61 protein-coding genes (2 of these 61 only partly in view) are annotated in these 53,656 nt (G+C 66.3%); 38 read left to right on the forward strand and 23 right to left on the reverse strand.

The window, feature by feature from the left end; translation table 11 throughout:
* Nucleotides 1-216: the beginning of a glucose-6-phosphate dehydrogenase gene (gene zwf, locus AC1DPF_RS01305; RefSeq protein WP_477867919.1), read on the reverse strand. The gene continues 1,242 nt to the left of window position 1, outside the view; only the first 216 of its 1,458 coding nucleotides appear in the window; the start codon lies at nt 214-216; the stop codon falls past the left edge of the window.
* Between the two features lie 161 nt (nt 217-377).
* Between zwf and AC1DPF_RS01310 the strand changes: the two genes are divergently transcribed.
* The 3 genes from AC1DPF_RS01310 (at nt 378) to AC1DPF_RS01320 (ending at nt 4,596) form a co-directional block, all read left to right on the forward strand.
* Nucleotides 378-1,160, forward strand: a complete 783-nt coding sequence (locus AC1DPF_RS01310) for a GNAT family N-acetyltransferase (RefSeq protein WP_477867917.1) — start codon at nt 378-380, stop codon at nt 1,158-1,160.
* 70 nt (nt 1,161-1,230) lie between these two features.
* A complete protein-coding gene (locus tag AC1DPF_RS01315; RefSeq protein ID WP_477959296.1) occupies nt 1,231-3,255 on the forward strand; it encodes a TonB-dependent receptor plug domain-containing protein in 2,025 nt (674 codons plus the stop codon).
* A 63-nt stretch (nt 3,256-3,318) separates the two neighbouring features.
* Nucleotides 3,319-4,596 (forward strand): dicarboxylate/amino acid:cation symporter, encoded by a 1,278-nt coding sequence (locus AC1DPF_RS01320; RefSeq protein ID WP_477959298.1) that lies wholly within the window; start codon nt 3,319-3,321, stop codon nt 4,594-4,596.
* A gap of 6 nt (nt 4,597-4,602) precedes the next feature.
* On the opposite strand, the gene AC1DPF_RS01325 is transcribed toward AC1DPF_RS01320, so the two are convergent.
* Complete coding sequence (locus AC1DPF_RS01325) at nt 4,603-4,899, reverse strand: hypothetical protein (protein WP_477867911.1); 297 nt, start codon at nt 4,897-4,899, stop codon at nt 4,603-4,605.
* A 250-nt stretch (nt 4,900-5,149) separates the two neighbouring features.
* Nucleotides 5,150-5,992: a pantoate--beta-alanine ligase gene (gene panC / locus AC1DPF_RS01330; protein ID WP_477959300.1), complete on the reverse strand. Its 843-nt coding sequence runs from the start codon at nt 5,990-5,992 to the stop codon at nt 5,150-5,152.
* Between the two features lie 113 nt (nt 5,993-6,105).
* On the opposite strand from panC, the gene AC1DPF_RS01335 reads away from it, so the two are divergent.
* The 5 genes from AC1DPF_RS01335 (at nt 6,106) to AC1DPF_RS01355 (ending at nt 12,252) form a co-directional block, all read left to right on the forward strand.
* Nucleotides 6,106-6,897: a division plane positioning ATPase MipZ gene (locus AC1DPF_RS01335; protein WP_477867907.1), complete on the forward strand. Its 792-nt coding sequence runs from the start codon at nt 6,106-6,108 to the stop codon at nt 6,895-6,897.
* The gene (locus tag AC1DPF_RS01340) at nt 6,867-7,292 is read left to right on the forward strand and encodes a J domain-containing protein (RefSeq protein ID WP_477867905.1); all 426 of its coding nucleotides are present in this window, start codon (nt 6,867-6,869) and stop codon (nt 7,290-7,292) included. Before AC1DPF_RS01335 ends, AC1DPF_RS01340 begins: the two co-directional genes overlap by 31 nt.
* 45 nt (nt 7,293-7,337) lie before the next feature.
* On the forward strand, nt 7,338-8,720 hold the full coding sequence (pgmG, locus tag AC1DPF_RS01345) for a phosphoglucomutase/phosphomannomutase PgmG (RefSeq protein WP_477959485.1): 1,383 nt from the start codon (nt 7,338-7,340) through the stop codon (nt 8,718-8,720).
* Nucleotides 8,721-8,994: 274 nt separating this feature from the next.
* Nucleotides 8,995-9,798 (forward strand): hypothetical protein, encoded by an 804-nt coding sequence (locus tag AC1DPF_RS01350; RefSeq protein ID WP_477959302.1) that lies wholly within the window; start codon nt 8,995-8,997, stop codon nt 9,796-9,798.
* A gap of 45 nt (nt 9,799-9,843) precedes the next feature.
* On the forward strand, nt 9,844-12,252 hold the full coding sequence (locus AC1DPF_RS01355; protein ID WP_477959304.1) for a ligase-associated DNA damage response DEXH box helicase: 2,409 nt from the start codon (nt 9,844-9,846) through the stop codon (nt 12,250-12,252).
* Nucleotides 12,253-12,283: 31 nt separating this feature from the next.
* Here AC1DPF_RS01355 and AC1DPF_RS01360 read toward each other — a convergent pair whose 3' ends face one another.
* The gene (locus AC1DPF_RS01360) at nt 12,284-12,781 is read right to left on the reverse strand and encodes a hypothetical protein (RefSeq protein ID WP_477959306.1); all 498 of its coding nucleotides are present in this window, start codon (nt 12,779-12,781) and stop codon (nt 12,284-12,286) included.
* A gap of 141 nt (nt 12,782-12,922) precedes the next feature.
* Between AC1DPF_RS01360 and AC1DPF_RS01365 the strand changes: the two genes are divergently transcribed.
* The 4 genes from AC1DPF_RS01365 to AC1DPF_RS01380 all read left to right on the forward strand — a co-directional run bounded on the left by AC1DPF_RS01365 (nt 12,923) and on the right by AC1DPF_RS01380 (nt 16,532).
* Nucleotides 12,923-13,492 carry an outer membrane protein gene (locus AC1DPF_RS01365; protein WP_477867897.1) on the forward strand — a complete coding sequence of 190 codons (570 nt, stop codon included), beginning with the start codon at nt 12,923-12,925 and terminating at the stop codon, nt 13,490-13,492.
* 185 nt (nt 13,493-13,677) lie between these two features.
* Entirely contained in the window at nt 13,678-14,793 is a 1,116-nt protein-coding gene (gene dnaN, locus AC1DPF_RS01370; RefSeq protein WP_477867895.1) for a DNA polymerase III subunit beta, read from the forward strand.
* A 47-nt stretch (nt 14,794-14,840) separates the two neighbouring features.
* Nucleotides 14,841-15,797 (forward strand): glutaminase, encoded by a 957-nt coding sequence (locus tag AC1DPF_RS01375; RefSeq protein ID WP_477959308.1) that lies wholly within the window; start codon nt 14,841-14,843, stop codon nt 15,795-15,797.
* Between the two features lie 120 nt (nt 15,798-15,917).
* Nucleotides 15,918-16,532, forward strand: a complete 615-nt coding sequence (locus tag AC1DPF_RS01380; RefSeq protein ID WP_477867891.1) for a DedA family protein — start codon at nt 15,918-15,920, stop codon at nt 16,530-16,532.
* Here the strand turns inward: AC1DPF_RS01380 and AC1DPF_RS01385 are convergent.
* The gene (locus AC1DPF_RS01385) at nt 16,512-17,303 is read right to left on the reverse strand and encodes a DODA-type extradiol aromatic ring-opening family dioxygenase (RefSeq protein WP_477867889.1); all 792 of its coding nucleotides are present in this window, start codon (nt 17,301-17,303) and stop codon (nt 16,512-16,514) included. The genes AC1DPF_RS01380 and AC1DPF_RS01385 overlap by 21 nt on opposite strands.
* Nucleotides 17,304-17,463: 160 nt before the next feature.
* On the opposite strand from AC1DPF_RS01385, the gene AC1DPF_RS01390 reads away from it, so the two are divergent.
* Nucleotides 17,464-17,850 carry a hypothetical protein gene (locus AC1DPF_RS01390; protein WP_477867887.1) on the forward strand — a complete coding sequence of 129 codons (387 nt, stop codon included), beginning with the start codon at nt 17,464-17,466 and terminating at the stop codon, nt 17,848-17,850.
* Between the two features lie 10 nt (nt 17,851-17,860).
* Here the strand turns inward: AC1DPF_RS01390 and AC1DPF_RS01395 are convergent, their stop codons facing one another.
* Entirely contained in the window at nt 17,861-18,331 is a 471-nt protein-coding gene (locus AC1DPF_RS01395; protein WP_477867885.1) for a TlpA family protein disulfide reductase, read from the reverse strand.
* A gap of 97 nt (nt 18,332-18,428) precedes the next feature.
* Here AC1DPF_RS01395 and argH point away from each other — a divergent pair, with 97 nt between their 5' ends.
* The 4 genes from argH to galU all read left to right on the forward strand — a co-directional run bounded on the left by argH (nt 18,429) and on the right by galU (nt 22,343).
* Nucleotides 18,429-19,808 (forward strand): argininosuccinate lyase, encoded by a 1,380-nt coding sequence (gene argH, locus AC1DPF_RS01400; protein ID WP_477867883.1) that lies wholly within the window; start codon nt 18,429-18,431, stop codon nt 19,806-19,808.
* On the forward strand, nt 19,805-20,050 hold the full coding sequence (locus AC1DPF_RS01405) for a hypothetical protein (RefSeq protein ID WP_477867881.1): 246 nt from the start codon (nt 19,805-19,807) through the stop codon (nt 20,048-20,050). The genes argH and AC1DPF_RS01405 overlap by 4 nt, the downstream gene beginning before the upstream one ends.
* An 87-nt stretch (nt 20,051-20,137) precedes the next feature.
* On the forward strand, nt 20,138-21,409 hold the full coding sequence (gene lysA, locus AC1DPF_RS01410) for a diaminopimelate decarboxylase (RefSeq protein ID WP_477959310.1): 1,272 nt from the start codon (nt 20,138-20,140) through the stop codon (nt 21,407-21,409).
* 64 nt (nt 21,410-21,473) lie between these two features.
* Entirely contained in the window at nt 21,474-22,343 is an 870-nt protein-coding gene (gene galU, locus AC1DPF_RS01415; RefSeq protein WP_477959311.1) for a UTP--glucose-1-phosphate uridylyltransferase GalU, read from the forward strand.
* A gap of 29 nt (nt 22,344-22,372) precedes the next feature.
* On the opposite strand, the gene AC1DPF_RS01420 is transcribed toward galU, so the two are convergent.
* Entirely contained in the window at nt 22,373-23,392 is a 1,020-nt protein-coding gene (locus AC1DPF_RS01420) for an aldo/keto reductase (protein ID WP_477959487.1), read from the reverse strand.
* A 55-nt stretch (nt 23,393-23,447) separates the two neighbouring features.
* Between AC1DPF_RS01420 and AC1DPF_RS01425 the strand changes: the two genes are divergently transcribed.
* Together AC1DPF_RS01425 and AC1DPF_RS01430 are read left to right on the forward strand one after the other, a co-directional pair.
* The gene (locus AC1DPF_RS01425; RefSeq protein ID WP_477959313.1) at nt 23,448-24,218 is read left to right on the forward strand and encodes a precorrin-2 dehydrogenase/sirohydrochlorin ferrochelatase family protein; all 771 of its coding nucleotides are present in this window, start codon (nt 23,448-23,450) and stop codon (nt 24,216-24,218) included.
* Nucleotides 24,215-25,132: a zinc transporter ZntB gene (locus tag AC1DPF_RS01430; RefSeq protein ID WP_477867873.1), complete on the forward strand. Its 918-nt coding sequence runs from the start codon at nt 24,215-24,217 to the stop codon at nt 25,130-25,132. Before AC1DPF_RS01425 ends, AC1DPF_RS01430 begins: the two co-directional genes overlap by 4 nt.
* Before the next feature lie 15 nt (nt 25,133-25,147).
* Here the strand turns inward: AC1DPF_RS01430 and AC1DPF_RS01435 are convergent, their stop codons facing one another.
* Complete coding sequence (locus tag AC1DPF_RS01435; RefSeq protein WP_477959315.1) at nt 25,148-25,819, reverse strand: YggS family pyridoxal phosphate-dependent enzyme; 672 nt, start codon at nt 25,817-25,819, stop codon at nt 25,148-25,150.
* A gap of 22 nt (nt 25,820-25,841) precedes the next feature.
* Between AC1DPF_RS01435 and AC1DPF_RS01440 the strand changes: the two genes are divergently transcribed.
* The gene (locus AC1DPF_RS01440; RefSeq protein ID WP_477959317.1) at nt 25,842-26,378 is read left to right on the forward strand and encodes a thiamine phosphate synthase; all 537 of its coding nucleotides are present in this window, start codon (nt 25,842-25,844) and stop codon (nt 26,376-26,378) included.
* A 54-nt stretch (nt 26,379-26,432) separates the two neighbouring features.
* Here AC1DPF_RS01440 and AC1DPF_RS01445 read toward each other — a convergent pair whose 3' ends face one another.
* Complete coding sequence (locus AC1DPF_RS01445; protein ID WP_477867867.1) at nt 26,433-27,146, reverse strand: porin; 714 nt, start codon at nt 27,144-27,146, stop codon at nt 26,433-26,435.
* 271 nt (nt 27,147-27,417) lie between these two features.
* On the opposite strand from AC1DPF_RS01445, the gene AC1DPF_RS01450 reads away from it, so the two are divergent.
* The 4 genes from AC1DPF_RS01450 to holA are packed head-to-tail and all read left to right on the forward strand — an operon-like array spanning nt 27,418 to nt 31,917.
* Entirely contained in the window at nt 27,418-27,861 is a 444-nt protein-coding gene (locus tag AC1DPF_RS01450; RefSeq protein ID WP_477867865.1) for a DUF3576 domain-containing protein, read from the forward strand.
* Between the two features lie 26 nt (nt 27,862-27,887).
* A complete protein-coding gene (leuS, locus tag AC1DPF_RS01455) occupies nt 27,888-30,395 on the forward strand; it encodes a leucine--tRNA ligase (protein WP_477959320.1) in 2,508 nt (835 codons plus the stop codon).
* Nucleotides 30,392-30,898 (forward strand): LPS assembly lipoprotein LptE, encoded by a 507-nt coding sequence (gene lptE / locus AC1DPF_RS01460; protein ID WP_477959322.1) that lies wholly within the window; start codon nt 30,392-30,394, stop codon nt 30,896-30,898. The genes leuS and lptE overlap by 4 nt, the downstream gene beginning before the upstream one ends.
* Entirely contained in the window at nt 30,895-31,917 is a 1,023-nt protein-coding gene (holA, locus tag AC1DPF_RS01465; protein ID WP_477867859.1) for a DNA polymerase III subunit delta, read from the forward strand. The genes lptE and holA overlap by 4 nt, the downstream gene beginning before the upstream one ends.
* A 45-nt stretch (nt 31,918-31,962) precedes the next feature.
* Here the strand turns inward: holA and AC1DPF_RS01470 are convergent, their stop codons facing one another.
* The 6 genes from AC1DPF_RS01470 to AC1DPF_RS01495 are packed head-to-tail and all read right to left on the reverse strand — an operon-like array spanning nt 31,963 to nt 37,716.
* Nucleotides 31,963-32,859 (reverse strand): ParB/RepB/Spo0J family partition protein, encoded by an 897-nt coding sequence (locus tag AC1DPF_RS01470; RefSeq protein ID WP_477959324.1) that lies wholly within the window; start codon nt 32,857-32,859, stop codon nt 31,963-31,965.
* Entirely contained in the window at nt 32,856-33,635 is a 780-nt protein-coding gene (locus tag AC1DPF_RS01475; protein WP_477867855.1) for a ParA family protein, read from the reverse strand. The genes AC1DPF_RS01470 and AC1DPF_RS01475 overlap by 4 nt, the downstream gene beginning before the upstream one ends.
* Nucleotides 33,632-34,276, reverse strand: coding sequence for a 16S rRNA (guanine(527)-N(7))-methyltransferase RsmG (gene rsmG / locus AC1DPF_RS01480; RefSeq protein WP_477959326.1), 645 nt, complete (start codon nt 34,274-34,276; stop codon nt 33,632-33,634). The genes AC1DPF_RS01475 and rsmG overlap by 4 nt, the downstream gene beginning before the upstream one ends.
* The gene (gene mnmG, locus AC1DPF_RS01485) at nt 34,273-36,129 is read right to left on the reverse strand and encodes a tRNA uridine-5-carboxymethylaminomethyl(34) synthesis enzyme MnmG (RefSeq protein ID WP_477959327.1); all 1,857 of its coding nucleotides are present in this window, start codon (nt 36,127-36,129) and stop codon (nt 34,273-34,275) included. Before mnmG ends, rsmG begins: the two co-directional genes overlap by 4 nt.
* 56 nt (nt 36,130-36,185) lie before the next feature.
* Entirely contained in the window at nt 36,186-37,496 is a 1,311-nt protein-coding gene (gene mnmE / locus AC1DPF_RS01490) for a tRNA uridine-5-carboxymethylaminomethyl(34) synthesis GTPase MnmE (protein ID WP_477867849.1), read from the reverse strand.
* Entirely contained in the window at nt 37,474-37,716 is a 243-nt protein-coding gene (locus AC1DPF_RS01495; RefSeq protein ID WP_477867847.1) for a DUF6489 family protein, read from the reverse strand. The genes mnmE and AC1DPF_RS01495 overlap by 23 nt, the downstream gene beginning before the upstream one ends.
* 63 nt (nt 37,717-37,779) lie before the next feature.
* Between AC1DPF_RS01495 and AC1DPF_RS01500 the strand changes: the two genes are divergently transcribed.
* Genes AC1DPF_RS01500 through AC1DPF_RS01510 form a run of 3 tightly spaced genes read left to right on the forward strand, consistent with a single transcriptional unit; the run spans nt 37,780 to nt 39,934 of the window.
* Nucleotides 37,780-38,265: a methylated-DNA--[protein]-cysteine S-methyltransferase gene (locus AC1DPF_RS01500; RefSeq protein ID WP_477959329.1), complete on the forward strand. Its 486-nt coding sequence runs from the start codon at nt 37,780-37,782 to the stop codon at nt 38,263-38,265.
* Nucleotides 38,262-38,960 (forward strand): dienelactone hydrolase family protein, encoded by a 699-nt coding sequence (locus tag AC1DPF_RS01505; protein ID WP_477959332.1) that lies wholly within the window; start codon nt 38,262-38,264, stop codon nt 38,958-38,960. The genes AC1DPF_RS01500 and AC1DPF_RS01505 overlap by 4 nt, the downstream gene beginning before the upstream one ends.
* On the forward strand, nt 38,957-39,934 hold the full coding sequence (locus AC1DPF_RS01510; RefSeq protein WP_477959334.1) for a quinone oxidoreductase family protein: 978 nt from the start codon (nt 38,957-38,959) through the stop codon (nt 39,932-39,934). The genes AC1DPF_RS01505 and AC1DPF_RS01510 overlap by 4 nt, the downstream gene beginning before the upstream one ends.
* A gap of 38 nt (nt 39,935-39,972) precedes the next feature.
* Here the strand turns inward: AC1DPF_RS01510 and AC1DPF_RS01515 are convergent, their stop codons facing one another.
* From AC1DPF_RS01515 to hemE, 7 genes are all read right to left on the reverse strand, one after another.
* Nucleotides 39,973-41,034 carry a choice-of-anchor A family protein gene (locus AC1DPF_RS01515; protein WP_477959336.1) on the reverse strand — a complete coding sequence of 354 codons (1,062 nt, stop codon included), beginning with the start codon at nt 41,032-41,034 and terminating at the stop codon, nt 39,973-39,975.
* Between the two features lie 283 nt (nt 41,035-41,317).
* On the reverse strand, nt 41,318-41,968 hold the full coding sequence (locus AC1DPF_RS01520; RefSeq protein ID WP_477867837.1) for a YjbE family putative metal transport protein: 651 nt from the start codon (nt 41,966-41,968) through the stop codon (nt 41,318-41,320).
* A gap of 50 nt (nt 41,969-42,018) precedes the next feature.
* A complete protein-coding gene (locus AC1DPF_RS01525) occupies nt 42,019-42,723 on the reverse strand; it encodes a class I SAM-dependent methyltransferase (protein WP_477867835.1) in 705 nt (234 codons plus the stop codon).
* A 19-nt stretch (nt 42,724-42,742) separates the two neighbouring features.
* Nucleotides 42,743-43,999 carry a transcription termination factor Rho gene (rho, locus tag AC1DPF_RS01530; protein WP_477867833.1) on the reverse strand — a complete coding sequence of 419 codons (1,257 nt, stop codon included), beginning with the start codon at nt 43,997-43,999 and terminating at the stop codon, nt 42,743-42,745.
* Nucleotides 44,000-44,218: 219 nt separating this feature from the next.
* Complete coding sequence (locus AC1DPF_RS01535; protein ID WP_477867831.1) at nt 44,219-44,590, reverse strand: hypothetical protein; 372 nt, start codon at nt 44,588-44,590, stop codon at nt 44,219-44,221.
* Nucleotides 44,590-45,045 carry a CopD family protein gene (locus AC1DPF_RS01540; protein WP_477867829.1) on the reverse strand — a complete coding sequence of 152 codons (456 nt, stop codon included), beginning with the start codon at nt 45,043-45,045 and terminating at the stop codon, nt 44,590-44,592. Before AC1DPF_RS01540 ends, AC1DPF_RS01535 begins: the two co-directional genes overlap by 1 nt.
* Nucleotides 45,046-45,048: 3 nt before the next feature.
* Nucleotides 45,049-46,083 (reverse strand): uroporphyrinogen decarboxylase, encoded by a 1,035-nt coding sequence (hemE, locus tag AC1DPF_RS01545; RefSeq protein WP_477867827.1) that lies wholly within the window; start codon nt 46,081-46,083, stop codon nt 45,049-45,051.
* A 351-nt stretch (nt 46,084-46,434) separates the two neighbouring features.
* Here hemE and AC1DPF_RS01550 point away from each other — a divergent pair, with 351 nt between their 5' ends.
* From AC1DPF_RS01550 to AC1DPF_RS01595, 10 genes are all read left to right on the forward strand, one after another.
* On the forward strand, nt 46,435-47,256 hold the full coding sequence (locus AC1DPF_RS01550; protein ID WP_477867825.1) for a pyruvate, water dikinase regulatory protein: 822 nt from the start codon (nt 46,435-46,437) through the stop codon (nt 47,254-47,256).
* Nucleotides 47,256-47,849: a Maf family protein gene (locus AC1DPF_RS01555; protein WP_477959489.1), complete on the forward strand. Its 594-nt coding sequence runs from the start codon at nt 47,256-47,258 to the stop codon at nt 47,847-47,849. Before AC1DPF_RS01550 ends, AC1DPF_RS01555 begins: the two co-directional genes overlap by 1 nt.
* A complete protein-coding gene (aroE, locus tag AC1DPF_RS01560) occupies nt 47,846-48,730 on the forward strand; it encodes a shikimate dehydrogenase (protein ID WP_477959338.1) in 885 nt (294 codons plus the stop codon). The genes AC1DPF_RS01555 and aroE overlap by 4 nt, the downstream gene beginning before the upstream one ends.
* Nucleotides 48,727-49,368, forward strand: coding sequence for a dephospho-CoA kinase (gene coaE / locus AC1DPF_RS01565; protein ID WP_477867821.1), 642 nt, complete (start codon nt 48,727-48,729; stop codon nt 49,366-49,368). Before aroE ends, coaE begins: the two co-directional genes overlap by 4 nt.
* Nucleotides 49,329-50,030: a DNA polymerase III subunit epsilon gene (dnaQ, locus tag AC1DPF_RS01570; RefSeq protein ID WP_477867819.1), complete on the forward strand. Its 702-nt coding sequence runs from the start codon at nt 49,329-49,331 to the stop codon at nt 50,028-50,030. Before coaE ends, dnaQ begins: the two co-directional genes overlap by 40 nt.
* Nucleotides 50,031-50,108: 78 nt before the next feature.
* Nucleotides 50,109-50,693, forward strand: coding sequence for a ribosome hibernation-promoting factor, HPF/YfiA family (gene hpf / locus AC1DPF_RS01575; protein WP_477867817.1), 585 nt, complete (start codon nt 50,109-50,111; stop codon nt 50,691-50,693).
* A 20-nt stretch (nt 50,694-50,713) separates the two neighbouring features.
* Nucleotides 50,714-51,199, forward strand: coding sequence for a PTS sugar transporter subunit IIA (locus tag AC1DPF_RS01580; protein ID WP_477867815.1), 486 nt, complete (start codon nt 50,714-50,716; stop codon nt 51,197-51,199).
* Between the two features lie 6 nt (nt 51,200-51,205).
* Nucleotides 51,206-51,685, forward strand: a complete 480-nt coding sequence (locus AC1DPF_RS01585) for a PaaI family thioesterase (protein ID WP_477959340.1) — start codon at nt 51,206-51,208, stop codon at nt 51,683-51,685.
* Nucleotides 51,682-52,017, forward strand: a complete 336-nt coding sequence (locus tag AC1DPF_RS01590; RefSeq protein WP_477867811.1) for a DUF1491 family protein — start codon at nt 51,682-51,684, stop codon at nt 52,015-52,017. Before AC1DPF_RS01585 ends, AC1DPF_RS01590 begins: the two co-directional genes overlap by 4 nt.
* Nucleotides 52,018-52,078: 61 nt before the next feature.
* Nucleotides 52,079-52,555 (forward strand): MmcB family DNA repair protein, encoded by a 477-nt coding sequence (locus AC1DPF_RS01595; RefSeq protein ID WP_477959342.1) that lies wholly within the window; start codon nt 52,079-52,081, stop codon nt 52,553-52,555.
* A 133-nt stretch (nt 52,556-52,688) separates the two neighbouring features.
* On the opposite strand, the gene AC1DPF_RS01600 is transcribed toward AC1DPF_RS01595, so the two are convergent.
* Complete coding sequence (locus tag AC1DPF_RS01600; RefSeq protein WP_477867808.1) at nt 52,689-53,309, reverse strand: ankyrin repeat domain-containing protein; 621 nt, start codon at nt 53,307-53,309, stop codon at nt 52,689-52,691.
* 44 nt (nt 53,310-53,353) lie between these two features.
* Between AC1DPF_RS01600 and AC1DPF_RS01605 the strand changes: the two genes are divergently transcribed.
* Nucleotides 53,354-53,656, forward strand: partial view of an SCO family protein gene (locus AC1DPF_RS01605; protein ID WP_477867806.1) — the 5' portion only. 312 nt of this gene lie beyond the right edge of the window; the window shows 303 of its 615 coding nt (coding positions 1-303); it begins with the start codon at nt 53,354-53,356; the stop codon falls past the right edge of the window.

Here is a 53,656-nt window from a genome sequence, read left to right on the forward strand (position 1 = left end):
CTGCAGCCGTTCCGCGGGCACGAAGCGTCGCAGCGCAGTCTCCGTGAAGGTGCGGAAGGCGGCATCGTCATGGCTGCTGCGCGCCGTGGCGACGATCGCGAGATCGGCCGGCAACAGCCCCTCCGCTGCGAGGCCGTAGAGCGAAGGAAGGAGCATGCGCTGCGAAAGATCGCCGGTCGCGCCGAACAGGAGCAGCTTCTCGCTGGGTAAAGTCACCAATCTTTCCCTTTTCCGTCGCTGCCCCGCGCGCGTGACATTCGGTTCGTGCCCGTCACGGCTCTTGAACGCCCTTGTAGCAAAAGCATCGCGAGGCGGTAGCCGCCATGTCGCATCGCCGCATTATTTGCGGGTGCCATTGTTGCACCAAGGGGACGGGCATGTCGGAATCGATCGAAATTCGCGAGCGCAGGCTCACGGTAAGATTGGCGGCGGGCGAGGCCGACGTGGTTGCGGCGCAGCGGCTGCGCCACGATATCTTCTTCCGTGACCTGGGGGCCGGCGGCCACGACGGCGGCGAAGGGCGCGACGTCGATCCCTATGACATGCTGTGCGATCACCTGCTGGTCGAGGATCATGCCCGCCGCTTCAGCCCGGTGGTCGGCACATATCGGCTGCTCCGTCAGACGGTGGCGGAGGCGCATGACGGTTTCTATTCGGCGCGGGAATTCGACCTGTCCCGGGTGCTGGGCCATGCGCGCCGCGAAGGGGTCGAACTGCTCGAACTGGGCCGCTCCTGCGTCGATGCCCGCTATCGCGATGCCGGCACGATCCAGCTGCTGTGGCGCGGCATCGCCGATTATCTCCAGGCCCATCGAATCGGCTATATGTTCGGCTGCGGCAGCTTCCCGGGCACAGATCCGGCCGAACATGCCGCCGGCCTGTCGTTGCTCGCGCATGACCATCTCGCGCCGTTCGACGTGCGAGCCGAGGCGATCGGGGCCGATGCCATCCCGCTCGCGAGCCTGCCGATCGGCGGCTATGACCCACGGCACGCGCTCCGCCGCCTGCCGCCGCTGATCAAGGCCTATCTGCGCGTCGGTGCCGAACTTGGCGACGGCGCCTATATCGACCATGCGTTCAACACCATCGACGTGTTCGTGATGATGCCGGTGGCGCGGATCGCGTCGCGTTATGCGCAGCGTTTCGAAGTGGCGGCCTGACCGTCGACTGCAATTTTCGATTGACGCCACCGCCATTGGGTGATGAGCGCCCGCGATCACAGCGGGGTGGATGATCGTGCGCCAGTTTATCCGAGCAAGTTTGACGACGGCGTGTGCCGCCTTGTCCCTTACGCCCGCATTGGCCGCAGACAGCGACGAGATCGTCGTCACCGGCCAGGGTCTCCCCGCATCGCCCGGCGACGCGGCCTATGACGTGATCAGCATCGATCGCAGCCGGCTCGAAATGTCCGCGAGCGGCCGCATGGAGGATATCCTGCGCGATGCCGCGGGCTTCCAGCAGTTCCGCCGCTCCGACGCGCGCTCAGCACATCCGACGAGCCAGGGCGCCACCCTGCGCGGGCTCGGCGGCAATGCCTCGACCCGCGCCTTGATCCTGCTCGACGGGGTGCCGGTGATCGATCCGTTCGGCGGCTGGGTAAGCTGGGCTGCGCTGGATCCGGCGCGGATCGGCCATGTCCGGGTGATGCGTGGCGGCGGCAGCGGCGTCCATGGCCCCGGCGCGCTGGCCGGGACGATCGAGCTGGCGAGCATCTCCGCCGAGGAGGCGCCGCCGCTGAGCGCCGGGGTCGCCTATGGCAGCCGCGAGTCGATCGACGCCGACGGCACCGTGACGGCGAAGCTCGGCGGCGGCTTCGCGATGCTGTCGGGCGGCTATGCGCGCGGGGACGGCTTCATCCCCGTGGTCGCCGAGGATCGCGGGCCGATCGACCGCGCCGCCCGCTACAGGCAGAGCCGGCTGGCCGCGCGCGCGGTGATCCCGGTCAACAGCGAGACCGAGCTGCAGGCGAACGGCTCCTTCCTGCTCGACCGGCGCGACCGGGGCGTGCCCTTCACCGGCAATTCCAACCTGGCCGTCGACAGTTCGCTGCGGCTGGTCGGCCATGGCGCATGGGGCTGGGAAGCGACCGCCTGGCTGCAGCACCGCGAGTTTTCCAGCGGTTTCGCCAGCATCGGCGCGGGCCGGGCGACGGTCAGCGAATCGCTCGACCAATATAATGTCCCGGCGAACGGCGTCGGCGCGCGGCTCGAGGTTCGGCCCGCGATCGGCGCGGGCAGGACGCTGCGGCTGGGCGGCGACGTCCGCCATGTCAGCGGCCGCACCGAGGAGCGGGTGTTCTCGACCAATGTCAACCGGCTCGCCGGCGGCAGCCAGACGATCTACGGCGCCTTTGCCGAAGCCGCGGTCCTCCCGCTCGACACGCTGACCCTGACCGCGAGCGGCCGGATCGACCATTGGCAGCTGCGCGATGGCCGGCGGACCGAGGTCAGCCGCGCGACCGGTGCGCTGGTCGCGGCCAACAGCGCCGCCTATCCCGACCGCTCGGGCAGCGAGGCGACCGGCCGCGCCGGCATTGCCTGGAAACCGCGCGGCGCAATCACGGTGCGGGCCGCCGCCTATACCGGCTGGCGGCTGCCGACGCTCAACGAACTCTACCGGCCATTCCGGGCCGGCAGCGACTCGACGATCGCCAATCCGCTGCTCGATCCCGAACGGATCAAGGGCATCGAGGGCGGCCTCGAATATCAGCCGCTGCCCGGCTGGCGGCTGGCGGCCACGCTCTTCTCGAACCGGCTCGACGATGCGATCTCCAACGTCACGATCGCGCCCAACACCCGCCGACGCCAGAATGTCGACGCGATCCGCAGCCGCGGCGTGGAGATCGATGGCCAGGCCATGCTCGGCGAGTGGCGGCTGCAGGCGAGCTACTCGCACATCGCCCCCCGCGTCCGGGCGAGCGGCGCGGCGCTGGGGCTCGACGGGCTGCGCCCGGCGCAGATCCCGCGCGACCAGGGCAGCGCCTCGATCGAATGGAACCGCCCGGGCTTCGCCCGGATCGGCGGCACGCTGCGTTATATCGGCCGCCAGTATGAAGACGACCAGAATAGCCGCATCCTCGATGATGCGCTGACCTTCGACGCCGTGGCTTCGGCGCCGCTCGGCATGGGGCTGACCGCCGAGGTGCGGGGCGAAAATCTCGCCGACAAGCGGGTCGAGGCAACGGTTGGCGCCGACGGCACCGTCGAGCGCGCCACGCCCCGGACGCTCTGGGTGGCGCTGCGCTACGAGATGTAGCGTCTCGTCCTTGGCAGGGACGAGGAATTCGCGCATTCTCGACCGACAGGGGGGAGGATTTCCATGATCGTCGACAGCGAAACCGCGCTCCCGGTCCATCCGCCGTTCTGGCGCTCGCTCTATGCCCAGGTGCTCACCGCGATCGCGCTGGGCGTGCTGCTCGGCTGGCTTGCCCCCGATATCGGCGCGCAGCTGAAGCCGCTGGGCGACGCCTTCATCAAACTGGTCAAGATGATCATCGCGCCGGTGATCTTCCTGACGGTGGTCACCGGCATCGCCGGCCTGCGGCAGCTCGGCGATCTCGGCCGGGTCGCGGCCAAGACCTTCGGCTATTTCCTGGTCATGTCGACCTTCGCGCTGATCGTCGGGCTGGTGGTCGCCAACGTCGTGCAGCCGGGCACCGGCATGCACATCGCGCCCGCCGCGCTCGATGCGAGCCATGTCACCGAATATGCCGAGAAGGCGCACGACCAGACGCTGATCGGATTCCTCACCAACATCATCCCGACCACACTGGTCTCGGCCTTGACCGAGGGCGAGATCCTGCAAGTGCTGTTCGTCGCGATCCTGTTCGGCATCGCCCTGTCGCTGAGCGGCGAACGCGGCGCACCGCTGCTCGACCTGCTCGAGCGGCTGACCGCGGTGGTGTTCCGGCTGGTCGCGATCCTGATGAAGGCGGCGCCGATCGGCGCGTTCGGGGCGATGGCCTTCACCATCGGCAAATTCGGGGTCGGCGCGCTCGCCAATCTCGGCGGGCTGATCCTCTGCTTCTACCTGACCTCGCTGTTCTTCGTGCTGGTCGTGCTGGGGCTGGTGTCCTGGGCGGCCGGATTCTCGATCTTCAGGCTGATCGCCTATCTGAAGGACGAGCTGCTGCTGGTGCTCGGCACCTCCTCGTCGGAAAGCGCTCTGCCCAACCTGATCGCCAAGATGGAGCGGGCGGGCTGCGACAAGCCGGTGGTCGGACTGGTGGTGCCGACCGGCTATTCGTTCAACCTGGACGGCACCAATATCTACATGACGCTGGCGGCGCTGTTCATCGCCCAGGCCTGCGACGTCCACCTGTCGCTGGGCGAGCAGATCAGCCTGCTGCTGCTGGCGATGATCTCGTCCAAGGGCGCGGCCGGGGTGACCGGCGCGGGCTTCATCACCCTGGCGGCAACGCTGTCGATCGTCCCCTCGGTGCCGGTGGCGGGCATGGCCCTGATCCTCGGGATCGACCGCTTCATGTCGGAATGCCGCAGCCTGACCAATTTCGTCGGCAATGCGGTGGCGACGGTGGTGGTCGCGCGCTGGGAGGGCGCGGTGGACCGGGAGCAGCTCAAGGCCGCGCTGGGCTGAGGTTCCTCAGGCGGCCAGCCGGTTCGCGAAGCCCAGCATCGCCCGCGCCTGGCGCTGCGCCTCGATGATCTCGCGCGCGGTCATGTCCTCGGCGATCTCGGCGCGGCATTCCATCGCACGGCTGTTGCCGCCAACGGCCGCGATGTTGAACCATTTATGGGCTGCGATCAGATCGAGCGGGCAACCGTCGGCACCCGCCGAGAAGGAGACGCCCAGCTCGAAGCAGGCATCGATGTCGCCCGACATCGCGTCCCGCAAGCGGGATTCGGTGAGGAACTGCTGCGACTTGAGACTGTGAGTCATACCTCGCTCCCATCAACCTGGGAGCGTGGCGATCCTTGCTGCGGTCCACGTCCCACAAGGGTTAACGGCGCGATGAGGACGAGCTTTAGGGATGTTCCTCATTCCTCCCTCGCCGTGCCCGGAGAGCTAGAGCCTGATCGTTTGAGATGGAAGCGCATCGCGCTTCCGTCGAGAGCGTGAATCAGGCTCTCATCTATGGTTTAGACCTTGATTCACGGTTCAGGCTGATTCAGCCTGGACCGATCAAGGTCTAGGCTGGACGTACCGCGAGGTTATCGATCAGCCGCGTCCGGCCGAGCTTCGCGGCGGCGAGCAGCCGCGCCGGCGCTTTGAGCTGTTCGACCGGTTCGAGCGTGGTTGCGTCGACCAGCGCGACATAGTCGATCGGGTCGAAACCAGCATCCGCCAGGCGGGCGACGGCCGTCGCAAGCACCGTCGCGACATCGCCGCCGCGTTCGATCGCCGCCGCGGCTTCTCCCAGCGCACGCGGCAGGGCGCGTGCGGCGATGCGCTCGTCGGGGGTGAGATAGGCGTTGCGCGAGGAGAGGGCGAGGCCGTCATCGTCGCGCTGGGTGGGCACGCCGACGATCTCGATCGGCATGTCGAGATCGGCGGTGAAGCGCCGGATCACCGCAAGCTGCTGGAAATCCTTCTCGCCAAAGAAGGCCGCATCCGGCTGCACCTGCTGGAACAGCTTGGTCACCACCGTCGCCACCCCGGCGAAATGCCCCGGCCGGGCGGCGCCATCCCAACGATCGCTGACGCCGCCGACGCCGATGCTGGTCGCAAAGCCGGCCGGATACATGGTGACGACATCGGGCGCCCACAGCACAGCGGCGCTGGCCGCTTCGAGCAGCGCGGCGTCGGCGGTCTCGCGCCGGGGATAGGCATCGAGATCCTCGGTCGGGGCGAACTGGGTGGGATTGACGAAGATCGACGCCACCACCTGGAATCCGCGCGCGCGCGCCGCGTCGACCAGCGCGATATGGCCGGCGTGCAGCGCCCCCATGGTGGGAACCAGCGCGACTTTGCCACTTATCCGCAATTTTGCGGTGGCGGAGCGGAGATCGGCTATGTTCCGAACGATTTCCACCGACTATAGACCCCGTTTGAATATGTGCCGCTAACGTCGAACGCGGTGTGAGACCGCTCCTTGGACAAGGCCGGCCGCGGGATCAAGCGCGGTGCGGTAAAGGGATAGTAGCTTTGCCAAATGCCCATCTGATCGTCTTCGCCAACGAAAAGGGCGGATCGGGGAAATCGACCACCTCGGTGCATGTCGCGGTGGCGCTCGCCGCCGCCGGCAAGCGGGTTGCCGCGATCGACCTCGACACCCGCCAGCGCACGCTGAGCCGCTATTTCGAAAACCGGATCGCGACCGAGCGCCGCACCGGCACCGCGCTCGCGACACCGAGCTTCGAAACCTTCGATTCGGCGCGCGGCCACGTCCTGCTCGACATGATCGCCGGCTTCTCGGCCGACCACGACATCGTGGTGATCGACACGCCGGGTCGCGACGACGAACATGCCCGCGCCGCGATCGAGCGCGCCGACACGCTGGTCACGCCGATCAACGACAGCTTCGTCGACCTCGACCTGATCGGCCAGGTCGATCCCGAAACCTTCAAGGTGCGCCGCCCCAGCTTCTATGCCGAACTGGTGTGGGAGGCCCGCAAGGCGCGCGGCCGGGTCGATGGCGGCACCGTCGACTGGGTGCTGCTGCGCAACCGTCTCCAGCATCTCGAGGCGCGCAACATGCGCCGCGTTGCGGACGCGATGCAGGATCTTGCCAAACGGGTCGGCTTCCGGGTGATCCCGGGCCTGTCCGAACGCGTCATCTACCGCGAGCTTTTCCCGAAGGGGTTGACGCTGCTCGATCTCAAGGCGATCGGCGGCGATGCCGGCATCGCCCATGTCGCGGCGCGGCAGGAGCTGCGCGAGATGGTATCCGGCCTTGCGCTGTCGCAATGGCCGCAGCATCAGGCAGCCGCCGGGTGATCCTCGCGCTGCTGGTGGCCGGCGCGGTCGCCTGGTGGACCTGGGGGCGCGGGCTCGATCGCAATCAACTGTTCGCCGGCGCCTCGGCGCTTGCCGGGCTCGGATTGCTGGCCAAGGGCGATCCGTGGCTGGCGATCCTGCTGTTCCTGCCGGCGATATGGTTGGTCGCGCGCAGCCAGGCTCGCCCGCTCTCGTCGCGCGCGATGGACCCGGACGAGGCCCGCCGGGTGCTCGGCCTGTCGGACGGGGCGGATGCCGACAGCATTCGCGCCGCGCATCGGCGGCTGGTAACGCGGGTCCATCCCGACCAGGGCGGCTCGGCCGACCTCGCCGGACGGGTCAACGCGGCACGCGACATCTTGCTGGCGGAACTGGCGAAGCGCTATCCACGTTGAGCCGCCGCCACTCGGCTCGCCCTTTTTCCCTATATGGAGGCCAATTTGACCCATCGCTTCGACCCGACCTCGCTGCGCGAATATGACATTCGCGGGATCGTGGGGACGACGCTGGGAACCGCCGATGCCTATGCGATCGGCCGCGGCTTCGCCAGCCATGTCCGCCGCGCCGGCGGCACCCGCGTCGCGGTCGGCTGGGACGGGCGGGTCTCGTCCGAGGCGCTGCGCGACGAACTGGTGCGCGGACTGACCGAGAGCGGCGTGGACGTCGTCCGCATCGGCCTCGGCCCCACCCCCATGCTCTATTTCGCCGAAGCGACGCTCGAGGTCGACGGCGGCATCCAGATCACCGGCAGCCACAACCCGGCCGACTATAACGGTTTCAAGATGGTGCTCCACCACAAGCCCTTCTTCGCCGGGCAGATCCAGTCGATCGGGCAGATGGCGGCCGACCGCGACTGGGAAGAGGGCGAAGGCACGGTCAGCGACGCCTTTGTCGAGGATCTCTATGTCGACCGGCTGGTGCAGGATTTCAGCGGCAGCGCGTTCAGGATCGGCTGGGACAATGGCAATGGCGCGGGCGGGCGCATCCTGGAGAAGCTGGTCCGCCGCATTCCCGGCGATCACCATGTCCTATATGCCGAGATCGACGGCCGCTTCCCGAACCATCATCCCGATCCGACCGAGGAAAAGAATCTCGCGGACCTGAAGAAGCTCGTCGCCGACAAGGGCCTCGACTTCGGCATCGCCTTCGACGGCGACGCCGACCGGATCGGCGCGGTCGACGGGCAGGGCCGGGTGGTGTGGGGCGACCAGATCCTCTCGATCCTCGCCGAACCGGTGCTGAGGGACGTGCCCGGCGGCACGATCATCGCCGACGTGAAGGCCAGCCAGGCGCTGTTCGACCGCGTTGCCGAGCTGGGCGGCACGCCCTGCATGTGGAAGACCGGACACAGCCTGATCAAGGTCAAGATGGCCGAGACCGGCAGTCCCCTGGCCGGCGAGATGTCCGGCCATATCTTCTTCAAGCATCGCTGGTACGGCTTCGACGACGCGCTCTATTCGGCGGTGCGCCTGATCGAGGCGGTGAGCCAGCTCGGCGGATCGCTGACAGCGCTCAAGGACAAGATGCCGAAGCTCGTCAACACGCCCGAGCTGCGCTTCCAGGTCGACGAGAGCCGCAAGTTCAAGGTGATCGACGAGGTACTCGAACGGCTCGAAGCCAGCGGCGCGACCGTCAATCGCACCGACGGCGCGCGGGTCAACACGCCCGATGGCTGGTGGCTGCTGCGCGCCTCGAACACCCAGGACGTGCTCGTCGCCCGCGCCGAGGCGAAGGACCAGCCGGCGCTCGACCGGCTGCTCGCGATGATCGACGAGCAGCTCGCGGCATCTGGCTTGGAACGCGGCCCGCAGGCGGGGCATTGAGCTCGTCCCGCCTCCTTATGCCGTCATGCTGAACTCGTTTCAGCATCCACTCATCGGCGAGAGCGATTCGCCAAGCGGAAGAGTGGACCCTGAAACAAGTTCAGGGTGACGGACTTGATGGGTACGGGTCTGCTTCTTGCCTGCCATCGGGGAGCTGATTGCGAGCCCCGGACAAGGCCTGTCTCCAGGCTCGATGCTCATCGCGATTCTCACCGCATCTGATGACGATCGGCGCCGGCAGGGCTAAGCTGTAGCAAGGCGGCGAGGGGTGGTCATGCGTTACAAATGGGCGATGCTGTTCAGCGCGTGGTGGGGCGCCGTCATCCCATCGATTGGTCTCGCACAGGAAGCTGAGGTTGAACAGGCGATGCGCCGCGGCACCGCGCTGTTCTGGTATGATCGCGCGGCCTGGGTCACCAGCGATGATCTGGTCGCCAGACTGCCGCGTGATCGCCGGGCTGAAATCGGTGGCTGGATCGTGGTTGCAGCCGCTCGCGGCTATCATGTCTTTTATCACGGCAAGGGCGATGCGGCCGATACCGTGATCTACGAGGCGGATGTTGTCGGCAACAGCGTCAGCAATGCGAAGGTCTATCCGAAGACGGACGCTCCTGAGCTCCCCGCCCCGGCACTGGCGATGGCAACGGCGCTCCGCACCGCTTGGCGGGAAATGGCAAGCCACCCTGATTGGCAGCCTTGCACCCCTTCACACTTCAACACCGTCGTGCTTCCTCCCGAAGCCGATGGGTCCGTTCCGGTCTATTTCCTGTCGCCGCAGACCGTTACGGACAGTTTTCCGTTTGGGGGCCATTTCGAGATCGTCATTTCGGCTGCCGGGAAGGCGATATCGTCGCGCCGGTTCACCAATAGCTGTCTGACGATAGACAAGGCTCCGGCGTCGTCGGGCAATGAGCCGATGGGGATGTATTTGACCCATCTGCTCGATACTCATCCGACCGAAATTCACGTGTTTCAGCAATATGCGATTGGCGTGCCGCTCTATGTCGGAGTCCAGCCGACCCATGCGATCTGGAAGGTCGAGAACGGTGAAATGGCGCTGACGGACCCGTCAAAATAACAGCCAGCTAGTGCGCATGCCGGGGCTGAACCCTATTTGAGCATAATGCCCTCTTCGCTCCCCGCCCCCCTCGCCGACTGGTTCGCCGCCAAGGGCTGGGGCCCGCGCCGGCATCAGCTCGACATGCTCGCCGCCGCCAGGGAAGGCCGTGATGCGCTGCTGGTCGCGCCGACCGGATCGGGCAAGACGCTCGCCGGCTTCCTGCCCACGCTCGCGGAGCTGATCGAAACTCCACAGGAAGGGCTGCACAGCCTCTATGTCTCGCCGCTCAAGGCGCTCGCGGTCGACGTCCAGCGCAACCTGCTGACGCCGATCGAGGAGATGGGGCTCGATATCCGGGTCGAGACCCGCACCGGCGACACGCCCGCCGACCGCAAGGCGCGGCAGCGGGTAAAGCCGCCGCAGATCCTGCTGACGACCCCCGAATCGCTGAGCCTGCTGCTCTCCTATCCGGAGAGCGCGGCGCTGTTCGCGACCTTGAAGACGATCGTGATCGACGAGGTCCACGCCTTCGCCACGACCAAGCGCGGCGACCTGCTCGCGCTGGCGATCGCCCGGATCTCGGCGCTCGCGCCCGACATGCGCCGGGTCGCGCTCTCCGCCACCGTCGCCGATGTCGATGCCTATCGCGGCTGGCTGTCGGGCGATGGCGATTATGAGCAGGCAGCGCTGGTCGAGGGCGAGCCCGGCGCCCCGCCCCGGATTGACATCCTCATCCCGGAAGGGCGCATCCCTTGGGCCGGCCATTCCGGGCGCTATGCCGCCGAGCAGGTGATGGCCGAGATCGAGACCCACAAGACGACGATCATCTTCTGCAACACCCGCAGCCTCGCCGAGCTGATCTTCCAGGACCTGTGGAAGGCCAATGCGATGGGGCTGCCGATCGGCATCCACCATGGCTCGCTGTCGAAGGAGGCGCGCCGCAAGGTCGAGGCGGCGATGGCGGAGGGACGGCTGCGCGCACTGGTCGCCACCGCCAGCCTCGATCTCGGCGTCGACTGGGGCGATGTCGATCTCGTCATCCAGATGGGCGCGCCCAAGGGCGCGTCGCGGCTGCTGCAGCGGATCGGCCGCGCCAACCACCGGCTCGACGAACCGAGCGAGGCGGTGATCGTGCCCGGCAACCGCTTCGAATATCTCGAGGGTCGGGCCGCCCTCGACGCGATCGAGGCGGGCGATCTCGACAATGAGCCGTTCCGCGCCGGCAGCCTCGACGTGCTCGCCCAGCATGTGATGGCGGTAGCCTGCGCCGGACCGTTCCGAGCGGAGGACATGCTCGCCGAGGTCAACCGCGCCGCGCCCTATGCAATCCTGGGCCAGGATCAGTTCGACCGGGTCCTCACCTATATCGCCAATGGCGGCTATGCGCTTAAGGCCTACGACAAATATCGCCGGCTGACCCGCACGCCCGACGGGCTGTGGCGGATCAGCCACCCCAATTTCGCACACCAGCACCGGCTCAACGCCGGCATCATCGTGGAGGCGCCGATGCTCGACGTGCGCTTCAAGAACGGCCGCTCGCTCGGCAAGGTCGAGGAGGGGTTCGGCGTCACCCTGTCGCCCGGCGACTGTTTCTTCTTCATGGGCCTGGCGCTCGAGGTGCTGAAGATCGACCTCACCGACCTGATCGTCCGCGCCACGTCGAAGCCCGCGCGCATCCCTACCTATGGCGGCGCCCGGATGCCGATCTCGACCCATCTCGCCGATAGGGTGCGTGCCTACCTCCACGATCCATCGCAATGGCCGCGATTCCCCGACGATGTCCGCGAATGGCTCGAAGTGCAGGGCCGTCGCTCGCGCCTGCCCGCTCCCGACGAGCTGCTGGTCGAGACCTTCCCGCACGAAAAGCGGCATTATATGGTGATCTACAGCTTCGAGGGCTGGAACGCGCACCAGTCGCTCGGCATGCTGCTGACCCGCCGGATGGAGAGCATGGGCCTGTCGCCGCTCGGCTTCGTGTCGAGCGACTATGCGATCGCCACCTATTCGCTCGAACCGGTCGCCGATCCTGCCGGCCTGTTCTCCGCGGACATATTGGAGGAGGAGTTCGTCGACTGGGTCGAGCGCTCGGCGCTGCTCAAGCGCGCCTTCCGCGAGGTGGCGGTGATCGGGGGTCTGGTCGAGCGCCAGCATCCCGGCAAGAAGAAGTCGGGCCGGCAGGTCACCTTCTCGACCGACCTTATCTACGACGTGCTGCGCCGCTACGAGCCCGACCATCTGCTGCTCGATGCCGCCTGGGCCGATGCCCGCGCCAAGATGACCGATGTCGGGCGGCTCGGCGCGCTGATCGAGCGCGCGGCGGAAAAGATCGTCCATGTGAAGCTCGATCGCGTCTCCCCGCTGGCGGTGCCGGTGCTGGTGCTGATCGGCCGCGAGACGGTGGCGCAGGGGCTGGCCGACGACGTGCTGCTGATCGAGGCCGATGCGCTGGCGGCGGTGGCGATGCGGGAGTGACCTTCAACCCTCCGCCCGCGGGAGAGGAAGTTCAGCGCCGCGCGCAGCCAATCGCCGCCGCGTCGATCGCGGTCGCGACGCCCTTGAGCAGGTAGCCGTCGGATCGGTCGCGGCCTTCCTTCGACACCCACGCCACCCGCATCGACGTCCCGCTGCGCATCGCCGCGATGATCGCGGCGTCGGTGCGCGGGTCGGGCGCCCAGGCATCGAGGCTTGCCGCCACCAGCGGGAAGCTCCTGTCGCCGAAGATCAGGCGGATCGGGCTGTTGCGCGCCCGCGGCTCGCGCAGGCGGAAATGGACCTGCCCGTTGACGTGCTGGCGCGGCCAGATCGCGACCGAGGCGAAGCTCTGCCAGTGGCCGTCACCGCGCCGTTCGGGGGCCGCGATCGCATAGCAGCGCGGCGGCTCGGCGTCGCGAAAGGCGCCCCAGCCGGAAAAAATTCCCAGCGCGACCCGGCCCGGCGGCGCGGCCGAAACGAGCAGCGGCAGGCAAAGCAGCCCCCAAATCCGGACCCCGATTCTTGTCAACCCCAACCTTTCGAAAGTGGCAGAAATGCAACATTTTTCGTTGTTTATGTGAGGTTCATGCAACCGCCTTCGGGTTCGTGCACTAGGCCCCCCACGTCCCCAACATCTTTCCGGGGACGAGGTTATAGATGGAGTTATACAATGCGTAGCATCGTTGTCGCCGCCCTCTTCGCGGCCAGCGCAGCAGCCCCCGCCCTTGCCCAGGACAAGGCGCCCTTCACCGGAGCCCGCGTCGAAGGCCTTGCCGGCTGGGACCGCGTGTCCAACAACGGGCATGATGACGGCGTCCACTATGGATTGGGTGCCGGCTATGATTTCCAGACAGGGATGGGCCTGGTCGGCGTCGAGGCGGAAGCTTCGGATTCGGACGTTCGCACCTGCGCCGGTTCCACGACCGTCGCGGATCCGCGCATCTGCGCCAAGGCGGGCCGCGACCTCTATGTCGGCGGCCGCATCGGCACTGTCGTTGGCGGCAAGACGCTGCTTTACGCAAAGGCCGGCTATACCAACGCCCAGGCCAAGCTGACCGCCAATGACGGCACCACCCGCACCACCTTGGGCAAGACCAACCTCGACGGCGTCCGCGTCGGCGCAGGTGCGGAATATGCGCTCGGCACCAACGCCTTCGTGAAGGCCGAATATCGCTATTCCAACTATGAGAATGGCTTCTCGCGCAACCAGGTCGTCGGCGGCTTCGGCTTCCGCTTCTGATCGGAGGCGCGAGCCGCCGAGGAAGGGCCGGATCGCGGGAGATCCGGCCCTTTTTCGTGTCTGCGGCGCCAGCGGCGCGGACGAACGGGATTTATCCCCGGCCAATCGCACCTTTGCACTGGCGAGGCGGCAAAGCCGCGCTATAACCGGGTTCCATTTGAACAGCGGGGATGCCGGGGCAATCCATGAAGGCAACGATCGAACGCGCGACGCTTCTGAAAAGCCTGGGGCATGTCCAGTCGGTGGTCGAACGCCGCAATACGATTCCCATCCTGTCCAACGTCCTGATCGAGGCGACCGCCGAAGGCACGCTCAGGCTGATGGCGACCGACCTCGATCTGCAGATCGTCGAGGTGGTGGCGGCCGCGATCGACCAGCCGGGCGCGATCACCGTATCGGCGCACACGCTGTTCGACATCGCCCGCAAGCTGCCGGAGGGCAGCCAGGTCCAGCTGTCCGCCGCCGATGGCAAGATGCTGGTCGTCGCCGGCCGCGCGCGGTTCAACCTGCAGACGCTGCCGAAGGACGATTTCCCGATGATCGCCGAAGGCGAGCTGCCGACGAAGTTCGAGCTGCCCGCCGAGACGCTCAAGCAGCTGATCGACAAGACCCGCTTCGCGATCTCGACCGAAGAGACCCGCTATTATCTCAACGGCATCTTCTTCCACGTCCAGGACGACGGCGTCGCGCCGGTGCTCAAGGCAGCGGCCACCGATGGGCACCGCCTCGCCCGCGTCACCATCGCCCGCCCCGACGGCGCGGAGGGGATGCCCGACATCATCATCCCGCGGAAATGCGTGGGCGAGCTGCGCAAGCTGCTCGACGAGGTCGACGGCTCGGTCGACATCTCGCTGTCGTCGACCAAGATCCGCTTCGGCCTCGGCACCGCGATCCTGACCTCCAAGCTGATCGACGGCACCTTTCCCGATTATAACCGGGTGATCCCGACCGCCAACGACAAGCTGCTCAAGCTCGATCCGAAGAGCTTCATGGAGGGCGTCGACCGCGTCGCCACGATCGCGTCGGAGAAGACCCGCGCGGTCAAGATGGCGCTCGATCGCGACAAGATCACGCTGTCGGTCACCAGCCCGGAAAACGGCACCGCCGCCGAGGAAGTCTCCGGCGACTATAGCGCCACCGGCTTCGAGATCGGCTTCAACGCGCGCTACCTGCTCGATATCCTCGGGCAGATCGAAGGCGACACGGTCGAGGTCCATTTGGCCGACGCCGCAGCGCCGACGCTGATCCGCGAAAACGACAAGGCGTCCGCGCTCTACGTCCTCATGCCGATGCGGGTCTGACACCCAGGCTGCGAGAATAGCTGTTTCTACCGGGGGGAGGGACTGACATGCCGCTGACGGTCGCTCCCGATCTGGACGCGCTCGTCCGCCGCATCGCCGATGAAATGGCGGCCCATGAGGATCGCGGCAAGGTCGCCGACTATATTCCCGGTCTCGCGCGGGTCGATCCCAAGCATTTCGGGATCGCCATCGCCACCCATGATGGCAGGATGTATGCGGCGGGCGACGCCGACATGTCCTTCTCGATCCAGTCGGTATCGAAGGTGTTCGCGCTGACGATGGCGCTGGGCAAGGTCGGCGACGCGCTGTGGAAGCGGGTCGGCCGCGAGCCGTCGGGCAACGCCTTCAATTCGATCGTCCAGCTCGAGGCCGAGCATGGCATCCCGCGCAATCCGTTCATCAACGCCGGGGCGATCGTCGTGTCGGACGTGGTGCTGGCCGGGCACGAACCGAAGGAAGCCATCGCCGAGATATTGCGCTTCATGCGTGAGGTCAGTGGTGACGACAGCATCACCATCGACAATGAAGTGGCGCAGGGCGAAGCCGACACCGGCTTCCGCAACGCCGCGCTCGCCAATTACATGCGGGCCTTTGGCAATCTCCACCATCCGGTCGATCAGGTGCTGGGCGTCTATTTTCACCAATGCGCGCTGGCGATGAATTGCAAGCAGCTGGCGATGGCCGGTCGCTACCTGATGCTCGAAGGCCAGCATCCGGATACCGGCTTCAACGTCGTCTCGCCGATGCGCGCGCGCCGGATCAATGCGCTGATGATGCTGTGCGGCCATTATGACGGCTCGGGCGAGTTCGCCTTCCGCGTCGGCATTCCGGGCAAGTCGGGCGTCGGCGGCGGAATATTGACGGTGGTGCCGGGCGTCGCCTCGATCGCCGTCTGGTCGCCGGGGCTGAACGACCGCGGCAATTCCACGCTTGGATCGCTGGCGCTGGAACGCCTCGCGGTGGCAACCGGATGGTCCGTGTTCAACCAGCGCGAACCTGGCTGAGGCCGCTCCGGCCGGTCGCGATTGCGCACCGGCCTGCGGCGGGATGACGTGGCCTGCCGGAGACGCTATGCCGGCTCGCGCTTCAACCGCGTCTCTCCTCGCATCGGGCATTACGGACATATGGGTTTCGGTCAGCTCGTGCAGGACATCGGCCCCTGGGCCATCGCGCTGGGCGCGGGCTTCGAAGGGGAAACCGCCGCGATCGCCGGCGGGGTGATGGCGCATCGCGGCATCTTTCCGGCCTGGGCCGCATTCCTCGCCACCGCCTTCGGCGCCTTCTTCGCCGACGAGCTGTTCTTCCAGGTCGGCCGCCGCTTCAGGGATCGACCCTTCGTCACCCATGCCCGCCAGAAGCCCGCCTTCGCGCGGGCGGTCGGCTTCATCGAGCGCTATCCCACCGCCTATATCCTGATCTTCCGCTTCCTCTACGGATTGCGCACGGTGAGCCCCATCGCGATCGGGCTGACCTCTATCCCGCTCCGGCGCTTCGCCGCGCTCAATGCGCTGGCCTGCATCCTCTGGTCGGCGGTGTTCACCACCATCGGCTTCATGTTCGGTCCGGCGGTGGATCATATGCTGGCCGCGCTCGCGCCCTACAAGACCGAGCTGATGATCGCCTTCCCAATCCCCGGGACCTGCTTCCTGCTCTGGCTGCTCTGGCGCCGGCGGCAACAGAAGCGGCGCGAACGGCTCAACGAGCCATTTCACCTGCCGTCAATCGAAGCGGAATCCTGAGATCATCGTGTCCGCCACCATATCCCCATAGACACGCTGGCCGGGGCCGTCCGACGCGCCGGCCGCGACCATCAGCGGCAGCAGATGCTCCTCGCGCGGGTGGGCGAGGCGCGCCGCCGGAGCATTGACCCACCCGCCAAGGCCTGCCTCGCGATCGGCCGGCGCGCCCTCGACGACAGCGCTCAGCCAGTCGTCGAAGACCAGCGACGGCTCGGCGGCTTCCGCGCGGCGATACGCCGACAGGTTGTGAAAACTCATGCCCGCGCCCAGGATCAGCACCCCCTCGTCGCGCAGCGGCCGGAGCGCACGCCCGGCGCGATAGGCGAGGACAGGATCAAGCCGCATGTCGAGCGACATCTCCACCACGGGCACGTCGGCTTCCGGGAAGGCGACCTTCAGCGGCACGAACACGCCATGATCGAGGCCGCGGTCCGGATCGATGGCCGAGTCATATCCTCCCGCCCGCAGCAACCCCGCCGCGCGCTCGGCCAGCGCCGGATCGCCGGGCACATCGTAGCGCAGTTCATAGGTGTGCGGCGGAAAGCCACTATAATCGAAGATCAGCGAAGGCCGCGTGGCGGCGGTGAACCGGAAGCCGTCGGTTTCCCAATGCCCCGAGACGATCAGGATCGCCTTGGGCCGTTCCGGCAGCAGCCCCGGCAGGCCGCGCAGGAACGCCGCCATCCGGGTCCAGAGTCCGGCGGGATCGTCCATGAAAAAACAGGGACCGCCGCCATGCGGGATATAGAGGCTGGGTTGACGCTGGCTCATGACGACAAGATGGCGTGGTGGAATCGTTATTCAACCGCTTCTTGATGTCTGGCAGCCGGGCGAGCCGGCGGGCCGACACCGGAGCCGCCGACGCAAACGGCCGATGGCGTAAGCATTATGTAAATCTTTCCGGCCTAAGCCTTAAGCAAGGAGAGGGCGAATGTTCGCATTTAGAACCGACGAGCAAAAGCGGCTCGTATGTATGGCAATCTCGGGCATCCTGTCGGTCGAAGAGGCCGACAGGCTCACCGCAGAGCTGGTCGCCAACGCCTCCACGGCTCGCCGCAGGTTCGGATCCTTCCGGTTTCTCGTCGATGCGCGCGAGTCTCTGGTACAGCCGACTGCCACCATGAGCCGCTTCAAATCACCCGATGAAGTGCTCGAAGGCCCCGATGATCGCTATGCGATCGTGCTGGGCTCGATGCTGGCGAAGATGCAAACCGATCGATTGACATCTGACGATCGGATGAAATCATTCCTCTCGGTGGATAGCGCCGAAGCCTGGTTGTCGGCCCAAGCGGCCACCCGCGGGACAACGACGCAATAGCGGCGGCCCTTCAGCGTCCCGCTCCCACGCCATCATCGATCAGCTTCTTCGCCGGCGCGCCGTTCCAGTCCATCGCGCCATAGACCCGCCACAGCTCCTTGCCCCGGGCATCGAAGAATATCGTCGTCGGCAAGGTTTCGGTACCGAACGCGGTCATCAGCACATTCTGCTGGTCGGCATATTGCGAAAGCGCCTTGAACCCCTTTTTCTGGAAGAAGGGCGCGATCACCTTGGCGCCCTCCAGGTCCTGGCTGACCGTGATCAGGCGAAAGCGGTCCGCCTCCTTCGCGGCGATCACATCGAGCGCCGGCATCTCCGCAATGCACGGCGCGCACCAGGTCGCCCAGAGGTTGACCATCAGCGGCTTGCCGCGAAACTGGGTGAGAGTCGCCGGTCCGCCGCCGGGGGCGCTGAACGGAATCGCGGGCATTTCCTTGCCGCGCTGCGATATATCGACCCTGCCGACCGATTCAGCGGGCACCCCGCCTTGCGGGGGGCTTTGCGGTTTACTATCGCAGGCGGCCAGCGCCAATGCGAGGAGACAGGCGATCAACGGCCGCACGGATAACTCCAACAAGATGTGGGGAGGGCGCTTCGCTGAAGGGCCCGCCGCGGTGATGCGCGAGATTAACGCTTCGATACCCTTCGACAAGCGGCTTTGGCAGCAGGACATCGCCGGGTCAAAGGCGCATGTCGCCATGCTCGCCCGACAGAAGATCGTCAGCGAAGCCGATGCCGCCGCAATCTCCGGCGGGCTGGACAGGATCGCCGAGGAATATCGCACCGAGGGCGTGCCGGTCGACCTGGCCCTCGAAGACATCCACATGGCGACCGAGGGGCGGCTTGCAGAACTGATCGGCGCGCCCGCCGGCCGGCTTCACACCGCGCGTTCGCGCAACGACCAGGTGGCGACCGACTTCAAGCTGTGGGTGCGCGACGCCATCGACGCGGTCGACGCCGGGCTAGCCGCGCTGCAGGCGGCGCTGGTCACCCGCGCCGGCGAGCATACCGCCAGCGTGATGCCGGGCTTCACCCATCTGCAGGTTGCCCAGCCCGTCACCCTCGGCCACCATTTGATGGCCTATTATGAGATGGTGTCGCGCGACCGCAGCCGCTTCGCCGATGCCCGCGCGCGGCTCAATCGCTCGCCGCTCGGCGCGGCCGCGCTGGCCGGTACCGGCTTTCCGATCGACCGCGAGATGACGGCCAAGGCGCTCGGCTTCGACGGCCCCACCGCCAATTCGCTCGATTCGGTGTCCGACCGCGATTTCGCGCTCGATTACCTGATGGCGGCAACCCAGCTGAGCCTGCACCTGTCACGGCTGGCCGAGGAGTTCATCATCTGGGCCAGCCAGCCCTATGGCTTCGTCAAGCTGCCCGACAGCTACTCGACCGGCTCGTCGATCATGCCGCAGAAGCGCAATCCCGACGCAGCCGAGCTCGTGCGCGGCCATTCCGGCCGCATCGCCGGCTGCATGACGGCGCTGGTGATGACGATGAAGGGCCTGCCGCTCGCCTATTCGAAGGACATGCAGGACGACAAACCGCCGGTGTTCGAAGCGCACGACCTGCTCGCGCTGTCGATCGCGGCGATGACCGGAATGATCGAGACCTGCGAGTTCGTCGTGCCGCGGCTGCGCGCCGCCGCCGAAGCGGGCTTCTCGACCGCGACCGACCTGGCCGACTGGCTGGTGCGGGTCGCCGACATCCCCTTCCGTGAGGCGCACCACATCACCGGGACCGCGGTGAAGCTGGCCGAGCGCGAAGGGCTGGCGCTCGACAAATTGCCGATCGAGGCGCTGCGGGCGATAGACGCCCGGATCGACGACCGCGTATATGCGGCGCTGTCGGTCGACGCATCGGTGGCAAGCCGCGCGAGCCATGGCGGTACCGCCCCCGAACAGGTCCGCGCGCGCATAGCCGAGGCCCGGGCGGCATTGGGATTGGACCGCGAATGAAGACCCGCACGATCCTCGCCGCGCTGGCGCTGCTCAGCTTGGCCGCCTGCGGCAAGCGCGATGCGCTGCACCCCGCCGGTGGCCAGGCATTGCCGCCCAAACCGGCGACCGCGGCCGCGCAGCCGAGCGTCGACCAGCTGCTGACGCCGCCGGTCGAGACGCGCCCCGGCCGCAGCGACGACGTGCTGCGCCGCTCGGAGGAACGCCCGGACGATCGCTTCAACCTGCCGCCTCCGGGGTGATCGCGGCCGTCAGCGACCGCATCAGGCCTTGCCATGCTCTCCTGAGATCCCGGCTTTGGCTGGGATGACGGGAATAACAGGACTCCCATGGACCATTTCAACATCAAGGACGGCGTCCTCCACGCCGAAGACGTGCCCCTGCCGGCGATCGCCGATGCCGTCGGTACGCCGGTCTACGTCTATTCGACGGCGACGATCGAGCGCCATGTCGCGGTCTTCAAGGCCGCGCTGGCCGAGGTGGAGTCCGGCCCCGAGGGGCCGCTCATCGCCTTTGCGGTCAAGGCCAATCCCAACCGCGCGGTGCTCGCGACGATGGCGCGCGCCGGGCTCGGCGCCGATGTCGTGTCCAGCGGGGAACTGCTGCGCGCCCGCGCCGCCGGCGTGCCGGCAGGCAGGATCGTGTTCTCGGGCGTCGGCAAGACCGCCGAAGAGATGCGGCTCGCGCTTGGCGAAGGCATCTTCCAGTTCAACATCGAGTCCGAACCCGAAGCCGAGATGCTGTCCGAGGTCGCGACGGCGATGGGGGTGAAGGCGCCGATCGCCTTCCGCATCAACCCAAATGTCGTCGCCGGCACCCATGCCAAGATCTCGACCGGCGGCTCGGAGGACAAATTCGGCGTCGCCTATGATCGCGCGCTCCGAGCCTATGCCCGCGCGGCCGAGTTGCCGGGCCTGGAGATTCGTGGCGTGGCCGTCCATATCGGCAGCCAGCTGACCGATCTCGGCCCATCGCGTGCCGCCTTCGAGAAGATCGGCGCGCTGATCGCCGAGCTGCGCGCCGCCGGCCATGCCATCGCCACCGCCGATCTGGGCGGCGGGCTGGGCGTGCCCTATGATCCCGCCAAGCCGATCCCGCCGCTGCCCGCAGCCTATGGTGCGATGGTGGGCGAGGTGACGCGCGGCTGGAAGGTACGGCTGCTGTTCGAGCCCGGCCGTGTCATCGTCGGCAATGCGGGCGTGCTGCTCAGCCGCGTGATTCGCGTCAAGCAGGGCGTCACCGATCCCTTCGTCATCGTCGATGCCGCGATGAATGACCTGATGCGGCCCAGCCTGTACGACGCCTGGCACGACATCCGCGGGGTTACGCCCAATGGTGGCACTATGACGGCCAACATCGTCGGCCCCATCTGTGAAAGCGGCGATACATTCGCCAAGAAGCGGGTTATGAACCATGTCGAACCGGGCGACCTCGTCACCTTCATGACGGCGGGTGCCTATGGCGCGACGATGGCCAACACCTATAATTCGAGGGCGCTGACCCCCGAAGTCCTGGTCCATGGCGACCAGTGGGCGGTGGTCAGGGAGAGGCAGCCGATCGAGGTGCTGATAGCAGGCGACAAGCTGCCGCCATGGATCTGAATCGCTCCAGGCGATTTTTGCTCCGGCAGCGCCGCCTGCATCGAAGTCGCTAAAGGGAGACCGCATGAAGCCCGTCCGTAAGGCCATTTTTCCCGTCGCCGGTTTCGGCACCCGTTTCCTTCCCGCTACCAAGGCCGTTCCCAAGGAGATGCTGCCGGTCGTTGACCGGCCGCTGATCCAATATGCCGTCGACGAGGCGCGCGCGGCCGGCATCGAGCAGATGATCTTCGTCACCGGCCGCAACAAATATGCGATCGAGGATTATTTCGACAGCGTCTTCGAGGTCGAGCATGATCTCAGCATCAAGAACAAGACCGCCATTTTCGAGATGATGCAGAAGACCCGCCTGGCTCCCGGCAAGGCGGCATTCGTGCGTCAACAGCAGATGCTCGGCCTCGGCCATGCGGTCGGCTGCGCGCGCGACCTGGTCGGCGACGAACCGTTCGCCGTGCTGCTGCCGGACGAGCTGCTATGGAATCCGGGATCGCCCTGCCTGCGACAGATGGCGCAGACCTATGAGGCCAAGGGCGGCAATGTCATCGCCGTCGTCGAAGTGCCCGAAGACCATACCCATCGCTATGGCATCGTCGATCCCGGCACGACCGAGGGCCCCGTCACCGAGGTGAAGCGCATGATCGAGAAGCCGGCGGCGGGGACTGCCCCGTCGCGCCTGGCCTGCGTCGGCCGCTATATCCTCCAGCCCGAGATCTTCGATCTGCTCGACAAGGGCGAACGCGGCGCGGGCGGAGAGATCCAGCTGACCGACGCCATGGCCAAGCTGATCGGCGTCCAGCCCTTCCACGCGCTGACCTTCGATGGCGATCGCCATGATTGCGGCGACAATGCCGGCTTCATACAGGCGAACATCGCACTCGCGCTGGAACGGCCCGAGATCGCGGACGCGATCCGCGCGTTCATCAAGAACCTTGATTAACCCGGGCGCCGGAGTTCGCCTGCGCCAGTTCAGGCGAACTCCTCGGTTGTTACGGTCGCCTGCATCATAGCTCCGTAGCGACCGCCCGATACCGTTCGCTGATTGATCATGGTGTCGAGGTCGGCCATCTGAGCGGATGTGAGGCGGACATCGGCCGCGCCCAGATTCTCTTCCATATAGGCGATGTTCTTGGTGCCCGGGATCGTGATCAGGTCGGGGTCGCGATGCAGCAGCCAGGCGATGGCGAGCTGGGCCGGGGTGCAGCCGATCGTCCTGGCGGCGGTGCGGAATCGCTCCAGCAAGGCCAGGTTGCGATCATAATGCGGCTCCTGGAACCGCGGCATCGCCGGGCGCATGTCATTCGCGCCGAAGACATGGCCTGCCCCGAGCGCGCCACCCAGGAAGCCACGGCCCACCGGCGAGAAGGCGACGAAGGCGGTCCCCAGTTCCCGGCATGCGTCGAGTACGGCGATCTCGGGATTGCGGGTCCACAGCGAATATTCTGTCTGGAGGGCGGCGATGGGATGGACGGCGTGCGCGCGCCGCAGCTGGTCCGCCGAAACCTCCGACAGGCCGATCGCGCCGATTTTCCCGGCCTCGACGGCGCGGACCAGCGCCCCCACCGACTCTTCGATCGGCACCTTGGGATCCGGACGGTGAAGATAATAGAGATCGATATGCTCGCAGCCGAGCAGCTCCAGACTCCGCTCGAGCGTGCGCGCGATGGCTTGCGGCGATCCGTCGACCGCCCGCGCGCCAGGCTCCAGGCTGAACCCACATTTGGAAGCAAGCGTGAATTCCCCGCGCCGCCGGCCGAGCGCACGGCCGATCAGCGCCTCATTATGGCCATTGCCATAGATCGAGGCCGTGTCGAGAAAGTCGTAGCCGAGATCGATAGCCCGGTTGAGCAAGCGCTCGGCATAGTCGGCCGCCGGAATGTCGCCATAGCCGTGGCTCAGCACCATGCAGCCAAGGCCGATCGGATTGACCAGGAACGGGCCCAGCTTGCGTTTCGAAATCACGGCTTTCTCCTCGCTTCGGGCAGGCATGTCGCACATGCGATCCGGCTTGGCAAAAGCCACGGCGCGCGCGACAAGACGGTCGATGCACAGCCTGCCGATCTTTCTGAACATGGCCGAGCGACCGGTGATTCTGATCGGCGATGGCGACATGGCGGCGGCCAAGCGCCGGATCATCGAGCGGGCGGGCGCCGTTCCGGTGGCCGAGGACGACGGCGATGCCCGGATCGCTTTCGTCGCGCTCGATGATGATGATGAAGCCGCCGCGGCAGCGGCCCGGCTACGGGCGCGCGGGCTGCTGGTCAACGTCGCGGATCGGCCGGCCTTGTGCGACTTCACCCTCCCCGCGATCATAGACCGCGATCCGGTGCTCGTCGCGATCGGCACCGGCGGCCGATCGGCGGGACTCGCCAAGGCGCTGCGCCAGCGGCTTGAAACCATGCTGCCCGCCAGGCTCGGAGCGCTCGCCGACCGGCTGTTCGCCGCCCGCAGCCGGATCCGCGCGCGCTGGCCCGATGCCGACGCGCGGCGCCGCGCGATCGATGCCGGCCTCGTCGAGGGCGGCCCGCTCGATCCCTTGCGCGACAGTAGCGAAAGCGCAGTGGATGCCTGGGCAGGCGGCGAGCGGGACCCGGCGCAGGATCGGCTCGTTATCATCCGCCTGCACTCGACCGATCCCGACGATCTCACCCTCGGCCAGGCAAGGCTGCTCGGCCAGGCCGACCGGATCTTCCACCGCGCCGACGTGCCATCCGCGATCCTCGACCGTGCCCGCGCCGATGCGCTGCGCGCGTGTTGCGCGACTGCGCCGGCCAAGCCTGGCCCGGGCCTCTCGATCGACCTGGAGATCGCATGACGACGACGAGCTGGACGATCGGCGAGCGCCACAATGGGCATTTCTGCTGGGCCCATCTCGACGGACGGGACGAGGAGGCGATGCGCTGGCTCGACGACGAAGCCCACGCGCTGCCGCCGACCGCCCGCTTCAACCTGACCACCGCCGAAACCCGGCCGCGCTGCCAGCCGCTGCACGAGGGCGTGATCATCAATCTTCGCGGACCGCGCCTGAGCGCCGAGGACGAGGGCGACGAACTGGTTTCGATCCGCATCTGGGCCGAACGCGGCCGGGTCGTGTCCGTCACCTATCGCCATATGGCCGGGCTCGAGAATCTCCGCGAGCGGATGGAGCACGGCGAGTTCCTCGATCCCGGCGACTTCATCGCGGCGCTTGCGGTCCAGATCAGCCACCAGCTCGATCCGGTTGTCGCCGATCTCGGCGATCAGGTCGACGACTGCGAGCTGGCGTTGTCGGCCGACGGCTTCGCGCTGCGCCGGAACATCGCCAAGGCGCGCTCGACCGCGATCAGCTATCGACGCTTCATCGTGCCGCAGCGGCAGGCTCTCGAGGCGATGTCGCAGCTCGAATATGGGTGGATAGAGGATGAGGACCGGATCCACCTGCGCGAGGCCGCCGACCGCTTCGCGCGCATGGCCGAGGAGCTCGAGGCGGTGCGCGAGCGATCGGCGCTGCTCCACGAGCAGATCACCGATCTGCGCGCGGAGAAGATCGACCGCCGCTCGCTGATCATCGCGATCGTCGCGCTGATCTTCCTGCCGCTCACCTTTGTCACCGGCCTGTTCGGGATGAACGTCGACGGCATCCCCTATGCGCACCACCCCTTGTCCTTCTGGGCGGTGACCGGGTTCAGCCTGCTGGTCGGGCTGGGCGTCGCGGCCTATTTCACCGCGGCACGCTGGTTCAGGAGCTGAGGGCCACCGATCGCGTCATCCGCGCCCGCCGAACAATGCCGTGCCGACGCGCACCTGGGTCGCGCCCAGCATCACCGCCGTTTCGAAATCCGACGACATGCCCATGCTGAGCCCCGCCAGGCCATGCCGGCGGGCGAGCTTGGCCAGCAGCGCGAAATAGGGCGCGGCCTCGACCTCGGCCGGCGGCACCGCCATCAGGCCGGCCACCGGCAGTCCTGCGTCGCGCGCCTGCTGCAGGATGGTCGGCAGATCATCGATCGCGCAGCCGCCCTTCTGTGGCTCCTCGCCGATGTTGACCTGGATGAAGCAATCTGGCCGGCGCTCGCTCGCGCCGATCGCGCGCGCCAGCGCCTCGATCAGCGAAGGACGGTCGATCGAGTGGATCGCGTCGAACAGCGCGACCGCTTCGCGTGCCTTGTTGGACTGGAGCTGCCCGACGAGATGGATGCGCAGGGCGCGGCCCTCCCGCAGCGCCGGCCACTTCGCTTCGGCTTCCTGGACGCGATTTTCGCCGAAGCTCGCCTGGCCTGACGCGAGCAGGGGGATGATGTCGGGCGCCTCGCGCGTCTTGGAGATCGCGATCAGTTCGACGCCCGTGGGATCGCGTCCGGCAAGTTCGGCGGCATGGGCGATGCGCTTGCGGATGTCGGCAAGGCGTCGGGCGGCGGTGGTGTCGATATCAGCCATGCGCTTCGCTATAGGTGGCGCGATGAGGCCCCGCCACCCCGAGCTTCCACAGCTGTGGATGATGACCGACGAGCGCCAGGGCGACGGCTTATGGGCCGCGATCGCGCGCCTGCCGGCCGGATCGGGCATCGTGTTCCGTCACAAGGCCAGCGGCACGACCGAACGGCGGCAGCTGTTCGAGCGGGTGCGGCGGATGGCCCGGAAACGGGGACTTGTTCTGCTGCTCGCCGGCGGAGATCGCGAGGCGCTCCGCTGGCGGGCCGATGGCGCGCATCACGCCATCGCCCACCCGCCCCGCTATGGTACCTCTCCAGCGCATGATGTGCGCGAGATCAGGCGGGCGGAGCGTTCCGGCGCGGGCGCGATCTTCCTGTCGCCGCTACACGCCACGCGGTCGCATACGGGTGCCACGCCGCTGGGCCGGATGCGCTTCGCCGCACTGGCCCGGGCGACGCGGCGGCCGGTGATCGCCTTGGGCGGCATGGACCGGATCAGGGGAAAACTGGCCGTGCGCTGCGGCGCTTACGGATGGGCGGCGATCGACGCCTGGGCTTCGTAGCCAGGCTTTGTTTCGTTCAAGTTCAGGAGGAGCGGGACCAGCTGAACGACAGTCTTAGAAGCGGAACGCCGTCCCGATATAGATTGCCTGGCTGTCGCGGCGCAGGTCGCTCGTCATGTCGAGACGCTCACGCTGCGTCTTGTAGCGCAGTCCGCCGGACAGTTCGAGGTTGCGTGTGAGCGAGTAGGAGCCGCCGAGGTCGACGGACAGGGCTTCGTCGGGACCGCCGAGCTTGTTCTCGCCGGTGGCGCGCTCCGCACCGAACAGCAGGCGCGTGCTCCACTTCGAGCCGGAATAGCTCACGCCGATGTCGGCAAGCTGGCGGTCGTCGGGCACTGCGCCGCCATCGATCCGGGCGAAGTCGCCCGACAGCGCGAAATGCTTCCAGCCGAGCGAAGCGCCCAGGCTATAGGCCGAGGGCGCAAGGCCGGCACTGATCGCAGCGCTGTTGACCGCCACCGTCGTCAGCGAATTGGGACGGTTGTTGCGCGCGCGAATCGCAACGGTGACCGCGCGCTTGCTGCTGCCGCCCGAAGGCGTGAAGCGGAAGCTGGGTTCAGCGAAGCTGCCGCCGACACGATCGAACAACGCGGACTGGCGCGGATCGGCGGCGAGCGGCGCGAAAAAGCCGATGCCCCTCGCCTTCTTGCGATCGATCTTCACCTGGGGCGTGGGGGCCGGTTTCGCGGATATGGCAGGGGCGCACAGCAGCAGCGCCGTCGTAACGACAGCGCCAACCAGCTTTCCGTAGGCCCCCTTATATGTCATCCTGCGTAACTCATTCTTTTATATATATAGGATGCCCTAACATCCCAGGTGAGTCGTTGCCATATGCCTTTTGGCGAAATCCGAAGTCTGTTGCACAGACTCCACAATCTGCTCTTTCCGCCCCCTTCAGAGCACCGGCAGCGGCGCCAGTTCCGCTTTACTTCGGCCCCCAAGCCGCAAGCCCGTTCGGCCTTGCGGGGCCGGTCGGTACGTCTATAACGACGCATCGCGCAAAACGCCCCGCAGATTGAGCCCCAAGGACCGCCCCCAGATGACCAGCCCTACCCTTCGCACCGCGATCGCCCTCGCCCTTGTCGCCTCGCTGGCGGGCTGCGGCGGCGGCAAGAACAAGGCTCAGTTCGCATCCGACCTCGCGGCCGCCAAGACCACGGCGATTGGCGTCAACGCCTATCTCTGGAAGGCCTCGCTCGAGACGCTCTCCTTCATGCCGCTGCTTCAGACCGATTCGAACGGCGGCGTGATCGTCACCGACTGGTACACCAACCCCAACCAGCCGGCCGAGCGGATGAAGCTGACCGTCACCATCCTCGACGCCGACCTGCGCGCCGATGCGGTGCGCGTGGCGCCGCAGCGCCAAGTGCTGGCCAATGGCACTTGGGTCGATGCCACGGTGCAGGCCGCGACCGCCCAGAAGCTGGAAGACATCATCCTGACCAAGGCGCGGGACCTGCGCCGTGCGACCATCGCCGGCTGATCGCCGGTTAAAAGGCCAATGACCACGTGAACGCGCGTTTCAACCATGTGAAGGCGGACGCGCACTGGCAGGGGATCTGGGAAAGCCAGGGCACCTTCCATGCGCGCGACGACAGCCCCAAGCCCAAAAGCTATGTGCTCGAGATGTTTCCCTATCCGTCGGGACGCATCCACATGGGCCATGTCCGCAACTATACGATGGGCGACGTGCTCGCCCGCTTCCGGCGCATGCAGGGCCATGAGGTGCTCCACCCGATGGGTTGGGATGCCTTCGGCATGCCCGCCGAAAATGCGGCGATGGAAAAGAAGGTTCACCCCGGCGACTGGACCCGCGCCAATATCGCGGCGATGCGCCAGCAGCTGAAGCGGCTGGGCTTCGCGCTCGACTGGAGCCGCGAGCTGGCGACCTGCGAGCCCGATTATTACGGACAGGAACAGGCGCTGTTCCTCGATCTCTACGCCGCCGGGCTGGTCTATCGCAAGGAATCCGCGGTCAACTGGGATCCGGTCGACATGACCGTGCTCGCCAATGAGCAGGTGATCGACGGCCGCGGCTGGCGTTCCGGCGCGCTGGTGGAACGGCGCAAGCTCAGCCAGTGGTTTCTCAAGATCACCGACTTTGCCGAGGAACTGCTCGAAGGCCTGTCGACGCTCGACCAGTGGCCCGAAAAGGTCCGCACGATGCAGGAGAACTGGATCGGAAAGTCGCAGGGCATGCGCTTCACCTTCCAGCTCGACGCGCCCGCCGGCAGCATCACCGATTTCGAGGTGTTCACGACGCGGCCCGACACGCTGTTCGGGGCGAGCTTCGCGGCGATCGCCGCCGATCATCCGATCGCCCAGGCGCTGGCGGCCGGCAATCCGGCGCTCGAGGCCTTCATCGCCGAGTGCAAGCGCACCGGCACCGCCGCGGCAGAGATCGAGACGGCCGAGAAAAAGGGCTATGACACCGGATTGTCGGTGATCCATCCGCTCGATCCGACCTGGAAACTGCCGCTGTTCGTGGCCAATTTCGTGCTGATGGACTATGGCACCGGCGCGGTGTTCGGCTGCCCGGCGCACGATCAGCGCGATCTCGACTTCGCGCGGAAATATGCGCTGCCGGTCAAGCGCGTCGTCGCCCCGTCGCCCGCCGAGGCAACTGCTCCGATCCACGACGAAGCCTATGTCGGACCCGGCAGGATCGTCAATTCGAGCTTCCTCGACGGCCTGTCGGTCGAGGACGCCAAGGCCGCGGTGATCGCGCGCGGCGAAGCCGAGGGCTGGGGCACCGGCACCACGGTCTGGCGCCTGCGCGACTGGGGCGTCTCGCGCCAGCGCTATTGGGGCACCCCGATCCCGATCATCCATTGCGACAGCTGCGGGCCCGTCGCCGTGCCGAGGGAACAGTTGCCGGTGATCCTGCCCGAGGATGTCAGCTTCGACATCCCCGGCAATCCACTCGACCGCCACCCGACCTGGAAGCATGTCGATTGCCCCGGCTGCGGCGCGCCGGCCCGGCGCGAAACCGACACGCTCGACACCTTCGCGGATTCGAGCTGGTATTTCATCCGCTTCGCCAGCCAGCCCGGCGACAAGCCGTTCGACCGTGACGTCGCGGAAAGCTGGCTGCCGGTCGGCCAGTATATCGGCGGTGTCGAACATGCGATCCTCCATTTGCTCTACGCCCGCTTCTGGACGCGTGCGCTCGAGCGGATCGGCAAGATCGGGGTCAAGGAGCCGTTCACCGGCCTGTTCACCCAGGGCATGGTGACCCACGAGACCTACCGGGCGCCGGACGGCCAGTGGCTGAGCCCCGAAGAAGTCTCGAATGGCATCGTCATCGCGACCGGCGAGCCGGCGACGCTGGGCCGCATCGAGAAGATGTCCAAGTCCAAGAAGAACGTCGTCGATCCGGGGCCGATCGTCGATCAATATGGCGCGGACGCGGTGCGCTGGTTCATGCTGTCCGACAGCCCCCCCGAGCGCGACCTGGAATGGACCGAGAGCGGCATCGAGGGATGCTGGCGCTTCGTCAACCGCCTGTGGCGGATCACCGACGCGTCCGAGCCCGGCGAAGGTGGCGACAAGGATCTCGATCGCAAGCTGCATCGAGCTATTGCCGGCATCGCGGCCGATATCGATACGCTGGGCTTCAACCGCGCCATAGCCAAGGTCCACGAGCTCGCCAATGCGATCGAGAAAGCCGCTCCATCGGCAAGCCGCACCGCCGCGGCGCAGACCCTGGTGCGCCTGATCGCACCGATGGTGCCGCACCTGGCCGAGGAAGCCTGGGCTCGCCTCGGCGAAAGCGGGCTGGTTGCGGATGCGGCCTGGCCGGCGCATGATCCGGCCCTGCTGATAGACGACGAGGTCACCATCGCCGTTCAGATCAACGGCAAGCTGCGCGACACGCTAACGGCGCCCAAAGGCGCCAGCAGGGACGCGCTCGAGGCGATGGCGCTGCAGTCCGACAAGATCGGCAAATTGCTCGAAGGCGTTGCCCCGAAGAAGGTGATCGTGGTGCCCGACCGTCTCGTCAACATCGTCGCATGAAGCTGGCCATCCGCCTTCTCGCGCCGCTGGCACTGGCGGTCCTGCTGCCCGGCTGCGGGCTGCATCCGCTCTATGCCGATGGCGGCGCCGGGCCGGTTGCGACGACGCTGAGCGCCATCGAGGTCAGGCCGATCGGCGGCCAGCGCGGCTGGCTGGTCCGCAATGCGCTCAACGACCGGCTTCACCGCCAGGGTGAGGCCAGTCCGCGCTTCCGCCTCGAAGTCGAGCTGGACGACGAGATCACCGGCTTCGGCGTGCGCCAGGACAATGCGATAAGCCGCGAACGGCGGACCCTACGGGCCCGCTATCGGCTGCTCGACGCCACCACCGGCAGCGTCCTGCTGGACCAGAGCGCCTCCGCCGATGCCGGCATCGACGTCGCCGGATCGGAATATGCCACCGCCGCCGCCGAGCAGACCGCGCTCGAACGGCTGACCGAGACCCTCGCCGATCAGATCGTCGCGCGGATCGCAACCTATGCGGGGCGCAGCGCGGGCAAGTGAAGGCTGATGCCGGCCAGATCGCGCGCGCGCTCGACAAGCCCGACCCTGCCGTCCGCCTGTTCCTGCTCTACGGGCCCGACGAATCGGGTTCGCGGATGTTGGCGTCGCGGATCGACAAGGCGTTCGGCGCGGATGCCGAGCGGATCGATCTCGCCTCCGGCCAGCTCAGGTCCGATCCGGCGCTGCTCGCCGACGAGGCGGCATCGATATCGCTGTTCGGCGGCGCTCGCCATATCCGCGTCGATCCCGCTACCGACGACATGTTCGATGCCGTGGCGGCGCTGATGGAGGCGCCGTCGGCCGGCAACCCGGTGGTGCTGGTCGCGGGCAATCTGCGCAAGGATGCCAAGCTGGTGAAGCTCGCCCTCGCCGCGCCGGCGGCGCTCGCCTATGCGAGCTATGTTCCCGAGGGCGCCCAGGCCGACAAGGTCGCGATCGACATCGCCCGCGAACATGGCCTGCGGCTCGAGCCGCGCGCCGCCCAGGCGCTGGTCTCCGCGACCAATGCCGACCGCGCCTTGATGAGCCGCGAGATCGAGAAGCTGGCGCTGTACCTCGACGCCTCCCCCGACGATCCGAAACCGGCCGACGCCGCCGCGCTGGCGGATATCGGCGCCGCCAATGACGAAAGCGATCTCAGCGCGATCGTCGATGCGGTGCTCGGCGGCCGGCCCGAGCGCGCCGCTGCCGAGCTGGCGCTGATCGGGGCGACCGAGGGAATCAGCCTGGTCCGCGCCCTGCTCCGCCGCCTCGCCCAGATCGCGCCGCTGCGCGCAGAAGTTGCGGCCGGGCAGAGCATCGACGCGGTGATGACAAGCTCCGGCCGCGGCATTTTCTGGAAGGATCAGAAGGTCGTATCCGGACTTCTGCAGCGCTGGTCTCCGGAGCGCATCGCCACCGCCACAACCCGCCTTGCCGCACTCGAACGCGCCTATAAGCGCTCGGGAACCGCCGGCATGGTGTTGATCGGCGAGGAGATATTGACCATCGCGCGGGCAGCGGCGGCCGGCCGGCGCTGATCTCCCTTCCCCGCGGGGCGCGGGGCGGGGAACGCTAGCAGCGGCTCAGATCGGCTCGCCGCTCAACCGCTGGCAAATCAGGTCGAGCTGATCGAGCGTCGAATAGCCGACCGTCAATTGCCCGCCCTTGTCGCCATGCTCGATCGTCACCTTCAGGCCGAGGATATCGCCGAGCTGACGCTCGAGCGCGCCGACATCGGCATCGAGCGCGCCGGCCGCCTTGGCCGGCTTCGCGCCGCCGCTGCCGCCGCCGGCCTTGCCGGCCCGCGCCAGTTTCTCGGTATCGCGCACCGACAGGTCGCGGCGAAGCACCTCCCCGGCCAGCGCCTCGGCGTCCGGCGCCGTGATCAGCGCGCGCGCATGGCCCATCGACAGCCGGCCATCGGCCACCATGTCGCGGACCGGCTTGGGCAGCTCGAGCAGCCGCAGCAGATTGGCGACATGGCTGCGCGATTTGGCGACAAGCTTGCCGAGGGCTTCCTGCGTGTGGCCGAAATCATTGGTAAGCCGCTGATAAGCCTCGGCTTCTTCTATCGCGTTAAGATCCTGTCTCTGGATGTTCTCAACGATTGCGAGCTCGAGCGTATCGGTGTCCGAAAGTTCGCGCACGATCACAGGAACGTCGTGCAAACGTGCGCGCTGGGCCGCTCGCCAGCGTCGTTCACCGGCCACGATCTGATAGCCGCCCATCGTCGGATGCGGCCGGACCAGAATGGGCTGGATCATCCCGCGCGCCGCGATCGACCCCGCCAGCTCATCGAGCGCATCCTCGTCGAAATGCCGGCGCGGCTGATCGGGATTGGGTTCTAGCAATGAGATCGAAACCGTCTGGACGCCGGCCGGCCGCGCCGCGCCGGGCGCGGTCGGCTGCTCAATGGCTGCCTCGCCCATCAGCGCCGACAGGCCGCGGCCGAGGCCGCGGCGCGGGGTCTCGGCGCTCATGCCGCCTGCGCCGTCTTGGTGAGCCGGGTGATGCATTCCCGGGCGAGCGCGATATAGGCCTCGGAACCGGGGCAGCGATGATCGTAGATCAGCGCCGGGACGCCATGGCTCGGCGCCTCGGACAAGCGGACATTGCGCGGAATCACCGTTTCGAACACCACATCCCCCAACACTGCGCGCACATCGCTCGCGACCTGTTCCGACAGCCGGTTGCGCCGGTCATACATGGTGAGCGCGACGCCGAGGATCGACAGCTGCGGATTGAACCGCGCGCGCACCCGCTCGATCGTCTGGAGAAGCTGGCTCAACCCCTCGAGCGCGAAGAACTCGCATTGCAGTGGCACCAGCATCATATTCGCCGCGACCAGCGCGTTGACGGTGAGAAGCCCGAGCGAGGGCGGGCAGTCGATCAGGCAGACATCCCAGCGCGATTCTTCCTGCGCGATGGCCGCGTGCAGCCGGTGGGTCCGCCGTTCGACCTCGATCAGCTCGATCTCCGCGCCCGACAAGTCGACGGTCGCCGGCACGATATCCAGCCGCGGCACCTTGGTCGGGATCACCGCCTCGGCGAGCGAGCAGTCGTCCCGCAGCAGTTCGTAGCTGGAGTTGTTGCGTTGCGCCTGGTCGATGCCCAGCCCGGTGGAGGCATTGCCCTGCGGGTCGAAATCGATGAGCAGCACCCGCCAGCCGGTGGCCGCCAACGCCGTGGCAAGATTGATCGCGGTGGTGGTCTTGCCCACCCCGCCCTTCTGGTTGGCGATCGCGATCCGGATCATCGGCGTCCCTTTTGGCCCCTGGCCTTTGGCTGCACCTTCGCGGCGGCGATGATCGCCGCCTCGGGATCGGTCATGCTGGGTACGATCCGGAAATCACCCTGCCACGAAGTCATGACAGCTTCCAGTTCGGATGCGGCGCTGCGGCCCTTCGGAAGCAGCCAGCATGTCTCGGCATGGGAAAATCGGTGGGCAAGCGGCAACAGCCGATCGAGCGGCGCGAAGGCGCGCGCGCTGATTACGTCGAATCGCGCGGCGTCGAGCATCTCGAGCCGCTTGCCGGCGATAGTGACCTGCGCCGCCAGGCCTAATGTCTCGACCACCGATGTCAGGAAATCGACGCGCTTGCGGCGGGATTCGACAAGTGTGACGCGGAGCCGCGGCGCCATCAGCGCGATCACGATGCCGGGGAAACCGGCGCCTGCACCGAGGTCGATCCAGCTGCTCGCACCATCTGGCGCGAGGGGAAGCAACTGGGCGGAGTCGAGGAAATGGCGCGTCCAGATATGCTCGGCGGTCGAGGCCGCGATCAGATTCTGCCGCGGCATCTCCTGCAGGATCAACCCGGCGAAGGCTTCCAGCCCCGCGACTGTTTCACGTGGAACATGGGATGCGATCCAGGCGCGAGCTTCCTCTTCGTTCACGCGGCGTTTCGCCGGGCATGCACCATGATCGCGGCCAGTGCCGCCGGCGTGATCCCGCGGATGCGCCCTGCGGCTCCCAGGTCGGCAGGCCTGGCCGCGTTGAGTCGCTCGACCATCTCGTTCGAGAGGCCAGCAATCGAACGATAGTCGGCAATGTCGGCCAGCGTGATCCGCTCGTCGGCGCGAAGCCGCGCGATTTCGAGGTCCTGCCGAATAAGATAGGGCGCATAGCGGCAGTCCTGGATCACTTCATCGACGATGTCCGACGCGACACCGTCGAGCCTGGTGTCGAAAGCCAAAAGCTGCTCAGTGCCGACCTCGGCAAAACGCAACCAATCCGACAGGCTGCGCTTTGCATGATCCGCGGTAACCGATGCGCCTGCCGACGCCATGGCGGCCGCGCTGATGACGCGGCTGTCGAGCGTCGACCGGAGCGCCGTCCGCGCGTGGGTACGGGATCGATGCAGCGCACGCCGGTCGGGGCCAATCACACCATGGCGATCGGCCCAGTCGGTCAAGCGCGTGCCCGCATTGTCAGCCCGCAACCGCAGCCGATATTCGGCGCGCGCGGTGAGCATCCGATAGGGTTCGGAAACGCCCTGCAATGTCAGGTCGTCGAGCATCACGCCGATATAGCTGGTCGCTCGATCGAACAGGATTGCGTCGCGCCCGGCGGCATAGGCAGCCGCATTCATCCCGGCGGCAAGACCCTGTGCCGCGGCTTCCTCATAGCCTGTGGTGCCATTGATCTGCCCTGCGCAGAACAGGCCAGGCAGTGCGCGCAGGGCCAGTCCAGCCGTCAGCGCGCGCGGATCGATATAGTCATATTCCACGGCATAACCCGGCTGGACGATCTCGACCCGCTCGAGCCCGTCGACGGTCCGCAGCATCGCGAGCTGCACATCCGCGGGGAGCGAGGTCGACACCCCGTTGGGGTAGATGGTGGAGTCGTCGAGGCCTTCCGGCTCAAGAAAGATCTGATGCCCATCGCGATCACCGAAGCGGTGCACCTTGTCCTCGATCGACGGACAATAACGTGGGCCGACGCCCTCGATGACGCCGGAGAAGAGCGGCGACCGGTCGAGGCCGGCGCGGATGATATCATGCGTGCTGCGGTTGGTCCGCGTGATCGCACAGGCGAGTTGGGGCACTACCCGGCGCGGGCTCATGGCCGAGAAGGTCCATGGCTTCTCATCCGAAGGCTGTCGGGCAAGCCCTGCCCAGTCGATCGTGCGGCCGTCGAGTCGGGGCGGCGTGCCCGTCTTCAGCCGCCCCATCGGCAGATCCAGGCCGCGCAGTTGATCGGCCAAGCCGATGGTCGCTGCCTCTCCGACCCGCCCGCCGCTGCGGCAATCCAGGCCGAAATGGAGGCGCGCGTTCAGGAACGTTCCCGTCGCCAGGACGATGGCCGGCGCCAGCAGTTGCCGGCCATCAGCCAATAGCAGCCCTTCTGCCCCATGTGGAACATCGCCGAGGAGCCGCTCCGCCGATCCTTCAACTATGACCAGCCCGGGAGTAGCGGCAAGCAGATCATGGATCGCCGTCATGTAGAGGCGGCGGTCGGCCTGTATGCGCGGCCCCTGGACCGCCGCACCCTTGCTGCTGTTGAGCATGCGATAATGTAGCGCCGCCCGATCCGCCGCGCGCGCCATCAGGCCGTCGCAGGCGTCGACTTCGCGAACCAGATGTCCCTTGCCGAGACCGCCGATGGCGGGATTGCACGACATGGCGCCAATCATGTCACGGCGCATGCTGACGAGCGCGACCCGCGCACCCATCCGCGCCGCGGCGGCGGCCGCCTCGCATCCGGCATGGCCGCCACCGACCACAATCACGTCATAGCTGTCTGCCATGGGGCGCGGCTATCTCACGCGCGCCGCCGAGTCAAAACTGTTCCACGTGGAACAGTCTATTTGCCGATGCAGAAGCGTCCGAACAGGCCATCAAGCATATCCTCGGTTCCCGACCGACCGGTGAGCGCATCGATGGCGCGCCGCGCCAGCCGCAATGCTTCGGCGATCAGCAGGAGATCATGTTCGCCGCCTGCAAGGGCCAAGGCCTCGCCGAGCCGCGCCAGGGCGTCGCGTTGCCGGGCGGACAGCGCCGCCTCCCCCTCGGCCGGCAGAAGCTGCGCCGCTCGGCGCATGAGCAGCTCGGTCAGCGCATCCATCCCCTGCCCCGACCGCGCCGACAGCAGGAGGTCGAAGCGATCGCCATCGTGCGGCATCCGGTCTGCCTGTGCTCCGATCCGGATCGCACCCAAGGGCGCCTCTTCGGGTTCACCCAGCCAAAGCAGGATATCGGCGGCGGCCATGGCCTGGACGGCGCGATCCATGCCGATCGCCTCGACGATATCGCCGCTGCCCGTGTGGAGCCCGGCGGTGTCGACCAGCAGAAAGGGAAGGCCGCCGATCGCGATCGGTGCTTCGATCAGGTCCCTTGTGGTACCGGCAACGGCGGTGACGATCGCCGCCTCCCGGCCCGCCAAGGCATTGAGCAAGGTCGACTTGCCGCTATTGGGCGGGCCCGCGAGCACCACCCTTATGCCGTCGCGCAGCCGCTCGACCGGCGCGCGGCCTTGCCAATGCATCACCTCCGCGCCGAGCCCCGCCACCTCGTCGGCAAAGCCAGGACCGAGCGGCGCGACATCATCCTCGTCCGAGAAGTCGAGCTCGGCCTCGAGCCGCGCCGACAGCGCCAGGATCCGGTCCTGCCAATCGTCAATGGCGCGGCTCAGCGTGCCGCTCGCGAGCAGCATCGCGTTGCGCCGCTGGGCTTCGGTCTCCGCCGCCAGCAGATCCCCGAGCGCTTCAGCCTCGTTGAGATCGATCCGGCGATGTTCGAAAGCGCGGCGCGTGAACTCCCCCGCTTCCGCGGGGCGCAACCCGAACTGTCTCGCAAGTGCGGCCAGCACCGCCGCAGTCACCGCGCGCCCGCCATGGAGGTGGAGCTCCGCCATATCCTCGCCGGTCGCACTGCCCGGCCCCGGTAGCCAGAGCAACAGCGCCCGATCGAGCGGCGTGCCATTTTCGGGATCTCGCAATGTGCGCAGCACGGCGCGGCGCGGCGCAGGCCGCGGGCGTCCGGTCAGGAGATCGATGGCGCTGCCGGCATGAGGTCCACTGATCCGGACCACGGCAACCCCAGCCGGCGGCGCACCGCTCGACAGGGCAAAGATCGTCGCGGTGGCGCTCGCCTTATTGTCCGCTGCCGCCGCCACGACTCATCTGATCGAACATGGTGCGCCATAAATTCATGCCGGCTTCGCCCATCGGCATCCAATTGCGCATCATGTCCTGCAGCGCATCGGGCGTAACACCTTCCTCGACGAACTTCCGCATCTTGTCGGTATAGATCTCATGGACGCCCGACATGTCGGGCAACCCCATGAACCGGCGCGCCTCTTCAGGCGTGCAATCGACATCTACCGTGACCTTCACGCACGCCTCCAAGATCATTGAAACGCCATACGCTATGGCTAGAGTCTCGCGGAGCACACGTCCATGGCAAAAGCGATCCTCCTCTCGGCCATCGGGCCCATCCTGATCAATGGGGACGATCGCCAGCTGCGGTCGATTCATATCCTCGACGCCGGCGAATCGATGCCGGCCGTTCATCCGGCGGATGCAGCACCGCGGGGATCTCCGGTGGCCGAGGCTGCGCGCCAGCTGGACGCTTATTTCACGGCAGGATTCACCGCATTCGATCTGCCGCTCGCGCCGATGGCCAGCCCGCGGGGCGAGGCGCTGCGCGCGGCGATCGCCGCCATCCCGCCGGGCGACACGCTCAGCTATGGGGCCGTCGCGAAGGCCGTAGGGTCGAGCCCTCGCGCCATCGGCCAGGCCTGCGCGCGCAACCCCTTACCCATCGTGATACCGTGCCACCGCGTGGTAGGCAGTGGCGGTGCGATAGGGCATTATTCCGCGGGACGCGGAATCGTCACCAAGACATGGCTGCTGGACCATGAGCGAAGAGGAGGCCTTTTATGAAAAGCTACACTGAAATCAACACCTTAGGTGGAGATGAGGAGTTTCTTGCCTATACGTCGCAGCCGGTTTCCGCGCCAAAGGCGGCGATCATCGTCATCCAGGAGATCTTCGGCGTGAATGTCGGGATCCGGGCGAAATGCGATGAATGGGCGTCAAAGGGCTATCTGGCAATCGCGCCCGACCTGTTCTGGCGGATCCGGCCCGGCATCGAACTCGATGCGGACGTCCCCGATGACCTGCAGGAAGCCTTTGGCCTATTCGGGGCGTTCGACCAGGAAGCCGGGATCAGGGACATCGAGGCGACGATCCGCGAAGCCCGCAAGATGGTCGGCGGCGGCAAGGTCGGCGCGGTCGGCTATTGCCTGGGCGGTCGGCTTGCCTTCATGACCGCCACCCGCACCGACATCAACGCGACGGTGGGCTATTATGGTGTCGGGATAGACGGATTGCTGGGCGAGGCGCATGCCATCGCCCACCCGCTGCTGCTGCACATTCCCCAGGCGGATGGCTTCGTCCCACCGGAGGCCCAGCAGAAGATGCATGAGGGGCTCGACGGGCACCCCAAGGTGACGCTGTACGACTATCCCGGCCTCGATCATGGCTTTGCGACCCAGATGGGCAATCGCCGCAACGAAGCGGGCGCGCAGCTCGCAGACGGCCGAACCGAGGCGTTCTTCGCACAACATCTCGCATGACTGGTTACCGGCTCGTCGCGCAGGCATTTGGCGGCCCGGAGGTCATCGCCGCCCTGCCGATCGACGACGGGCCGGTGCCACCCGGCCACGCGCGGGTGCGCCATCGCGCGATCGGCGTAAATTTCATCGACATATATCATCGCACCGGCCTCTATCCGCAGCCGCTGCCGGCGGCGCTCGGCGTCGAGGCCGTCGGAGTGATCGAGGCCGTCGGTGACGGCGTGACTGCGCTGCCGGTCGGCGCGCGCGTCGGCTATGCCCTGTCGATGCCGGGCAGCTATGCAACGTGGCAGGACGTGCCAGCCGGCCGTCTGATCGCCCTTCCCGACGGCATCGGCGACGAAGTGGCGGCGGCGGCTATCCTTAAAGGACTGACCGCGCATGCGCTGATAGCGGGCTGCGCGAAGATGAAGGCCGGTCAGACCGCGCTCGTGCTGGCCGCCGCCGGCGGCGTCGGGCGGCTGCTCGTGCAGTGGCTGAACGCCATCGGGGTGAAGGTCATCGCCCATGCCGGCACTGCTGAGAAGGCTGCGCTGGCCAGACAGCTCGGCGCCGAGCAGGGGCTGCACGGTGGGTTCGATGTCCTGGCGGCAAAGGTGCGCGAGACGCTCGATGGCCGCGGCGTCGACGCGGTGTTCGACGGGGTCGGCGCCGCCAGTTGGGAGGCGTCGCTCGACTCGTTGAAGCCGCGCGGGATGATGGTGAGCTTCGGCAATGCCTCGGGCCCGGTGCCGCCGGCAAGCCCGCTCGAACTGGCCCGGCGCGGGTCGCTGTTTCTCACCAGGCCGAGGCTGTTCGACTATGTCGCCGACAAGGCGGAGCTCGATGCCGCGGCAGGCGCGCTGTTCGCAATGATCGCCGCACGAAAGCTCGACATCGAGATCGGCCTTCGCCTGCCCCTGCGCGATGCTGCCGAAGCGCAGCGGGCGCTCGAAGCGCGGCGCACGACCGCGTCGATTATCCTGATACCCTGATCATATCCCTCCTGTCCGACGGGCGGAGGAGCAGCACTTCAGGCCGCGTGTGTCACCGGCATCCCGGTCCCGCGTCGGCGCAGGACGGCACCGACCAAGCCGAAGCCGAGCAGCAGCATCGCCCAGGTCGAGGGCTCGGGCGCGGTCGAGACGACAGACCCGCCGCCGACGCTCGACAGATCGCCCTGGAAATAATTGTTGTGAATCTCGCCATTGGCGTTCTGGAAGACGTTGTTGCCAACCACCGAGCCATCGATGTTGCCGCTGTTGCCGCCGGTGATATCGGCAAACACGCCCAGCACCGAGCCGCTGAACTGGCGGGCGATATCGACCGTCGTCGCCTGGTAGAAATTCCATATCACGTTGGAATCATTGGTAAAGCGATTGAGGGTGCGGTTGAAGTCGATGTCGGTGCCCGCGACGTTCACGACCAGCGTCGCGCCGCTCGGCACGGTCACCAGCAGCTGCTGGTTCGAATTGCCCTCAAACTGCGCCTCGGTCATGTTGAAGACGCTGAGGCCGGTCCCGGTGACGGTCAGCGTCTGGTTGTTGCTGTCGCCGCCCAGCGCGACAGTGCCGCTGTTGGCCAGTGCCGCCAGATTGGCGCTGAGGCTGGTTAGCGACTGCTTTATATCCGCACTCTGGCTGAGCAGGGTATTGGTGAAATTCTGCCCCAGCCCTGATTGAACCGTGAAATTCTGCTGGCTCTGGGCGGTTCCACCGACCTGCACCGCGCCATTGCCGTTATTGTTGAAGCTGCCCGACAGATTGCCGCCGACCTGCACACCCGGGGCGTTGATGCTGCCCGCCATCTGGGCCGCGTTGCCGACGGTCAGCGCCGAGGTCCCATAGCTGCTCGACGGGACATTATTGTTGAGGACCGCGAAATTCTGCCCGGCGGTGAAGTTGTTGCCGACCAGGACGCGCCCGTCGACATGGTTCTGCGAACTGAAATTGTTGAAGGCGACGAGGTTCCATTCCTTCAGCGCGGCGATGCCGGTGCTGATCGAAGTGCCGACGAGCGCAGCCGACGCCCCACCGCTTCCCGCCAGGGCCACCAGGCCGGCAGCAAATATGGAAACTGCTCGAAACGCACGCATCACACTACCCCACCGTCACGCTATTCCCGCCATCACGACGCGCACGACCCCGCCTGTCAGGCATCGGCCCTTAACAGCTCTAACCGATATTCTCCAGAAACAAAGTAAACAAAAGATATCTAGGCAACGCAGCCACCTCGGCTCTGTAAAGAAAACCGACAGTCGTGTAGTTATTCTACGGCAATGGCCGGCGCTCGACGATATTCGATCACGGCCAAGTAGAAGATCGGCGCTCTCTGCCCGCGTCTCCACGCCCTGATCTTGTGAAAACCGCGCTTCGCGCTCAGCCAACCATCGAGACCAGCGGGACGGCGCCTTCCCAGATCATCTTCACGGCGACGTAGAGAATCACCGCCAGGCCGACATAGGCGATCCAGCGATATCGCTCGATATAGCGCGCGATCAGGTTGGCCGCGATGCCCATCAGCGCCACCGACAGCAGCAGGCCTATCACCAATATGCCGGGATGCGCGCGGGCAGCACCTGCCACCGCAAGGACATTGTCGAGACTCATCGACACGTCGGCAAGCGCGACAGCCCAGGCCGCCGAGACGAAGCTCCTGCTCTGCGGAATACCGTCATGCTCGGTCGGATCGTCGCCCTCGAGCGCGCCGGCGTGGCGCAGTTCGCGAAACATCCGCCAGGCCACCCACAGCAGCAGCAGGCCGCCGGCAAGGACGAGCCCGACGATGTTCATCAACAGGCTCACGCTGACCGCGAAGATGATCCGCAGGACGAGCGCGGCGATGATGCCGATCAGGATGACCTTGCGGCGCTGCTCGGCGGGCAGGCCCGCGGCCAGCGCGCCGACGACGATGGCGTTGTCCCCGGCCAGCATCACGTCGATCATCAGCACCTGGAAAAAGGCCGAGAGCGCGGAAGGACTGCCGATATTGGCGAAATCGGCGGTGATGTGATTCCAGAGGTCCAGCATGGCGCATCCCTAGCCTAAGGAGCGCTCATGTCGAGCCTGTTACCGTGGCGTCAGCGCTTCACCAGCTCGACATAGAGCCAGCCCCGCAGCTTCGCCAACGCGGCGAACCGCATGATCATCTTCTCGTACAGCGTCGCGACCAGGAAGAGCGGCCCGAACCGGTAGAACATCGCAGGATATTGGCCATGCCGCTCGAACCGGTCGATTCCGAAGCCATGCGCGGCGGCATGGCGGGCAATCTGGCCGCGATCGTTGGTCCGATAGGCGGTCGGGAAGACATCATGTTCCTCGCGCCCCTCGAAGCGCCGGACGATGCGGGCATGATAGCGGTTGGGCGTCAGCCGCGACACCAGCGAGACATAGTCCCAGCGATTGGCGGTCAGGAATATCCAGCGCCCGCCGGATTTCAACAGCCGGGCGGCCTCGCCATAGACCGCATCCGGATCGACGACATGCTCCATCACCGAGCGCGAATAGATCAGGTCGACGCTCCCGTCAGGCAGTGGCACAGCGCCGAGATCGCCTTCGATCAGTTCCATGCCTGGCTGCGGCTCGAGCCGGACCAGGTCGACGCCGATCAATCTTGCGCCGCTGCCGCGCAGCTCCTGCAAATTGGGGGCGCTATGGCCGCAGCCGGCATCGAGGATGGTCAGTCCGGGGGCGGCGATCTCGACCAGCCGGCGGCGCAGGCGACGATAAGGGTGTTCCTCATGCGCCCAGAAATGCCGATAGGTCCAGTCGGTCAGCCCCCCCAAACGACCCCGCTCCCCGCGATTACTGGTTCATCGAGTCGAAGAAATCCTCGTTGCTCTTGGAGTCCTTCATCTTGTCGAGGAGGAACTCCATCGCGTCGATCGTGCCCATCTGCATCAGGATACGGCGCAGCACCCACATCTTCGACAGCTTGCCCTTGTCGACCAGCAGCTCTTCCTTGCGGGTGCCCGACTTGCCGACATCCATCGCCGGGAAGATCCGCTTGTCGGCGACCTTGCGGTCGAGGATGATTTCCGAATTGCCGGTGCCCTTGAACTCCTCGAAGATCACCTCGTCCATACGGCTGCCTGTGTCGATCAACGCGGTGGCGATGATCGACAGCGATCCGCCTTCCTCGATGTTGCGCGCAGCACCGAAGAAGCGCTTCGGCCGCTGCAGCGCGTTGGCGTCGACGCCGCCGGTCAACACCTTGCCCGACGACGGAACCACCGTGTTGTAGGCACGGCCGAGCCGGGTGATGGAATCGAGCAGGATGACGACATCCTTCTTGTGCTCGACCAGCCGCTTGGCCTTCTCGATCACCATCTCGGCGACCTGGACGTGGCGCTGGGCCGGCTCGTCGAAGGTGGAGGAGATCACCTCGCCCTTCACCGAGCGCTGCATGTCGGTGACTTCCTCGGGCCGCTCGTCGATCAGCAGTACGATCAGGAAGACTTCGGGATGATTGTCGGTGATCGCCTTCGCCATGTTCTGGAGAAGCACGGTCTTGCCGACCCGCGGCGGCGCCACGATCAGCGCGCGCTGGCCCTTGCCCTGTGGCGAGATGATGTCGATCACCCGCGCGGACTTGTCCTTGACGGTCGGATCGAGCGTATCGAGGTTGAGCTTCTGCTCGGGGTATAGCGGCGTCAGATTGTCGAAATTGACCCGATGGCGAACCACGTCGGGATCGTCGAAATTGATCGAGATCAGCCGGGTCAGCGCGAAATAGCGCTCGCCGTCCTTGGGGCCGCGGATCTCGCCTTCGACGGTATCGCCAGTGCGCAGGCCGAATTTGCGCACCTGGTTGGGCGAGACATAGATGTCGTCGGGCCCTGCCAGATAATTGGCCTCGGGGGATCGCAGGAATCCGAAGCCGTCAGACAGCACCTCGATCGTGCCCTCGCCCATGATTTGCTCGCCATTTTCCGCCTCGACCTTGAGGATCGCGAACATCAGGTCCTGCTTGCGCATCGTCGATGCACCCTCGACCCCGAGCTCTTCGGCCATGCTGACCAGATCGGCGGGGCTCTTCTTCTTGAGGTCCTTCAAATGCATCTACGGAGTTCCTGGGTGCTTGAACGGCTGGTTTGGAAAATCGGGAGCGGGCATGACGCGCGCTATCTGACAATGGAAAGGGAGAAAGGGACCCAGCACGAACGGCAGGCCTGTTCTACGGTGCGGATTAGGCGGCGGCGCCGATCAAGTCAAGCAGGCAACCGAGGATGAACGTCGCCCAAGTGGCGCCGAACAGTGTTTATTCCAGCTGGGGAAAGCCTAGCGCGTTTCGCGCCGGGCCGCGCGCTCCTTCAGCTTCTTGCCGATCCGCTCCATCATCGCACCACGCTCGGCGAGCTCGCGGCCGCAGCGGCCGACCTCGGTCTGGAGGGACTCCTTGGTCATGCTCGCCGAAATCGCCGCGATGCGCTTCTCGATCACCGCTTCGCTGAGCGTGGGATCGAGTCGACCGAGCCAGTAGAGGCTGTTGAGCACGCCGATCTGGGCAATGCCCTTGTCGCTGCTCGACGCCAGCGACGAGGTGGCGGTGAGACAACGCAGGATTGGCTCCTGCTCCTCGGCCTGGGCGGCCGATCCCGCGAGCAACGCCGCCGCAGCGAACCACTTCGGCGACAGGGAGAGGGCAGCCATCAGAACGGCCTCACGATCACGAGAATGACGATGACGGCCGTGGCGATGCCCGGAACCTCGTTCATCAGCCGTAGCGGACCATCCGAGGACGCACGATATCCCGCCGCCATGCGTCGGCCATAGCCGACCGCCCAGCCATGATAGCCGCTCAGCAGGAAAACCGCGACAAATTTGGCCTGAAACCAGCCCACGCCCCAAAGATTCTGATCAAAGGCAAGAGTCAGCCCGAACAGCCAGACCAGCAGCATCGCCGGATTGATGATGATCGAGCGCAGCCGCCGCTCGCGTTCGATCCAGGCGCGGTCTTCGGCCGATCCGGGCACCGCGGCATGATGATAGATGAAGAAGCGCGGCAGCATGAACAGCCCCGCCATCCAGAAGATCACGAAGATCAGGTGCGCAGCCTTCACCCAGGGATAGGCGTTGCCGAGGAAACCTGCTGCGAGCCCGCTCACCGATCAGCCCCGCACACGGGCGACCAGCTGTTCGACATGGGCGATCGGGGTGTCGAGCAGGATTCCATGGCCAAGGTTGAACACATGCGGACGCTCCCGGAAAGCCCCCAAGATCGTATCCACCGCCTCGTCGAGCGCAGCGCCGCCGGCAATCATCGACAGCGGATCGAGATTGCCTTGGACCGGAAGCCGCTCGGGAAGATTGGCGTTGGCCCAGACGGGATCGACGGTTTCATCGAGGCCGATCGCATCCACCCCGGTCTCGCGGGCATAGGCTGGAAGCTTGCCGCCCGCGCCCTTGGGGAAGCCGATCACCGGAACCCCCGGGTGGCGCGCATGGAGCCGCTTCACCAGCTCCACCGTCGGCGCGATCACCCAGCGTTCGAACTCGCGCGGGGCCAGGCTTCCCGACCAGCTGTCGAACAGCTGCACCGCATCGACGCCCGCTTCGATCTGCTTGCCGAGATAATCGGCTGTGGCACCGACCAGTGCATCGATGATGGCGCCGAACGCTGCCGGATCGCGATAGGCCATGCGCCGCGTCTCGGCCTGTTCCTTGCTGCCCTGTCCCGCCACCATATAGGTCGCCACCGTCCAGGGACTGCCCGCGAAGCCCAGGAAGGTCGTCTCGGTGGGCAGCGATGCGCGAACCTTGCGCACCGTGTCGTAGATCGGCAGCAGCCGCTCGGGTGCCGGCGCCAGCGTTGCCAGCGTGCGATCGACCAGCGTGGGGGAGAGGCGCGGCCCCTCGCCGGCCTCGAACCGCAGGTCCTGACCCAGGGCATGGGGGATGACGAGAATGTCCGAGAAGAGAATCGCACCGTCGAAGCCGAAACGGCGGATCGGCTGAAGCGTGATCTCCGACGCGGCATCGCTGTCATAGGCCAGCTCGAGGAAGCCGCCCTTCTCGGCCCGCAGCGCGCGATATTCCGGCAGGTAGCGACCCGCCTGGCGCATCAGCCAGATCGGCGGCCGCTCCTGCCTTTTGCCCTTGAGCACGGCTAGCAAGGGGCGCGGTTCGGCAAGCGGAGCAGCCATCTTCTTCCTTATATAGAATATTAAGAGAGAGTCTGAAGAGGTAGTAGGCGGGCGCGAGCCGGGGTTTATTCACAGTTGCTCCGATTGCCAACAGCTTGACTCATCTGAAAGCACAGGCGCGCACCGAGTCCCCGCGTCTATGCCCATTATCCACAGCCAGCCGGGCGATTCGATCCCCTGTGGACGATATGTCGGAGGAAATCCGGTCGATGGGGACGAAAGCGTTGCTTGAAAGCGCCCCCGTGCTTCCGCTAGCCCCATCCCCATGGTTTTCCACAGACTCGTCCCTGTAACGAACTCAAAGTGCGTCGTAGAGTCCGGATGCGTAATGACGTGCCGGTGCGGTAGCCGATGATCAGGCTGCACCTTCATCTCCTGTCGGACTCGACCGGCGAAACCCTTGAAAATATCGCCAAGGCGGGACTCGCCCAGTTCGACGGCGTCGAGACCATCAAGCATTTCTGGCCGATGGTGCGCAGCCAGGGCCATCTCGATCGGATAATGCTCGAAATCGCCCAGCGTCCCGGCCTGGTCATCTTCACCCTGGTCAACAACGATATCCGCAAGCGACTCGAGACCCGCTGCCACGCGCTCGGCCTGCCGATCGTGTCTGCGCTCGATCCGGTGATCGACGCGCTGTCGCAGCTGCTGGGCCAGGAAGCGCTCGCCCGGCCGGGCCGCCAGCATATCCTCGATGCCGCTTATTATGCGCGGGTCGAGGCCATCCAGTTCACCATCGCCCATGACGACGGCATCGGCGGGGAAGATTGGGAGGAAGCCGATGTCATCCTGACCGGCGTGTCGCGGTCGTCGAAAACGCCGACCTCGATCTATCTCGCCAACCGCGGCTACAAGGTCGCCAATGTCCCGCTGGTGGTGGAGTCGCCGCCCCCGCCGGCGCTCTACCGGCTGGTCCACCCGCTGATCGTCGGCCTGACCACCAGCCCCGACCGGCTGATCCAGATCCGCCGCAACCGGCTGCTCACGCTCAACCAGTCGCCGGAGACCGCCTATGTCGACCAGGAAGCCGTGGTCGCCGAGCTTACCTTTGCGCGCCGCATCTTCTCGGACCAGGGCTGGCCGGTGATCGATGTCACCCGCCGGTCGATCGAGGAGACCGCCGCGGCGATCATCAACCTGATCAACGAACGCTCGCCACAGGAGGACGCTTGATGCTGATCCTCGCGTCGCAATCCGCATCCCGCCGGGCGATGCTCGATGCCGCCGGTGTCCCGCATCAGGCTATGGCGGCCGGTGTCGACGAGGATTCGATGAAGGCATCGCTTCGCGCGGAAGGCGTCGGTGCACGCGATCTCGCCGATGCGCTCGCGGAACTGAAGGCGACCAAATTGTCGCGCCGCCATCCGGCCGACCTGGTGCTGGGCTGCGACACGACGGTGGTCCTCGACGACGGCACCATGATCGACAAGGCGGAGAGCCGCGAGGAGCAGAGGGCGTTGTTGCGCGCACTCAGCGGCCAGCGGCATCGGCTCTATAGCGCGGCGGTGATCTGCGAGGGCGGCGCGCCGGTGTGGCGCCATGTGGACAGGGCCGCGATGCATGTCCGGCCGCTGGGGGATGCTTTCATCGAATCCTATCTCGACAGCGAATGGCCCGAGATCGGCGGATGCGTCGGCGGCTACCGGATCGAGGGGCCCGGCGTGCAACTGTTCGCGCGGATCGAAGGCAGCCAGTTCACCATCCTAGGCTTGCCGCTGCTGCCACTGCTCGATTATCTGCGCATTCGAGGGGTATTATCGTCATGAGCCAGCAGCTGGACCTGCCGATCGCAGCGATCACCAAGCCCTATGCCGAAGTGATCGGCGATCCGATCAGCCACAGCAAATCGCCGATCATCCATAAGCACTGGCTCGAACGTGCTGGAATCGCTGCGGAATATCGCGCCTCTCATATTCGATCCGAACAGCTTGAGAGCTTTTTCGAACAGCGGCGGAGCGATCCGCTCTGGCGCGGCTGCAACATCACCCTTCCCCACAAGCAGGCGATCATCGCGCTGCTCGACCGGCTCGATCCCGCCGCCGAGCGGATCGGCGCGGTCAACACCGTGCGGCGCGAAGACGGCAAGCTCGTCGGCTATAATACCGACTATGCCGGATTCCTCGAGCCGCTGCAGCCATTGCTCCGGCAGAACCACCTGTTCCGCATGGCGCGGATCTTCGGGGCCGGCGGCGCTGCCAAGGCGATCTGCCTCGCGCTTCACGATCATGGCTTCACCATCGTCGTCGCTGCCCGCAACATCGATCAGGTGCGCAAGCTGCGCGAGAGCTTCGAGCCCGACGAGCGGCTGACGGCGCCGCTCGATCATTTCGCCACCCCGACGGACTTTCCGTGGGACGATCGCGAAGGGATGCTCGATCTCGTCGTCAACACCACGTCGCTCGGCATGAAGGGCCAGCCGCCGCTACTGCTGGATTTCAGCCATGTCCCGCCCGGGTCGGTGGTCTATGACATCGTCTATGCCCCGCTGGAGACGCCACTGCTCGCAGAGGCGCGCGCGCGGGGCCTGCGTACCATCGACGGGCTGCACATGCTGATCGGCCAGGCCGCGGCGGCGTTCGCGCTGTTCTTCGGCGTACCGGCGCCACGCGATGCCGACGACGCGCTGCGGGCGAAGCTGCTGGCATGATCATATTGGGTCTGACCGGCTCGATCGGCATGGGCAAGTCGACCGTGGCGGCGATGTTCGCCCAAGCGGGCGTGCCGGTCTATGATGCCGACGCCGAGGTGCACCGTCTGCAGGGCCGCGGCGGGCGCCTGGTCGCCGCGATCGAGGCTGCCTTCCCGGGCACCGCGGGCCCGCACGGGATAGACCGGGCGGTGCTCGGCAAGGCGGTGCTCGGCGACCGTGTTGCGCTGCACCGTCTCGAACGCATCGTCCACCCGGTGCTTGCCGAGTCGCGGCGGCTGTTCCTCCGGCGCCATCGCGCGCGGCGCCTGGTGGTCCTCGACATCCCCTTGCTGTTCGAGAAAAAAGGATGGCGGCAGGTCGACGCGATCGCCGTGGTGTCCGCCCCGCCCTGGAAGCAGGCGCGCCGGGTGCTCGCGCGGCCGGGGATGAACCCATTGAAATTACGGCATATCCGTTCGCTGCAGCTGCCCGACCACATCAAGCGGGCGCAGGCCGACTTCGTGATCGACAACGGCGGGACGACTGGACGTACCCGCGCCGCGGTTCGTCATCTGATCACTTGCTTGCAGGCGCATGGAGTCCGATATTGCCAGCCATGCGCGAAATCATATTCGACACCGAAACAACCGGTCTGAATCCAGCTACTGGGGACAGGCTGGTCGAGATAGGCTGTGTCGAACTGGTCAACCGGGTCGAGACCGGACGGACGTTCCACGCCTATTTCAATCCCGGCCGGCCGATGCCGTTCGAGGCGGAACAGGTCCACGGCCTGTCCGATCGCTTCCTCAGCGACAAGCCGTTGTTCGGCACCCGCGCGATCGAACTGCTCGAGTTCATTGGCGACAGCCCGCTGGTCGCGCATAATGCCAGCTTCGACTTCGCATTCCTCAACTGGGAACTGAAGGCTTGCGGCCATCCCGAGGTTCATGTCGGCCGGATGATCGACACGCTGGCGCTGGCCCGCAAGGCCCATCCGGGCGCCAAGCACAGCCTGGACGCGCTGTGCAGCCGCTACGGCATCGATCGCAGCCACCGCGTCAAGCACGGCGCGCTGCTCGACGCCCAGTTGCTCGCCCAGCTTTATGTCGAGCTGACCGGCGGTCGCCAGATCGGCCTGTCGATCGGCGATGTCATCGTCGAGGAGGCGATCCTGGTCGCGACGCCAGCGCTGGTCGCCATGCGCCGGTCGGTCAGGACGATGCGACCCCATCACCCAAGCGAGGAGGAACTGGAGAGACACAAGGCATTTGTTGCGAAGCTCGATGCGCCGCTCTGGCTTGAGGGTGCCGCGAGCTGACTATCTGATCCGTGTTTGTGCGGATGGCGCAGCGGTTGCGACCGCCTCACCATCGCCGACCAAGAGTGGAGATTCGTTATGGAAATTCGCGTTTCGGGACATCAGGTGAACACGGGCGACGCGCTCAGAACCCATGTCGAAGAGCGGCTCCACGCGATTGCCGACAAATATTTCTCCCGAAGTCTGTCCGCGCATGTCACCTTCGGCCGCGGGCAGCACGGCAATGGCTTCTCCTGCGATATCGTTGCGCATGTGATGCAGGGCGTGATTCTGAAGGGCAGCGGCAATGCGATGGACGCCCACCCCTGCTTCGACCAGGCCGCGGATCGCATCGAAACCCAGCTGCGCCGCTACATGCGCCGGCTGAAGTCGCGCAACGGCGCCGCGGTCACCCCGCCGCTCGAAACGATCGACGACAATGCGAACTATACCGTGTTCGAGGCGTCGCGCGAGGAGGAGGTCGAAGGCGACAGCCCCGTGATCATCGCCGAGACGCGGGTCGACGTGCCCGACGCCAGCGTATCGGACGCGGTGATGATGCTCGACCTCAGAAATACCACTGCGCTTCTGTTTCGGAATTCTGGTACCGGCGCATTCAATATGGTGTATCGGCGCACCGACGGCACGATCGGCTGGGTGGAGCCGAGCCGGGTGGCCGGATAAGGAATGCGAATCCCGTTGAAATGACTGACAGCAAATCGATGGACGACCTGAGCGACCTGCTATCGCCTCAGGCGGTGCAGGCCGCCATCATCGTTCCCAACAAAAAGGCTCTGTTCCAGCAGCTTGCGGCGATTGCATCGAAGCAGGTGAACGTCGAGGCGCGCGTCATCGTCGACCGGCTGGTGGAACGCGAGCGGCTGGGCTCGACGGGATTCGGCGGCGGCATTGCCATTCCGCATGGCAAGGTCGAAGGGTTGGATCGCGTCGTCGGCCTGTTTGCGCGACTCGCCAACCCGATCGACTTTGCCGCCATCGACGACCTTCCGGTCGATCTGGTATTTCTTCTGCTGTCGCCGGTCGATGCCGGCGTCGAGCATCTCAAGGCGCTTGCCCGGGTCAGCCGGCGGCTGCGCGACAAGGGCTTCGTCGCCAAGCTGCGCGGTGCCGGTTCGGAAGACGCTCTCTATGCGCTGTTCGCGACCGGCGAGACCCGTCACGCCGCCTGAAGCACGGTGAGCGGCAACCCTCCAGCCGAGCCGGCGCCGCCATCGGGTGCGGAAGCGCATTATCGCGCGCTGGAATCGCTCTATGCGGCCGCGCCGATCAACAGCATGTTCCGGTCGCGGCTCGAGATTCCCGCCGAAGGACATTCGCGGATTCACTTCACCGTCGAGGCGGGCCACTTCCATGCTGCCGGGGCGGCGCATGGCACCACCTATTTCAAGATGCTCGACGATGCCGCCTTCTATGCGGCCAACAGCCTGGTCAACGACTTCTTCCTGTTGACGACGGCGTTCAACCTGCTGCTGACCCGGCCGATGGGCGCGGGCCCGGTTATCGCCGAAGGCCGCTGGATCAACGGCCGCCGCCGGGTGCTCGTCGCCGAAGCCGCGCTGATCGATGCCGATGGCGAGGAGATCGCGCGCGGCACCGGCACCTTCATGCGCTCGCGCATCCCGCTCGCCACCCTACCCGGCTACGCGCGCAAATGATCGAGCCGCGGCCCGCATCGGGGCTGCTCGTTTCGGCGCTGATCCGGCGGATCGAAGCCGAAGGCGGATCGGCGATGGTGATCGCGAAGGGCGACGCGACCGCCGGCGCCCTGCTTCTTCTTCTGAACGATCGCGGCATGCTCATCCGGATCGCCGAACGGACCTGGCGATTCGAGGGTGGCTTCGGCCTCGAGACGGTCGGCCCGGCCGATCCGGCCGCAGCTGGCGAGTATATCGTGCGGCGGCGGAAATCCGATCCCGACCTGTGGGTCGTCGAACTCGATCATCCGCAGGCCGAGCGGATCGCCAGCGAGCTGCTTCTCTCGACCTGACGCTCTGGCCGGCGCCGGGCGGGATATGGAAATCGTTCCTGTCCTGTTCTAGGCTGCGCCGATGACCTCTCTCCCCGAGTCGCTCGAACCCCTGATCGCCGCGGATGTCGCGCGCGGGGTCGCGCGGCTGTTCCTGCGTGCCGAAATGACGCCGTTGCCGGAAGTGCCGCTCGGCAATGGCCGGCGCGCCGACATCATGGCGATCGACGCCCGCGGCTGCATCATCATCGTCGAGATTAAGGTGTCGCGCGCCGACCTGCTCGGTGACGGAAAATGGCCCGACTATCTGGATTATTGCGACCGTTTCTTCTGGGCGGTGCCGGGTGGATTCGACCTGTCACCGTTCGAGACCGAGCCATTTCGGCCGGGCTGCTGCGGCCTGATCGTCGCCGACCGCTACGACGCCGCGGTGATCCGCGAACCGCAGCACCGCCCGCTCTCCGGCGCGCGCCGCAAGGCCGAAACGCTGCGCTTCGCCCGCCGCGCGGCGCGGCGGCTGTGGGGCGATCTCGATCCATTTCCGGAGAGCTGCGTCTGAGGACGGCGGGATCCCTCCTACCGCCGTCATGCTGAATTTATTTCAGCATCCACTTTGCGGCTCGGGGGCGCTCCCATGGGAAGAGGTGGATCCTGAAACAAGTTCAGGATGACGGCAGGGGTATCGCGACGCGTTAAAGTCCTGGGCCCGACATCTTCGGCTTCGGTTTCACATCGACCTTGGATTCGTCGATCACCTTGAGCACCGCCGCGCCGCGCGGATCGTCGCTGGCATAGTCGCGCGCCGACTTGCCGGCGATGCGATCGGCCAGCTTGGGATTGGCGCCGTTGGCCAGGAGCAGGCGGACCAGCGCCACATTGCGCTGCTGCACGGCGATGATCAGCGGAGTCTCGCCGCTGTTGTTGGCCATGTTGACCTGCGCGCCACGGATGAGCAGCAGCTCGACACCCTCGTTGAAGCCGAGCAGCGTCGCGACGTGGAGCGGCGCGTTGCCCTGGCTGTCGCGGACGTTGGGATTGGCGCCCTTGCTCAGCAGGAAGTTCGACCAGGTCAGGTCGCGGCGCTTGATCGTGATCGCCAGCGCGGTCTCGCCGGTCTGGTAATCGCGCGTGTTGATGATCGTCGCGCCATTGCCGCTGAGCGCCTTCGTGGCTTTGTCGCCATCGGCGTCGCGCACCGCCTTGAGGAAAATATAGCTGTCGGAAAATTGCGCTGCGGCAGGCGTCGAGGCGATCGCCAGCGCTGCGGCGGCCAGCATCATGCGGATGTGACGGCGGACCATATTGTCTGTCATGTCCCTGTTCTGAAACGCCCTTGCGCAAGGGCCAATAGCAAAGCATGGCTGGCCGCACCATGAACAATCCACGCCTCGCTGCCTGGGCCGCGCTGCTGATCGCCGCCTCGACGCTGTTGCTGACCGGCTGCGGCAGCGCGCCCGAGACCCCACCGCTGGCCGGCGCGAAGATCGGCGGGCCGTTCGCGCTCACCGACCAGGACGGGCGGAAGGTCCGCGACAGCGATTTCGCCGGCAAATACCGGCTGATCTATTTCGGTTATACTTTCTGCCCCGATGTCTGCCCGGTCGACGTCCAGAACCTGATGAAGGGCTACAAGGAACTCGAAAAGACAAATCCGTCTCTC

It is taken from the genome of Rhizorhabdus sp. P4_G6 (assembly GCF_056401045.1).

Bases quoted from the DNA above. Each gene is read 5' to 3' on its own strand.
- AC1DPF_RS01310 (WP_477867917.1), top strand. From the start codon at position 378: ATGTCGGAATCGATCGAAATTCGCGAGCGCAGGCTCACGGTAAGATTG.
- AC1DPF_RS01315 (WP_477959296.1), top strand. From the start codon at position 1,231: ATGATCGTGCGCCAGTTTATCCGAGCAAGTTTGACGACGGCGTGTGCC.
- AC1DPF_RS01320 (WP_477959298.1), top strand. From the start codon at position 3,319: ATGATCGTCGACAGCGAAACCGCGCTCCCGGTCCATCCGCCGTTCTGG.
- AC1DPF_RS01325 (WP_477867911.1), bottom strand. From the start codon at position 4,899: ATGACTCACAGTCTCAAGTCGCAGCAGTTCCTCACCGAATCCCGCTTG.
- AC1DPF_RS01340 (WP_477867905.1), top strand. From the start codon at position 6,867: ATGGCCGCAGCATCAGGCAGCCGCCGGGTGATCCTCGCGCTGCTGGTG.
- AC1DPF_RS01350 (WP_477959302.1), top strand. From the start codon at position 8,995: ATGCGTTACAAATGGGCGATGCTGTTCAGCGCGTGGTGGGGCGCCGTC.
- AC1DPF_RS01355 (WP_477959304.1), top strand. From the start codon at position 9,844: ATGCCCTCTTCGCTCCCCGCCCCCCTCGCCGACTGGTTCGCCGCCAAG.
- AC1DPF_RS01365 (WP_477867897.1), top strand. From the start codon at position 12,923: ATGCGTAGCATCGTTGTCGCCGCCCTCTTCGCGGCCAGCGCAGCAGCC.
- dnaN (WP_477867895.1), top strand. From the start codon at position 13,678: ATGAAGGCAACGATCGAACGCGCGACGCTTCTGAAAAGCCTGGGGCAT.
- AC1DPF_RS01375 (WP_477959308.1), top strand. From the start codon at position 14,841: ATGCCGCTGACGGTCGCTCCCGATCTGGACGCGCTCGTCCGCCGCATC.
- AC1DPF_RS01380 (WP_477867891.1), top strand. From the start codon at position 15,918: ATGGGTTTCGGTCAGCTCGTGCAGGACATCGGCCCCTGGGCCATCGCG.
- AC1DPF_RS01385 (WP_477867889.1), bottom strand. From the start codon at position 17,303: ATGAGCCAGCGTCAACCCAGCCTCTATATCCCGCATGGCGGCGGTCCC.
- AC1DPF_RS01390 (WP_477867887.1), top strand. From the start codon at position 17,464: ATGTTCGCATTTAGAACCGACGAGCAAAAGCGGCTCGTATGTATGGCA.
- argH (WP_477867883.1), top strand. From the start codon at position 18,429: ATGTGGGGAGGGCGCTTCGCTGAAGGGCCCGCCGCGGTGATGCGCGAG.
- AC1DPF_RS01405 (WP_477867881.1), top strand. From the start codon at position 19,805: ATGAAGACCCGCACGATCCTCGCCGCGCTGGCGCTGCTCAGCTTGGCC.
- lysA (WP_477959310.1), top strand. From the start codon at position 20,138: ATGGACCATTTCAACATCAAGGACGGCGTCCTCCACGCCGAAGACGTG.
- galU (WP_477959311.1), top strand. From the start codon at position 21,474: ATGAAGCCCGTCCGTAAGGCCATTTTTCCCGTCGCCGGTTTCGGCACC.
- AC1DPF_RS01420 (WP_477959487.1), bottom strand. From the start codon at position 23,392: ATGCCTGCCCGAAGCGAGGAGAAAGCCGTGATTTCGAAACGCAAGCTG.
- AC1DPF_RS01425 (WP_477959313.1), top strand. From the start codon at position 23,448: ATGCACAGCCTGCCGATCTTTCTGAACATGGCCGAGCGACCGGTGATT.
- AC1DPF_RS01430 (WP_477867873.1), top strand. From the start codon at position 24,215: ATGACGACGACGAGCTGGACGATCGGCGAGCGCCACAATGGGCATTTC.
- AC1DPF_RS01435 (WP_477959315.1), bottom strand. From the start codon at position 25,819: ATGGCTGATATCGACACCACCGCCGCCCGACGCCTTGCCGACATCCGC.
- AC1DPF_RS01440 (WP_477959317.1), top strand. From the start codon at position 25,842: ATGAGGCCCCGCCACCCCGAGCTTCCACAGCTGTGGATGATGACCGAC.
- AC1DPF_RS01445 (WP_477867867.1), bottom strand. From the start codon at position 27,146: ATGACATATAAGGGGGCCTACGGAAAGCTGGTTGGCGCTGTCGTTACG.
- AC1DPF_RS01450 (WP_477867865.1), top strand. From the start codon at position 27,418: ATGACCAGCCCTACCCTTCGCACCGCGATCGCCCTCGCCCTTGTCGCC.
- lptE (WP_477959322.1), top strand. From the start codon at position 30,392: ATGAAGCTGGCCATCCGCCTTCTCGCGCCGCTGGCACTGGCGGTCCTG.
- AC1DPF_RS01470 (WP_477959324.1), bottom strand. From the start codon at position 32,859: ATGAGCGCCGAGACCCCGCGCCGCGGCCTCGGCCGCGGCCTGTCGGCG.
- AC1DPF_RS01475 (WP_477867855.1), bottom strand. From the start codon at position 33,635: ATGATCCGGATCGCGATCGCCAACCAGAAGGGCGGGGTGGGCAAGACC.
- mnmG (WP_477959327.1), bottom strand. From the start codon at position 36,129: ATGGCAGACAGCTATGACGTGATTGTGGTCGGTGGCGGCCATGCCGGA.
- AC1DPF_RS01500 (WP_477959329.1), top strand. From the start codon at position 37,780: ATGGCAAAAGCGATCCTCCTCTCGGCCATCGGGCCCATCCTGATCAAT.
- AC1DPF_RS01505 (WP_477959332.1), top strand. From the start codon at position 38,262: ATGAAAAGCTACACTGAAATCAACACCTTAGGTGGAGATGAGGAGTTT.
- AC1DPF_RS01510 (WP_477959334.1), top strand. From the start codon at position 38,957: ATGACTGGTTACCGGCTCGTCGCGCAGGCATTTGGCGGCCCGGAGGTC.
- AC1DPF_RS01515 (WP_477959336.1), bottom strand. From the start codon at position 41,034: ATGCGTGCGTTTCGAGCAGTTTCCATATTTGCTGCCGGCCTGGTGGCC.
- AC1DPF_RS01520 (WP_477867837.1), bottom strand. From the start codon at position 41,968: ATGCTGGACCTCTGGAATCACATCACCGCCGATTTCGCCAATATCGGC.
- rho (WP_477867833.1), bottom strand. From the start codon at position 43,999: ATGCATTTGAAGGACCTCAAGAAGAAGAGCCCCGCCGATCTGGTCAGC.
- AC1DPF_RS01535 (WP_477867831.1), bottom strand. From the start codon at position 44,590: ATGGCTGCCCTCTCCCTGTCGCCGAAGTGGTTCGCTGCGGCGGCGTTG.
- hemE (WP_477867827.1), bottom strand. From the start codon at position 46,083: ATGGCTGCTCCGCTTGCCGAACCGCGCCCCTTGCTAGCCGTGCTCAAG.
- AC1DPF_RS01550 (WP_477867825.1), top strand. From the start codon at position 46,435: ATGATCAGGCTGCACCTTCATCTCCTGTCGGACTCGACCGGCGAAACC.
- AC1DPF_RS01555 (WP_477959489.1), top strand. From the start codon at position 47,256: ATGCTGATCCTCGCGTCGCAATCCGCATCCCGCCGGGCGATGCTCGAT.
- aroE (WP_477959338.1), top strand. From the start codon at position 47,846: ATGAGCCAGCAGCTGGACCTGCCGATCGCAGCGATCACCAAGCCCTAT.
- coaE (WP_477867821.1), top strand. From the start codon at position 48,727: ATGATCATATTGGGTCTGACCGGCTCGATCGGCATGGGCAAGTCGACC.
- dnaQ (WP_477867819.1), top strand. From the start codon at position 49,329: ATGCGCGAAATCATATTCGACACCGAAACAACCGGTCTGAATCCAGCT.
- hpf (WP_477867817.1), top strand. From the start codon at position 50,109: ATGGAAATTCGCGTTTCGGGACATCAGGTGAACACGGGCGACGCGCTC.
- AC1DPF_RS01580 (WP_477867815.1), top strand. From the start codon at position 50,714: ATGACTGACAGCAAATCGATGGACGACCTGAGCGACCTGCTATCGCCT.
- AC1DPF_RS01590 (WP_477867811.1), top strand. From the start codon at position 51,682: ATGATCGAGCCGCGGCCCGCATCGGGGCTGCTCGTTTCGGCGCTGATC.
- AC1DPF_RS01595 (WP_477959342.1), top strand. From the start codon at position 52,079: ATGACCTCTCTCCCCGAGTCGCTCGAACCCCTGATCGCCGCGGATGTC.
- AC1DPF_RS01600 (WP_477867808.1), bottom strand. From the start codon at position 53,309: ATGACAGACAATATGGTCCGCCGTCACATCCGCATGATGCTGGCCGCC.